Annotated in this window: 59 protein-coding genes and 3 tRNA genes (1 of these 62 only partly in view); 33 read left to right on the top strand and 29 right to left on the bottom strand. The window is 68.3% G+C overall.

Features of this window, described 5'->3' with window-relative positions; all coding sequences use genetic code 11:
• Positions 1-16 precede the first annotated feature (16 nt).
• From KBY95_RS05370 to KBY95_RS05360, 3 genes are all read left to right on the top strand, one after another.
• On the top strand, positions 17-358 hold the full coding sequence (locus KBY95_RS05370) for a phasin family protein (protein ID WP_254963902.1): 342 nt from the start codon (positions 17-19) through the stop codon (positions 356-358).
• Between the two features lie 38 nt (positions 359-396).
• Positions 397-1047: an FKBP-type peptidyl-prolyl cis-trans isomerase gene (locus KBY95_RS05365; protein WP_254963900.1), complete on the top strand. Its 651-nt coding sequence runs from the start codon at positions 397-399 to the stop codon at positions 1045-1047.
• Positions 1048-1117: 70 nt separating this feature from the next.
• Positions 1118-1717 (top strand): superoxide dismutase, encoded by a 600-nt coding sequence (locus tag KBY95_RS05360; protein WP_254963898.1) that lies wholly within the window; start codon positions 1118-1120, stop codon positions 1715-1717.
• Here the strand turns inward: KBY95_RS05360 and queA are convergent, their stop codons facing one another.
• The 5 genes from queA to lipB are packed head-to-tail and all read right to left on the bottom strand — an operon-like array spanning position 1718 to position 7417.
• Positions 1718-2875: a tRNA preQ1(34) S-adenosylmethionine ribosyltransferase-isomerase QueA gene (queA, locus tag KBY95_RS05355; RefSeq protein WP_254963896.1), complete on the bottom strand. Its 1158-nt coding sequence runs from the start codon at positions 2873-2875 to the stop codon at positions 1718-1720.
• A gap of 16 nt (positions 2876-2891) precedes the next feature.
• Positions 2892-4220 (bottom strand): dihydrolipoamide acetyltransferase family protein, encoded by a 1329-nt coding sequence (locus tag KBY95_RS05350; protein WP_254963894.1) that lies wholly within the window; start codon positions 4218-4220, stop codon positions 2892-2894.
• Positions 4221-4266: 46 nt separating this feature from the next.
• Positions 4267-4710: a YlqD family protein gene (locus KBY95_RS05345; protein ID WP_254963892.1), complete on the bottom strand. Its 444-nt coding sequence runs from the start codon at positions 4708-4710 to the stop codon at positions 4267-4269.
• Between the two features lie 58 nt (positions 4711-4768).
• Entirely contained in the window at positions 4769-6709 is a 1941-nt protein-coding gene (locus KBY95_RS05340; protein WP_254963891.1) for an AMP-binding protein, read from the bottom strand.
• Between the two features lie 27 nt (positions 6710-6736).
• On the bottom strand, positions 6737-7417 hold the full coding sequence (gene lipB / locus KBY95_RS05335) for a lipoyl(octanoyl) transferase LipB (protein WP_254963889.1): 681 nt from the start codon (positions 7415-7417) through the stop codon (positions 6737-6739).
• A gap of 63 nt (positions 7418-7480) precedes the next feature.
• On the opposite strand from lipB, the gene hpf reads away from it, so the two are divergent.
• The 7 genes from hpf to KBY95_RS05300 all read left to right on the top strand — a co-directional run bounded on the left by hpf (position 7481) and on the right by KBY95_RS05300 (position 14148).
• Positions 7481-8068: a ribosome hibernation-promoting factor, HPF/YfiA family gene (gene hpf, locus KBY95_RS05330; protein ID WP_254963887.1), complete on the top strand. Its 588-nt coding sequence runs from the start codon at positions 7481-7483 to the stop codon at positions 8066-8068.
• The gene (gene deoC / locus KBY95_RS05325; RefSeq protein WP_254963886.1) at positions 8058-8735 is read left to right on the top strand and encodes a deoxyribose-phosphate aldolase; all 678 of its coding nucleotides are present in this window, start codon (positions 8058-8060) and stop codon (positions 8733-8735) included. The genes hpf and deoC overlap by 11 nt, the downstream gene beginning before the upstream one ends.
• The gene (recO, locus tag KBY95_RS05320; RefSeq protein WP_254963885.1) at positions 8728-9534 is read left to right on the top strand and encodes a DNA repair protein RecO; all 807 of its coding nucleotides are present in this window, start codon (positions 8728-8730) and stop codon (positions 9532-9534) included. The genes deoC and recO overlap by 8 nt, the downstream gene beginning before the upstream one ends.
• Positions 9531-10871: an MFS transporter gene (locus KBY95_RS05315; RefSeq protein WP_254963883.1), complete on the top strand. Its 1341-nt coding sequence runs from the start codon at positions 9531-9533 to the stop codon at positions 10869-10871. Before recO ends, KBY95_RS05315 begins: the two co-directional genes overlap by 4 nt.
• A gap of 48 nt (positions 10872-10919) precedes the next feature.
• Positions 10920-12107, top strand: coding sequence for a glycosyltransferase family 4 protein (locus KBY95_RS05310; RefSeq protein WP_254964040.1), 1188 nt, complete (start codon positions 10920-10922; stop codon positions 12105-12107).
• A 146-nt stretch (positions 12108-12253) separates the two neighbouring features.
• Positions 12254-12649, top strand: a complete 396-nt coding sequence (locus tag KBY95_RS05305; protein WP_254963882.1) for a response regulator transcription factor — start codon at positions 12254-12256, stop codon at positions 12647-12649.
• A gap of 14 nt (positions 12650-12663) precedes the next feature.
• Positions 12664-14148: a cell wall metabolism sensor histidine kinase WalK gene (locus tag KBY95_RS05300; protein ID WP_254963881.1), complete on the top strand. Its 1485-nt coding sequence runs from the start codon at positions 12664-12666 to the stop codon at positions 14146-14148.
• On the opposite strand, the gene KBY95_RS05295 is transcribed toward KBY95_RS05300, so the two are convergent.
• The 3 genes from KBY95_RS05295 to KBY95_RS05285 all read right to left on the bottom strand — a co-directional run bounded on the left by KBY95_RS05295 (position 14145) and on the right by KBY95_RS05285 (position 18269).
• Entirely contained in the window at positions 14145-16019 is a 1875-nt protein-coding gene (locus KBY95_RS05295; RefSeq protein WP_254963879.1) for a glycosyltransferase family 39 protein, read from the bottom strand. The two genes, KBY95_RS05300 and KBY95_RS05295, sit on opposite strands and share 4 nt — an antisense overlap.
• A 61-nt stretch (positions 16020-16080) precedes the next feature.
• Positions 16081-17310 carry a glycosyltransferase gene (locus tag KBY95_RS05290; RefSeq protein WP_254963878.1) on the bottom strand — a complete coding sequence of 410 codons (1230 nt, stop codon included), beginning with the start codon at positions 17308-17310 and terminating at the stop codon, positions 16081-16083.
• A complete protein-coding gene (locus tag KBY95_RS05285) occupies positions 17307-18269 on the bottom strand; it encodes a DMT family transporter (RefSeq protein ID WP_254963877.1) in 963 nt (320 codons plus the stop codon). The genes KBY95_RS05290 and KBY95_RS05285 overlap by 4 nt, the downstream gene beginning before the upstream one ends.
• 98 nt (positions 18270-18367) lie before the next feature.
• On the opposite strand from KBY95_RS05285, the gene sppA reads away from it, so the two are divergent.
• From sppA to KBY95_RS05230, 11 genes are all read left to right on the top strand, one after another.
• Positions 18368-19180: a signal peptide peptidase SppA gene (sppA, locus tag KBY95_RS05280; protein ID WP_254963875.1), complete on the top strand. Its 813-nt coding sequence runs from the start codon at positions 18368-18370 to the stop codon at positions 19178-19180.
• Positions 19181-19184: 4 nt separating this feature from the next.
• Positions 19185-19601, top strand: coding sequence for a chorismate mutase (aroH, locus tag KBY95_RS05275; protein WP_254963873.1), 417 nt, complete (start codon positions 19185-19187; stop codon positions 19599-19601).
• A gap of 56 nt (positions 19602-19657) precedes the next feature.
• Complete coding sequence (locus tag KBY95_RS05270) at positions 19658-20275, top strand: DUF2808 domain-containing protein (RefSeq protein WP_254963872.1); 618 nt, start codon at positions 19658-19660, stop codon at positions 20273-20275.
• A gap of 28 nt (positions 20276-20303) precedes the next feature.
• Positions 20304-20441, top strand: a complete 138-nt coding sequence (gene rpmH, locus KBY95_RS05265; RefSeq protein ID WP_015108935.1) for a 50S ribosomal protein L34 — start codon at positions 20304-20306, stop codon at positions 20439-20441.
• Between the two features lie 18 nt (positions 20442-20459).
• A complete protein-coding gene (gene rnpA / locus KBY95_RS05260; RefSeq protein ID WP_254963870.1) occupies positions 20460-20867 on the top strand; it encodes a ribonuclease P protein component in 408 nt (135 codons plus the stop codon).
• Positions 20833-21297 (top strand): PH domain-containing protein, encoded by a 465-nt coding sequence (locus KBY95_RS05255; protein WP_254963868.1) that lies wholly within the window; start codon positions 20833-20835, stop codon positions 21295-21297. The genes rnpA and KBY95_RS05255 overlap by 35 nt, the downstream gene beginning before the upstream one ends.
• 75 nt (positions 21298-21372) lie before the next feature.
• The gene (yidC, locus tag KBY95_RS05250) at positions 21373-22509 is read left to right on the top strand and encodes a membrane protein insertase YidC (protein ID WP_254963867.1); all 1137 of its coding nucleotides are present in this window, start codon (positions 21373-21375) and stop codon (positions 22507-22509) included.
• On the top strand, positions 22506-22997 hold the full coding sequence (locus KBY95_RS05245) for a DUF177 domain-containing protein (RefSeq protein ID WP_254963865.1): 492 nt from the start codon (positions 22506-22508) through the stop codon (positions 22995-22997). The genes yidC and KBY95_RS05245 overlap by 4 nt, the downstream gene beginning before the upstream one ends.
• A 3-nt stretch (positions 22998-23000) precedes the next feature.
• Complete coding sequence (locus KBY95_RS05240) at positions 23001-24494, top strand: AAA family ATPase (protein ID WP_254963863.1); 1494 nt, start codon at positions 23001-23003, stop codon at positions 24492-24494.
• Positions 24495-24654: 160 nt separating this feature from the next.
• Positions 24655-24843: a hypothetical protein gene (locus KBY95_RS05235; RefSeq protein ID WP_216905632.1), complete on the top strand. Its 189-nt coding sequence runs from the start codon at positions 24655-24657 to the stop codon at positions 24841-24843.
• 286 nt (positions 24844-25129) lie between these two features.
• Complete coding sequence (locus KBY95_RS05230; protein WP_254964039.1) at positions 25130-26293, top strand: aminotransferase class V-fold PLP-dependent enzyme; 1164 nt, start codon at positions 25130-25132, stop codon at positions 26291-26293.
• Here the strand turns inward: KBY95_RS05230 and aqpZ are convergent.
• The 4 genes from aqpZ to yidD form a co-directional block, all read right to left on the bottom strand.
• Positions 26275-26997 carry an aquaporin Z gene (gene aqpZ / locus KBY95_RS05225; RefSeq protein WP_254963861.1) on the bottom strand — a complete coding sequence of 241 codons (723 nt, stop codon included), beginning with the start codon at positions 26995-26997 and terminating at the stop codon, positions 26275-26277. The two genes, KBY95_RS05230 and aqpZ, sit on opposite strands and share 19 nt — an antisense overlap.
• Before the next feature lie 101 nt (positions 26998-27098).
• On the bottom strand, positions 27099-28616 hold the full coding sequence (locus KBY95_RS05220) for a UDP-N-acetylmuramoyl-L-alanyl-D-glutamate--2,6-diaminopimelate ligase (RefSeq protein ID WP_254964038.1): 1518 nt from the start codon (positions 28614-28616) through the stop codon (positions 27099-27101).
• Positions 28617-28671: 55 nt separating this feature from the next.
• A complete protein-coding gene (locus KBY95_RS05215; RefSeq protein ID WP_254963859.1) occupies positions 28672-28938 on the bottom strand; it encodes a glutaredoxin family protein in 267 nt (88 codons plus the stop codon).
• Complete coding sequence (yidD, locus tag KBY95_RS05210; protein WP_254964037.1) at positions 28938-29174, bottom strand: membrane protein insertion efficiency factor YidD; 237 nt, start codon at positions 29172-29174, stop codon at positions 28938-28940. Before yidD ends, KBY95_RS05215 begins: the two co-directional genes overlap by 1 nt.
• Positions 29175-29311: 137 nt before the next feature.
• Between yidD and rpsD the strand changes: the two genes are divergently transcribed.
• The 3 genes from rpsD to KBY95_RS05195 all read left to right on the top strand — a co-directional run bounded on the left by rpsD (position 29312) and on the right by KBY95_RS05195 (position 31749).
• Positions 29312-29920, top strand: a complete 609-nt coding sequence (rpsD, locus tag KBY95_RS05205) for a 30S ribosomal protein S4 (protein WP_254963858.1) — start codon at positions 29312-29314, stop codon at positions 29918-29920.
• Positions 29921-30047: 127 nt separating this feature from the next.
• Positions 30048-30956, top strand: a complete 909-nt coding sequence (locus tag KBY95_RS05200; protein WP_254963857.1) for a hypothetical protein — start codon at positions 30048-30050, stop codon at positions 30954-30956.
• Between the two features lie 31 nt (positions 30957-30987).
• Positions 30988-31749 carry a class I SAM-dependent methyltransferase gene (locus KBY95_RS05195; RefSeq protein ID WP_254963856.1) on the top strand — a complete coding sequence of 254 codons (762 nt, stop codon included), beginning with the start codon at positions 30988-30990 and terminating at the stop codon, positions 31747-31749.
• Here the strand turns inward: KBY95_RS05195 and KBY95_RS05190 are convergent.
• The 7 genes from KBY95_RS05190 to KBY95_RS05160 all read right to left on the bottom strand — a co-directional run bounded on the left by KBY95_RS05190 (position 31721) and on the right by KBY95_RS05160 (position 39527).
• Positions 31721-33568, bottom strand: coding sequence for a V-type ATP synthase subunit A (locus KBY95_RS05190; protein ID WP_254963855.1), 1848 nt, complete (start codon positions 33566-33568; stop codon positions 31721-31723). The genes KBY95_RS05195 and KBY95_RS05190 overlap by 29 nt on opposite strands.
• On the bottom strand, positions 33565-34248 hold the full coding sequence (locus KBY95_RS05185) for a DUF2764 domain-containing protein (protein ID WP_254963854.1): 684 nt from the start codon (positions 34246-34248) through the stop codon (positions 33565-33567). The genes KBY95_RS05190 and KBY95_RS05185 overlap by 4 nt, the downstream gene beginning before the upstream one ends.
• Positions 34249-34255: 7 nt before the next feature.
• Positions 34256-34957, bottom strand: a complete 702-nt coding sequence (locus KBY95_RS05180; RefSeq protein WP_254963852.1) for a hypothetical protein — start codon at positions 34955-34957, stop codon at positions 34256-34258.
• 85 nt (positions 34958-35042) lie between these two features.
• Positions 35043-35495 (bottom strand): ATP synthase subunit C, encoded by a 453-nt coding sequence (locus tag KBY95_RS05175; protein ID WP_254963850.1) that lies wholly within the window; start codon positions 35493-35495, stop codon positions 35043-35045.
• The gene (locus KBY95_RS05170) at positions 35492-37300 is read right to left on the bottom strand and encodes a V-type ATP synthase subunit I (protein WP_254963848.1); all 1809 of its coding nucleotides are present in this window, start codon (positions 37298-37300) and stop codon (positions 35492-35494) included. Before KBY95_RS05170 ends, KBY95_RS05175 begins: the two co-directional genes overlap by 4 nt.
• Positions 37297-37899 carry a V-type ATP synthase subunit D gene (locus KBY95_RS05165; protein WP_254963847.1) on the bottom strand — a complete coding sequence of 201 codons (603 nt, stop codon included), beginning with the start codon at positions 37897-37899 and terminating at the stop codon, positions 37297-37299. Before KBY95_RS05165 ends, KBY95_RS05170 begins: the two co-directional genes overlap by 4 nt.
• A gap of 5 nt (positions 37900-37904) precedes the next feature.
• Positions 37905-39527, bottom strand: a complete 1623-nt coding sequence (locus tag KBY95_RS05160) for a V-type ATP synthase subunit B (RefSeq protein ID WP_254963846.1) — start codon at positions 39525-39527, stop codon at positions 37905-37907.
• Between the two features lie 92 nt (positions 39528-39619).
• Here KBY95_RS05160 and KBY95_RS05155 point away from each other — a divergent pair, with 92 nt between their 5' ends.
• Complete coding sequence (locus KBY95_RS05155; RefSeq protein ID WP_254963845.1) at positions 39620-40522, top strand: polyphosphate kinase 2 family protein; 903 nt, start codon at positions 39620-39622, stop codon at positions 40520-40522.
• 19 nt (positions 40523-40541) lie between these two features.
• Here KBY95_RS05155 and trpC read toward each other — a convergent pair whose 3' ends face one another.
• The 5 genes from trpC to KBY95_RS05130 form a co-directional block, all read right to left on the bottom strand.
• Positions 40542-41426, bottom strand: coding sequence for an indole-3-glycerol phosphate synthase TrpC (gene trpC, locus KBY95_RS05150; protein WP_254963843.1), 885 nt, complete (start codon positions 41424-41426; stop codon positions 40542-40544).
• Position 41427: 1 nt separating this feature from the next.
• Positions 41428-42915, bottom strand: coding sequence for a dihydrolipoyl dehydrogenase (locus tag KBY95_RS05145; RefSeq protein ID WP_254963842.1), 1488 nt, complete (start codon positions 42913-42915; stop codon positions 41428-41430).
• Positions 42916-42936: 21 nt separating this feature from the next.
• On the bottom strand, positions 42937-43746 hold the full coding sequence (locus tag KBY95_RS05140; protein WP_396094878.1) for a TrmH family RNA methyltransferase: 810 nt from the start codon (positions 43744-43746) through the stop codon (positions 42937-42939).
• 53 nt (positions 43747-43799) lie between these two features.
• Complete coding sequence (locus KBY95_RS05135) at positions 43800-44048, bottom strand: hypothetical protein (RefSeq protein WP_254963839.1); 249 nt, start codon at positions 44046-44048, stop codon at positions 43800-43802.
• Between the two features lie 10 nt (positions 44049-44058).
• Positions 44059-44142 (bottom strand) — tRNA-Leu (locus KBY95_RS05130).
• A gap of 208 nt (positions 44143-44350) precedes the next feature.
• On the opposite strand from KBY95_RS05130, the gene murA reads away from it, so the two are divergent.
• The 5 genes from murA to KBY95_RS05105 all read left to right on the top strand — a co-directional run bounded on the left by murA (position 44351) and on the right by KBY95_RS05105 (position 48821).
• Entirely contained in the window at positions 44351-45658 is a 1308-nt protein-coding gene (murA, locus tag KBY95_RS05125) for a UDP-N-acetylglucosamine 1-carboxyvinyltransferase (RefSeq protein ID WP_254963837.1), read from the top strand.
• A gap of 30 nt (positions 45659-45688) precedes the next feature.
• Positions 45689-45770, top strand: a tRNA-Leu gene (locus KBY95_RS05120).
• Complete coding sequence (locus tag KBY95_RS05115; RefSeq protein ID WP_254963835.1) at positions 45746-46960, top strand: aspartate aminotransferase family protein; 1215 nt, start codon at positions 45746-45748, stop codon at positions 46958-46960. The genes KBY95_RS05120 and KBY95_RS05115 overlap by 25 nt, the downstream gene beginning before the upstream one ends.
• An 11-nt stretch (positions 46961-46971) precedes the next feature.
• A complete protein-coding gene (locus tag KBY95_RS05110; RefSeq protein WP_254963833.1) occupies positions 46972-48273 on the top strand; it encodes a folylpolyglutamate synthase/dihydrofolate synthase family protein in 1302 nt (433 codons plus the stop codon).
• Positions 48270-48821, top strand: coding sequence for a pentapeptide repeat-containing protein (locus KBY95_RS05105; protein ID WP_254963831.1), 552 nt, complete (start codon positions 48270-48272; stop codon positions 48819-48821). Before KBY95_RS05110 ends, KBY95_RS05105 begins: the two co-directional genes overlap by 4 nt.
• A gap of 34 nt (positions 48822-48855) precedes the next feature.
• Here KBY95_RS05105 and KBY95_RS05100 read toward each other — a convergent pair whose 3' ends face one another.
• The 3 genes from KBY95_RS05100 to KBY95_RS05090 are packed head-to-tail and all read right to left on the bottom strand — an operon-like array spanning position 48856 to position 51975.
• The gene (locus tag KBY95_RS05100) at positions 48856-50235 is read right to left on the bottom strand and encodes an FAD-binding oxidoreductase (RefSeq protein ID WP_254963829.1); all 1380 of its coding nucleotides are present in this window, start codon (positions 50233-50235) and stop codon (positions 48856-48858) included.
• Complete coding sequence (locus KBY95_RS05095) at positions 50228-51544, bottom strand: cytosine deaminase (protein ID WP_315858891.1); 1317 nt, start codon at positions 51542-51544, stop codon at positions 50228-50230. The genes KBY95_RS05100 and KBY95_RS05095 overlap by 8 nt, the downstream gene beginning before the upstream one ends.
• Positions 51541-51975 carry a DUF4359 domain-containing protein gene (locus KBY95_RS05090; RefSeq protein WP_254963828.1) on the bottom strand — a complete coding sequence of 145 codons (435 nt, stop codon included), beginning with the start codon at positions 51973-51975 and terminating at the stop codon, positions 51541-51543. Before KBY95_RS05090 ends, KBY95_RS05095 begins: the two co-directional genes overlap by 4 nt.
• Before the next feature lie 42 nt (positions 51976-52017).
• Here KBY95_RS05090 and KBY95_RS05085 point away from each other — a divergent pair.
• A tRNA-His gene (locus KBY95_RS05085) sits at positions 52018-52090 on the top strand.
• Positions 52091-52092: 2 nt separating this feature from the next.
• On the opposite strand, the gene KBY95_RS05080 is transcribed toward KBY95_RS05085, so the two are convergent.
• Together KBY95_RS05080 and KBY95_RS05075 are read right to left on the bottom strand one after the other, a co-directional pair.
• Complete coding sequence (locus tag KBY95_RS05080; protein ID WP_254963826.1) at positions 52093-53184, bottom strand: DUF1611 domain-containing protein; 1092 nt, start codon at positions 53182-53184, stop codon at positions 52093-52095.
• Positions 53171-54250, bottom strand: coding sequence for a dipeptide epimerase (locus KBY95_RS05075; RefSeq protein ID WP_254963824.1), 1080 nt, complete (start codon positions 54248-54250; stop codon positions 53171-53173). The genes KBY95_RS05080 and KBY95_RS05075 overlap by 14 nt, the downstream gene beginning before the upstream one ends.
• A gap of 79 nt (positions 54251-54329) precedes the next feature.
• Here KBY95_RS05075 and miaB point away from each other — a divergent pair, with 79 nt between their 5' ends.
• Both miaB and KBY95_RS05065 read left to right on the top strand, forming a co-directional pair.
• Positions 54330-55739, top strand: coding sequence for a tRNA (N6-isopentenyl adenosine(37)-C2)-methylthiotransferase MiaB (gene miaB, locus KBY95_RS05070; RefSeq protein ID WP_254963822.1), 1410 nt, complete (start codon positions 54330-54332; stop codon positions 55737-55739).
• Between the two features lie 26 nt (positions 55740-55765).
• On the top strand, positions 55766-55831 hold the beginning of the coding sequence (locus KBY95_RS05065) for a D-alanine--D-alanine ligase family protein (protein ID WP_254963820.1). 1053 nt of this gene lie beyond the right edge of the window; 66 of the gene's 1119 nt are visible here — the first part of the coding sequence; the start codon lies at positions 55766-55768; its stop codon lies beyond the right edge, outside the window.

The following is a 55831-nucleotide window of genomic DNA, read 5'->3' as shown; positions in this document are numbered from 1 at the left end:
CCAAGGAATCCTTTTCATGGACCAGGGCAATCTGCTGCAGATGCTGTTGCTGCGCGGCCTCGGCACCACTTCGCTGGTGGCCGACCGACTCAAGTACGTCAGCCAGGAATGGGTGAGCAGCGGCCGCCTCGATCCCAACCACGCCTCCGCCCTGGTCGAGGATGTGATGCGCGCCCTGCGGGGCGAGACGCCGGAAGTGGAACAGCAGGCGGAACGCCAGCTGGAGCGCAACCGCGACCAGCTGCTGCAGGATCTGGGCCTGGCCCGCCAGCGGGAGCTGGACGAACTGCGCGGCCGCATCGATCGGCTTGAGCAGGCCCTGCGCCAGCGCCAGAACAGCGGCGAGAGCCCCGACTGATCGCACTGGCAGAATCGCCCCATCCAGGAACTTTCCGCATGCGCGACATCCTGATCAGCTCATTCGTCTGTGTGGCCTGCCTGATGCTGGCCCTGGTGAGCCAGCTGGTGTCCCCTTCCGTGGTGGAGGCGGCGGCGCCGGCCCAGCTAGATGCTGGCGTGCAGCAGGCCCTGGCCAGCTCCGGCCCTGCCCCCACCGCGCCGCAGGCCAGCCCCGCCATAGCGGCGCCACTTGAACTCGATCCCGACGTCCCCAACCCCACCCTGTTCACCATGGCCCCCGATTCCTCCAGCGCCGAACTGGCCTCCAGCGGCGCTTCGGCCCTGGGCGGGGAGCTTGTCTCCCCCACCGAGCGCACCACCCCCAGCGGCCTGCGCATCACCGACCTGACCCTGGGTGAGGGCACCGAAGCCAAGAGCGGCCAGACCGTGGTGGTCAACTACCGCGGCACCCTCACCAGCGGCAAGGAGTTCGACAGCAGCTATGGCCGCGGTCCCTTCAGCTTTCCCCTCGGCGCCGGCCGCGTGATCCGGGGCTGGGACGAGGGCGTGGCGGGGATGAAGGTGGGCGGCAAGCGCAAGCTGGTCATTCCCCCGGATCTGGCCTACGGCGAGCGCGGCGCCGGTGGCGTGATCCCCCCCAACGCCACCCTGGTGTTCGAGGTGGAGCTGCTGGAGATCAAGGGCTGAGCCACGGCCCCCGGGCAGCCGGGATTCGGGTGACGATCGTTACAATGCCGCGTAACCCCAACAGTTTTCCATGGCTCACCAGCTGCCCGAACTGCCCTACGGCCTCGACGCTCTCGAGCCCCACATCTCCCGGCAGACCCTCGAGTTCCACCACGGCAAGCACCACGCCGCCTACGTCACCAACCTCAACAAGCTGATCGAAGGCGGTGACCTTGAAGGCAAGAGCCTTGAAGAGGTGATCCTGGCCGTCGCCGGTGACGCCACCAAGGCCGGGGTGTTCAACAACGCCGCCCAGGTCTGGAACCACAGCTTCTACTGGCAGTGCATCAAGCCCGGTGGCGGCGGCGCCCCCAGCGGAGCTCTGGCCGACAAGATCGCCGCCGATTTCGGCAGCTTCGAGGCCTTCACTGAGCAATTCAAGACCGCCGGTGCCACCCAGTTCGGCAGCGGCTGGGCCTGGCTGGTGGTCGATGGCGGCACCCTCAAGATCACCAAGACCGCCAACGCCGATCTGCCCCTGGCCCATGGGCAGAAGGCCCTGCTCACCATGGATGTCTGGGAGCACGCCTACTACCTCGATTACCAGAACCGTCGTCCCGACTACATGACCACCTACCTCGACAAGCTGGTCAACTGGGACTTCGTGGCCGCGAACCTGGCCGCCGCCTGATCAGGCTCCGCCCGATCCTGCCCCCCGGGGCCGTGCCTCCGACCGCACGGCCCCGGGGGGTATCCACATGGCATCGCCATAGGAGAAGAAGCGGTAGTGACGCTCGATCGCCTCGGCATAGAGGTTCAGCAGTCGGCGCCGCCCCACCAGGGCGCTGACCAGCAACAGCAGGGAGCTGCGCGGCAGGTGGAAATTGGTGAGCAGCCCCTCCACCACAGCGAACCGGAACCCAGGCTGGATCACCAGGTTCACCGGTCCGGCGTGGGGCACCAGCCGACCGTCGTTCAAGGCGGCCACGCCCTCCAGGCTGCGCACGCACGTGGTGCCCACGGCGATCACCCGGCCCCCCCGGGCCCGGCAGGCAGCCACGGCGTCCACCAGATCCACGCCCACCTCCACCCACTCGCTGTGCAGGGTGAGCCGGCTGAGGTCCTCGGTTTCCACAGGGCGGAAGGTGCCCAACCCCACGTGCAAGGTCACGGTGGCCAACCGCACCCCTTTGGCCCGTAGGGCCTCCAGCAGCTCGTCGCTGAGGTGGAGACCGGCCGTGGGGGCCGCCACCGCTCCGGGTTTGGCGGCGTAGCGGGTCTGGTAGCGGCTGTCATCCTGGCCTTCGGCGGGTTCGATGTACGGCGGCAGAGGCATGGAGCCGTAGCGCTCCAGCAGGGGTTCGATCGCGGCCGCATCGGCGCAGCCGGGCGGGAAGCGCACGAACCGGCCACCGCTGTCCGGGTCAATCGCTTCGATCTGCACGGGAAACGGCGGCTCACCCTGGGCCACCACCTCCAGCACCTCGCCAAGCCGCAACCGTTTGGCCGGACGGGCCAGGCAGAGCCACAGACCCTCGCCGCGGGGCTCCACCAGCAGCAACTCCACCGCCCCGCCGCTGGCCCGCCGCGCCGCCAGTCGGGCCCGCAGCACCCGGGTGTCGTTGACCACCAGCAGATCGCCGGGCTCCAGCTCCTCCAGCAGGTCCCACACCGTCAAGTGCCGGGCCCCGGCGGCCCCCGGATCCGCCGCGGCGACGGCGTCGAGCGCCAGCAGGCGAGCCGCATGGCGGGGCTCGACCGGCCGCTGGGCGATCAGCGCCTCCGGCAACACGAACGCGTAGCTGGACAGGAGCCCGTCGGTGGGATCGGGCGCGTTGGTGGGAACCACGGCGGGGCGGCGATCCCTAGAGGGCCAGGCTTTCGGGGCGGTTCTCGATCAGGTCGGCCAGATCCTTGAGGAAGGCGGCGGCATGGGTGCCGTAGATGACGCGGTGATCGGCCGTGAGATTCACCTGCATCTGGCGCCGCACGGCGATCGAACCGTCCTTGAGGGCCACCACCACGGGGCGTGACGCGGCCACCGCCAGGATGGCGCCGGTGCCGGGGGGGAGGATCGCGTCGAAGCGATCGACGCCGAACATGCCCAGGTTGGAGAGGGTGAAGGTGCCGGTGGTGTACTCCTCCGGTTTGAGCTGCTTGGAGCGGGAGCGGGCCACCAGATCGGCCCACTGGCGCGACAGCGCGTAGAGATCGGTGCGGTCGGCATCGGCCAGGACCGGTGTGATCAGGCCGCCGTCATCCATGGCCACCGCCACCGCCACGTTGATGGCGGCCGGATAGGCCATGCCGGCCTCACTGGCCGAGGCGTTCAGCTGGGGGTGGCGGGCCAGGGTCTGGCCGACGGCCTTGGCCAGCAGGGCCGTCATGGTGACGCCCTTGGACTTCACCTGCTTGTAAAAGGCGTCAAGTCGGTCGGTGGTGATCGTGTAGCCGACGTGGAAGCAGGGGACCGCCAGGCTGGCGTTCATGTTGCGGACGACGGCCTGCTGCAGGGTGTTGAAAGCCACCGTCTCACCAGCGCGGCCGAAGGCCTGACCCGCAGGCGCGGCCGGGGCGGCAGCGGCGCCGTTGCCGGCCGCCACCGCCATCGCCGGAGCGGTGCCCTCGGCCACCCGCGGCAGGCTCACCGGTTGGCCGGTGGCCTGCTCCACATCCTCGGCCTGGATCCTGCCGTTGGGTCCGCTGCCCCGCACCGAAGCCAGGGCCACCCCCAGCTGGGCGGCCAGTTTGCGGGCCCGGGGGGTGGCCACCACACGGCCGTCGCCGGCGCTGGCAGGCACCGCGACCGGCAACGGAGCAGCGGGGGCCGGAGCCGGTGGGGGCGAGGCCGGGGCTGGGGTGGGCGTGGCTGCAGCAGGAGTGGGGGCGGCCGGAGCGGGTGCCGCCGCAACCGGTGCCGGTGCCGACGCCTTGGCCACCGCGATCTCAGCTTCGGTTTCCACGATCAGACCGATCGTTTCGCCCACCGGAGCCGTGCTTCCCGCCTCCATCAACACGGCCGCCAGGAAGCCCTCCTGGAAGGCCTCCACATCCATGTCGGCCTTGTCGGACTCAACCACAAGCACCGACTCGCCCCGTTCGACCCGCTCACCGGGTTTCTTGAGCCACTCCACGATCTTGCCCTCCGTCATGGTGGAGCTGAGGGCCGGCATGAAGATTTCGTGGGTGGCCAACGGGGGACTGCCTCTTTGATGGGGGGAATTTTAGGCGGCGGAAGGATCAACCCCCCTCAATCGCCTCAATCACCCCGTCCCGCACCAGCACCGACACCTGCAGCTTCTGCACCAGGTTGTCGCCCACCTGGACATCGCAGAAGCTTTCGATCTGCCCCTGCTCCACCACCTGCTCCATCTCCAGTTCCCGCACCTGGCGCTGCTGCTCCAGCACCTGGCGTTTCTGCTCCTCGAACTCGGCCCGCTTGGCCGCCACCTGCTGCTGCACCGAGCCCACCTGCTCCTGCACCCGGGGATCGAGGGGATTGGCGCTCTGGCGACGGATCTCGTCGACCAGCCGTTGTCCCTCCTGCTCCAGCTGGGCCAGTTGCTGGTCGAAGTTGGTGAGGGCATTGCTGAGCTCACGCTCGGCATCTTCCTTCCAGCGCGGCGTGACCACGGCTCTCACCGTGATCGATCGCTTGATGTTCAGGCTGTTGCCGTCGGCCATGGGACTGCAGGTGCAGGGCTCAGGCTGTCAGGCCACGGGCGATCCGGTCAACCATGGGTCAGCTCTCCCCGTAGAGCGCGGCGATGGCGCCCCGGTCCCGGTCGGCGATGCGATCCCGTCGTTGCTTCAGGGTCTGGGTGAGCAGGCCGTTGTCAATGCTGAAGGGCTCCACCAGGGTCACGCCGCCGAGCCGCTCGTCCGGGCGGGACCCCGGGCGGGCCGCCAGCAGGCGATTGCACTCGCGGGCCAGGGCCCGCAGCAGGGCCGGGTCGGGGCTGGCTTCGGAGCCCGAATAGGGCAGGTTGGCCGCGGCGGCGAACGACTGCAGGGCTTCTGCCTTCGGCACCACAAGGGCTCCGAGCTGCTTGCGATCCTGGCCCACCAGCATCACCTGCTCCACCAGCGGCGAGGCCACCAAGGCCTCCTCCAGGGGTCCGGGCTCGATGTTTTCGCCGCTGCTGAGCACGATCGTGTCCTTGGCCCGGCCCGTCAGCACCAGGGTTCCATCGGCCAGCAAAAGGCCCAGATCGCCGGTGTCGAACCAGCCCTCCCCATCCAGCACCTTGGCCGTGGCCTCGGGCTTGTTGTGGTAGCCCGCCATCACCTGGGGGCCTTTCGCCAGCACCAACCCCCGCTCACCGAGGGCCAGTGGGGCCCGGCTGGCGGGGTCCACCACCTTCAGGCCTGTGTCCGGCAGGGGCAGCCCGGCGCTGCCGCGACGGTTGCTCCAGGGTCTGCGGCAGGCGAGGACCGGGCTGGTCTCGGTGAGCCCATAGCCCACCAGCAACTCGATGCCGACCGCCTCGAAGAAGCCATCGACGTGGATGGCCAGGGCACCGCCACCGCTGATGGCCGTGCGCAGCCGACCCCCCACCAACTGGCCGCGCACCTTCGGCCAGAGCAGGGCCCCGGCCGTCGCGTGCAGCGGCCAGATCAGCAGGGCACCCGCCGCAGCCAGGAGCCGATCGGCCGGGGACTCCTGCTTCAAGGTGAGATCAAGGGCCACACGCTGGCGCCGGTGGAAGGCCCGGCTGGCACCCAGGGCCTTGCGCAGCAGGCGCTGTCGGGAGGGCGGCATGGCCGCCAGGGCGTCCTCGAAGCCGGAGAGCAGGGCCTCCCACAACCGCGGCACACTGATCAGGTACTGGGGGCGCACCGTCTGCAGATCGGAGCGCAACTGCTTGAGGGTGGTGTAGGTCTGGCGGCAGCCGCAGCTCAGCAGGAAGTACTCGGCGGTGCGCTCGTAGGCATGCCAGATCGGCAGCACGGAAAGGGCGTGATCACCCGGGCTCGGGGACACCGCCACCCCGAGGGTGCGCAGCTGGTGCAGCAGGTTGGCATGGCTGAGTGGGACTCCCTTGGGCTGGCCCGTGGTGCCGGAGGTGTACAGCAGCGTGGCCAGCCGCTCGGGCCCCCCCGTGGGGGAAGGCGGCACGGGCCTGGAGGCGCCGAGCGCCAGGAAGGCCTCCCAGGTGAGGCAGGGCAGCGCCACAGGGGCCGTGGGGGCCTCCCCCTCCAGCAGCAGCACGAAGCGGAGTCGCTCCAGGGCCGGTCCATCGAGGGCCAGCCGCTCCAGCAGGGCGGCCGACTCCAGCACCAGACCCACGGCACCGGAGTCTTCGAGGATGTAACGCAACTCCTCGGCCGGAGCCGCGCTGCCGCGTACAGCATTGGCGGCGCCGGCCCGCATCAGCCCCTGGTCGGCCACCAACCAGCGGGGACCGTTTTCCGCGAACAGGGCCACCACGTCGCCGCCGGCCACCCCCAGATCGGCAAAGGCCGCCGCGGCCCGGTCGATCGCCTGGCGCAGCTCGTCGAATCGCAATGTTTCCGGATGGCGGCCATGGGGGGCGTCCAACGCCACCTGGGAGCCATACAGGCGCTCCAGTTCAGGCCAGAGGCCCTCGAGTCCCTTGAGCTGGCTCCAGTCGCGGCGGCCGGCAAGGGCAAGGCGGTCCTGGGCGTTGCCGCCCCAGTGAATCTCGGCTCTGGCGTTCATGGGCAGCCGGCGCGGTGCAAAGCAAGATCAGGATTCTCCCAGTCCTTCTTCCGGCCGCGGCGGCCGCAGGGTCAGACCGAAGCGGCGGGCAAAAGCCGCCAGCAGCAGCGGGGCCACCTGCTCCGAGGTAAGGGAAGGTAACCAGTCCGCCAGCTGTCCCACCGGCCGGCCGGCCAGCCCGCAGGGAACGATCGCCCCGAAGCCCTCCAGGGAGCCGTCTACGTTCAGGGCCAGGCCGTGCTGGCTGATCCAGCGCCGGGCCCCCACCCCGATCGCCGCCAGCTTGCGGCCCTCGAGCCAGACTCCGGTGAGTCCCTCGATGCGCTCTCCCTCCAGCCCGAGGCCCTGCAACACGGCCAGCACCACGTCCTCGAGAGCCCGCAGATAGAGGTGCAGGTCCCCGCCATGACGCTGGAGATCGAGCACCGGGTAAAGGACGAGCTGGCCGGGCCCGTGGTGGGTGACCTCTCCCCCCCGATCGATGCGATAGAGGGGCAGGGGCGGCTGGTCCGGGTCAAAGCCCAGGTGAGACAGGCTGGCCCCCCGGCCCAGGGTGTAGCAGGGGGTGTGCTGCAGCAGCAGCACGGCGTCGGGGGTGGAGGGATCGTCGAGTCGACGACGCTGCAGACGGCGCTGCCAGTCCCAGGCCAGCGGAAAGGGCACCGGGGACTGGGCTTCAAAAAGAATTGCGGGAGTGTTGGGGGCCATGCACCTGTGTTCCTAGCCTGGGGGAGCCCCAGAGCCAGAATTCCTCTGGAGGCGAGCACCCGAATGAAACTGCTGATCCACGGCCGCAACCTCGACGTCACACCAGCGATCAGGGAGTACACCGAAGCCAAGCTCAACCGCGCCATCAGTCACTTCGATGGCCTCGTCAAGGAAGCCGATGTGCATCTGTCGGTGGCCCGCAACCCCAGGGTTCCGCAGCAGACAGCCGAAGTCACCGTTTTCGCCAACGGCGTGGTGATCCGGGCCCAGGAACGCAGCGAGAACCTGTACGCCAGCATCGACCTGGTGGCCACCAAGCTGAGCCGTCAGCTGACCCGCTACAAGGACCGCCTCCAGGAGCGCACCCAGGGACCCGTGCACCGCTCAGCCGCCGCGGAAGAGGCCGGAGCGGCCACGCTTCCCAATCCCGGCGACTCCCTGACCGAGGGGCTTGAACCCGCCGTGCCGCATCGGGGCGTGCGCCGCAAGTACTTCGCCATGCCGTCGATGGACCTGGAGGAAGCCCTGCATCAGCTGGATCTGATCGACCACGACTTCTACGTGTTCCGGGATGCGGCCACGGGCCAGATCCAGGTGGTCTACCGACGCAACCACGGTGGCTTCGGCGTCATCCAGGCCCGTGACACCTAAGCGGGAGCAGGAACGGCCCGATCTCGCGCCCCTGATCGATCACGCGCTCCTGGACCCCCACCAAGGCCAGGAGGCGATCTTCCGCTGCTGCGATGAGGCCCGCCATTTCGGCTTCGCCGGCGTGTGCCTGGCCTCGCGTTGGCTACCGCTGGCCCGCGAACGGTTGCCGGTCGAAGGGGCAGTGAAACTGATCGCCGTGGTGGGGTTTCCCTTCGGAGCCATCCCCGCAGCGATCAAACGGGCCGAGGCGGAGTGGGCCGCCGCCGCCGGTGCCGATGAGCTGGACGTGGTGCCGGATTTCGGCGCCCTCGCCGATGGCGACGGCAGCGCCGTGCTCGATGACCTGGCGGCCATCACCGACCTGGGCCTGCCGGTGAAGGTGATCCTGGAGGTGGGCCGCCTCGATCCGGAAGCCCTGGCCCTGCTGGTGGAGATCAGCATCGACGCCGGCGTGCGCTACCTCAAGACCGGCAGCGGCTTCGGTCCTCCGGTGACGACCGACCAGGTAGGCCAGCTGGTGGCTCTGGCCAGGGGCCGGGCCGCGGTCAAGGCCTCCGGCGGCATTGCCGATCTGGAGCAGGCGCTCGCCCTGGTGGCCGCCGGGGCCAGCCGCCTGGGTACGAGCCGAGGCGTGGCCCTGATGCAGGCCCTGCGCGCCGGTGCCTGAACGCCAGCTTGAGGGCCTGGCGCTCACCTGTCGCCCCCTGGGGGAACACGACCGGCTGCTCACCCTGCTCAGCGAGGGCGAAGGTCTGACCCGGCTGGCGGTGCCGGGCGCACGGCGGCCGAAAAGCAGCCTGGCCGCCGCCGTGCCCCTGGCCCACCTGTTTCTCCAGGTGGGCGACCGCAGCGGCCTCGGGCGGGTCAGGCAGCTGCGGATGCTGCGCAATTACAGCGGCCTGGCCCAGCGGCTGGAGACCCTGGCCGCCGCCCAGGCCCTGGCCGAGCTGTGCCTGAAACTCGTGCCCAGTGAGGCGCCTGCCCCGGGGGTGCTCGCCGACCTGCTGCTCCAGCTCGGGCGGCTGGAGGCGGTGGTGACGGATCGCGCCGATCGGGCCGAGGCCCTGGCGGTGGCCGTGCAGGGAAGCGTCCACCTGCTGGCCCTGGGGGGCTTCGCCCTGCCGCTGCAGCATTGCATCCGCAGTGGCGCTCCGCTGCTGCCGCCGATCGGTGACTGGGACTGGCGCTGCAGCCTGCTGCCCAACGAGGGACTGGCGATCGGTGCGATCCCCGGTGCCCGGGTGATGCTCAACCCTTCCGAACTGGCCCTGCTGCAAAGGCTGACGCGCCCTGCTCCCCCACGCCGCCATGACGGGCAGCTGATGGGGCCGGAAGCGGTATGGCTGCACCTTCTGGATCTGGTGGAGTCGTGGTGCGGCGAGCATCTCGGTCAGAGACCGCGAGCCTTCAGACTGCTGCGGACCGCCTGCGATTCGATGCCCTCCCAACCGTCCGAGCCAGCATGAGCCCGAGCGGCAAGACCGAGAGGGGGCTGGCCGGAGTCCTCGCCCTGCCGGGGTTCCGGCGTCTCTGGATCGGCCAGGTGTTCTCCCAGCTGGCGGACAAGTTCTACATCGTGCTGATGGTGTTCCTGATCGCCCAGTACTGGGTGACGGACACCCCCCAGAGCAACGAAGCGCTTGCCGAGGCGGCCGCGGCCTTCCGGATGAGCTTCGAGACCCGGGCCCAGATGATCACCCTGCTGGCCACAGGGATTTACGTGGCGAACACCGTGCCGGCCATGCTTCTGGGCACGGTGGCCGGCGTCTGGGCTGACCGCTGGCCGAAGCGCACCGTGATGGTGGCCTCCAACGGCCTGCGCGCCGGACTGGTGATGCTCGCCCCCCTGTGCCTGCTGCCAGGGCCAATGTGGCTGGGGCTCAGCTGGGGCTACTGGGCCCTGGTGCTGATGACGTTCTTCGAGTCGGTGCTGACCCAGTTTTTCGCCCCGGCCGAGCAGGCGGCGATCCCCCTGCTGGTGAATTACAACCAGCTGCTCGCCGCCAACTCGGTGTATCAGGCCACCAGCATGGCCGCCACCATCGTCGGTTTCGCCCTCGGCGATCCGATCCTGCGCCTGCTGCGCACCCTGCTCGCCCAGGTGGGCATCCCGGGCGGGGAATTCGTGCTGCTGCCGCTCTGCTACGGCGCCGCGGCCGTGGCCATCGCCGGGATCGAGATCCCGGAACCGCCGCGGCTGCCCCGCACCATCTCCGTGTGGGAAGAGATCGGCGAAGGAGTGCAGGTGCTGCGGGAGCGGCCCAAGGTGCGCAGCGCCATGATCCAGCTGGTGCTGCTCTACAGCCTGTTGGCGGCCCTCTATGTACTGGCGATCAGCCTCGCGGCCGAGATCGGCGGGCTCGGTCCCACCCGTTTCGGGGTTTTGCTGGCCATGAGCGGGCTGGGACTGGCCGTCGGGGCCCTGGCCATGGCCCAGCTGGGTGAACGCTTCAGCCGGCGTGCCCTGGCCAGTGCGGGACTGGGGACCATCGCCTGGTGCCTGGTGCTGCTCGGCCAGCTGCGCGGAAATCTGGTCTTCACCCTGCTGCTCTGCGGCCTGCTGGGGGTGGGCGCCGCCCTGCTGGCGATCCCCGCCCAGACCACGATCCAGGAAGACACTCCGGAAAACCAGCGGGGTCGGGTGTTCGGCCTGCAGAACAACCTGATCAACATCGCCCTCAGCCTTCCCCTGGTTTTGGCGGGCACCGTGGTGAGCCGCTACGGGCTGCTGCCGGTGCTGTGGGGGCTGGCGGCCATCGCGGCCGTCGCCGCCCTGAGTGAACGCCCCTGGCGGAACAGCTGAAGGCTGGCCCAACGCTGCTAAATTCGGCTGTTGCGTAAGGCCATACAGGTGATGCACATTGCCTGGTTGGGCAAGAAATCCCCGTTCTGCGGCAACGTCACCTACGGCTTGAGCACCACCGAAGCCCTCCGGCAGCGAGGCCATTCGGTGAGCTTCATCCACTTCGACACGCCCACTCCCTCCCTGGGCAGGCCGGAAGCGGGGGCGGGTGAGCCCACCGTGCTCGGGCGGCCAGACGACAACCCTGAGGTGGCCCTCCCCTACCTCGTGAAGTCGCAGGTGTACACGATCCCCTCCCCAGGGGCCCAGCGGGAGTTGCGGGAGTCCCTGGAGCGGCAGCGGCCCGATCTGGTGCACGCCAGCCTCACCCTCTCCCCCCTCGACTTCCGGTTGCCCGACCTCTGTCAGCAGCTGGGGCTCCCCTTGGTGGCCACCTTCCATCCCCCGTTCGACGCCGGGCTGCGCAACCTGACGGCGGGCACCCAGCAGCTGACCTACCAGCTTTACGCGCCCTCCCTGGCGAAATTTGATCGGGTGATCGTGTTCTCCGAGCTGCAGGCGGAGGTGCTGGTGCGCCTGGGGGTGCGTCGGGAGCGGCTGGCGGTGATCCCCAACGGTGTGGACACCGACGCCTGGACGCCGGCCGCCCCAGCCAGCGAACCCGAACTGGCCCAACTGCGGCTGAGGGTGGGCGGCCGGCGCGTGTTCCTGTACATGGGCCGGGTGGCCACAGAAAAAAATGTCGAGGCCCTGCTGAAGGCCTGGCGGCTCGTGCGTCCCGAGGGTTGTGTGCTCGTCATCGTGGGGGATGGCCCCCTGCGCTCCTCCCTCCAGAGCGGCACCGAAGCCGACGTGATCTGGTGGGGCTACGAGGCCAGCCGAGCCCGGCGGGTGGCCCTGCTGCAACTGGCTGAGGTCTTTCTGCTGCCATCGCTGGTGGAGGGCCTCTCCCTGGCCCTGCTCGAGGCCATGGCCTGCGGCACCGCCTGCGTGGCCACCGATGCTGGGGCCGATGGAGAAGTGCTGGAGGGTGGTGCGGGGATCGTGATCAGCACCCAGGGCGTCACCACCCAGTTGCGCACCCTGCTGCCGGTGCTGCGGGACCAGCCGGTCCTGACGGCCGAACTGGGACGACGGGCCCGCAACAGAGCCTTGGAGCGCTACACCCTGACAGGCAACATCGACGCTCTCGAGAAGCTCTACCAGGAGCTCTGTCCCCAACCAGTGGCCGCATGATCTGGCCTTACTCAGCCACTTTTAAGCCCTGCCGATTGGCTCAGATCGGGTCAAAATGAAGCACGGTTCCAAGCTCCATGCACTCACCTCTCCCCCTTCGGGAACGGTCCTCACAGCGGGCGATCGTCCCCACCGCCACCCAGGTCATGACCTGCCCTGAAAGACCCACGGTTTCGATCGTGGACGATGACCCCAACATCCGGGCCATGGTGGCCGAGGAGCTGGTGGACTCCGGCTGCGAGGTCCTTTCCCTTGCGAACGGCCTGGCCCTTGAGAAGGTGCTGGGTGAAGGGGGGATCGACCTCGTCATTCTCGACGTGCAGATGCCCGATTGCGACGGCATTGAATGCCTGCGTGACCTGCGCGCCCACGGTTTCACTGTGCCGGTGGTCATTTTCACCTCCCTGAACGACCCCGAACGGCGCCGGCAGGCCCAGGAGGCCGGCGCCGACGACTACGTGCTAAAGCACGAACTTCTCGACAGGCTGCCCGACCTGCTGGAGCGGCTCCTGCCCAAAAGGACCGAGAACCGCCACCTTTGACAACCCAGCCACCCATGGCCCCCCAGGCTGGAACACCTCCCCATGGCTGGCGTCAACGCCTGTTCGGCAGCCTGCTTGGCCAGCTGAGGCTGGCGGCCTTCACAACGGTCTTCCTGGGATTCACCGCCGCCTCCGCCTTCACCGTGCTGATCAATCAGCAGTGTCTGCTGCGTCAGCAGCAGGCGGGGCAGCGGCAGGCCGCGACCACCCTGACCGCCTGGCTCGATCAGATCGGCAGCGATCCATCCCTGGCCAACACCGACCAACTGCGCCAGGAACTGAATCGTCGCAGTGTCACAGAGCGTCTGTTCTGGGTGGAGCGAAGTGATGGTTCCCTGCTGCTGCCGGCGGCGGCGTCCAGCGAGGCGACGGCCTCGCCCCGCCTCGTTGAACTGTCCATGGCGTCCTACCAGGACTCCTGGTCCCGGCAGTCCTTCACCCCCCTGCTGGTCGGCACGAATCACCGGCTGGTGAAGGACCTGGAGGGCAACAGTTATCTGACCCACCCCCTGCATCGCTCCGCCGACGGCAGCCAGCTCTGGGTGGCCGAAGACGTCAGCACCAACATCGCCACCTTCCGCACCATCCTGCTGGCTGTGGCCGGGGTCTGGATCCTGTGCCTGGTGCTGACGTCGGTGGCGATCTCGATCCTGACGCGCCGCATCCTCCAGCCCCTGCAGGATCTGCATCGCATGGCGGCCGGGGTCACCTCCGAAAGCCTGGCCAGCAGCCACCTCAAGCTGGATCAGGCCCCCCTCGAGGTGGAGGAACTGGCTGGTTCCTTCAATGACCTTCTGGATCGTCTGGCTCTGGCCTGGAGCCAGCAGCGTCATTTTGTGGGGCTGGTCTCCCACGAGCTGCGCAACCCGCTGATGATCATCGGTGGCTACCTGCGCCGGCTGCAGCGCCGCGGCCAGAACCTGGATCCGGAGCAGATGCGGGCCCTGGCCACCACCGAGGCCGAGACCCACCGGATCACCCGCATGCTCAACGACCTGCTGGACCTCTCCCGCAGCGAATCCGGCCAGTTGCAGATGGTCCTGGCTCCGGTGGCGGTGGATGAAGTGCTCACCACCGCCTGCGACCTCGCCCGCAGCCAGCTCTCAAGGCCCCTGCTGCTCACCCTGCCCAAGGAGGCCGCCGAGGGGCCGATCAAGGCCGTGGCGGAAACCGATCGCCTGCAGCAGGTGCTTCTCAACCTGATCGAGAACGCCGACAAGTATTCGCCACCGGGCCGACCGATCTGCCTCGACCTGTCCCAGGACGCGGGGAAGTTGTGCATCAGCGTCCAGGACCAGGGCATCGGCATTTCCCCGGAGGACATCCCCAAGGTGTTCGATCGCTTCCACCGCGGTCGCAATGCCATCGAGCACGAGCGGGGCTCGGGCCTCGGCCTGTCGGTGGTGAAGCTGCTGGTGGAGGCGATGGGGGGCTCCATCAACGTCGAAAGCGAAATCGCTGTCGGCAGCCGCTTTCACATCCACCTGCCGGCGGCCTAGTAACGCTCCGGCCGGGGCGCCTGCCAGTCGGAAGCGAAGCCGTTCCGCCGCAGCTCCGCGACAGAAGCCTCAAGGCGACGGCGGTCGAGGCGCCAGAGCCGGTACACCCCGGCACGGTCAATCTCGGTGGCGCCCAGGTGGCGCCAGAAGGGAGCGCGAGCGGTGGTCTGGTCGATGACCACCAGCACGGTGGGCTGGGCGTCCGGGGTGCTGGGCTGCTGGCCCGCCCGGCGCTCCAGGCGCAGCCTCTCCGCCAGGTTGATGGGACCCTCCACGCCGATGCCCTCGTAGATCACCACCCGCCGTCCGTAATAGTGCAGCGAGGGCTTGAGGACGCCCACCATCGCCACGGACTCCCCGGGACGGCCCTCGCGGTGCAGCGCCGCCGCCATCTGGCGCACGGGCCCGCCCCGCAGGCGATCACCCACGCTCCACAACGGAATCAGGGCGGTGGGGACGAACAGCACCAGCGGCAGCTGCAGGGCCAGCAAGCGCAGGGGGGGGCGACGGCGGCGGAAGATCCAGCCCAGCAGGCCCGCCAACAACCAGAAGGCGGCCACCAAGGGGATGAACGGGCTGCCGTCGAGCGTCGCCGCCAGGGTGGGCATTTCCGGATCGTTGATCAGGGGCAGCCACAGGGGAGCCAGCAGGAACGCCACTCCCAGGCCCGTCACCAGCAACAGGCTCAGGTCCCAGGCCCAGCGCTCCCAGGGCCGGCCACCTCCACCGCCGCCAGCACCGGCCCAGGCCGTCTGGGCCGCCAGGGCGATCAGCAGGGCGGCGGCGGGCGTGGCAGGCAGCCAGTAGCTCGGCAGCTTGGTGGCGGCGGCGGTGAAGAACAGCAGCACCGCCAGGAGCCAGCAGGCGGCAAAGCGGGCCAGGGAGGCGGCGGGCGGCTGTGGCCGCGTGGGGCACCAGGACAGGCGCAGCGGGCCGATGGCCCGGGCCAGGCCCAGCAGCAGCAGCGGGGTCACCGGCAGGCTGGCCACCACCATCACCGGCAGAAAGAACCACCACGGCTGCAGGTGGTGGTTGACCACCTCGGTGAAGCGCTGCAGGTTGTGATAGCCGAAGAAGCTCTCCCAGAAGGGTCGGCCTTCGCTGTGGAGCGCCAGGAGATACCAGGGCAGGGCCACCAGGGCGGTGAGCATCAGGCCCCGCAGGGGGCGCAGCCGGCGCCAGAGCCCACCGAGATCGGCCTGGAGCCAGCCGAACAGCAGCAGGGTGATCCCCAGCAACACCACCGCCACCGGCCCCTTGGCCAGCACGGCCAGCCCCAGCACGGGCCACGGCAGCCACCAGCGCCGCGCCGGGTCGGCATAGGCCTGCCAGCAGAGCAGCAGGGAGAGGGCCACCAGGCCACTGAACAGGGAATCACTCACGGCCGTGCGGCCCCAGGCCAGCATCAGGGGCGAGAGGCCGAAGGCCAGGGCAGCGGTGACGGCCGTCAGCCCGGGGCGCAGGGCCGAGGGCCCTGGCCCCTGGGGGGAGAGGGGCGGGGCAGCGAAGGGTGGCTGGGGCCAGCGCAGCAGTGTGTCGGCCAGGGCCAGCATCACCCCGATGGCGGCCAGGGCGGAGGGGAACCGGGCGGCCCAGGTGCCCAGCGGATTCCACTGCTCCTGGCCGGGCAGGGCGTAGACGAGCCCCATCAGCCAGTAGACCAGCGGAGGCTTGTCGTAGCGAGGCAGTCCGTTGACCCGGGGGATCAGCCAGTCGCCCGTTTCCGCCATGGCCCGCGCCGAGGCCGCGAACAGCGGCGGCGTTTCATCCACCAGACCCGTGCTGCCCAGCTGCCAGGCATAAAGGGCCAGGCCCAGCAGCAAGGTGATCAGCAGCAAGCGGCGGCGCTGGGGGCTGGGCAGGGCGGTCAAACCGGCTGGGCGAACCGCAGGGAACCTATCGCTCCCCACCGTCCTGGTCCTGTGTCCCCCCTCAGGTCATCAGGCGGTCCACGAGCTCCAGCTGCTGGGGAAGGCAGACCCGGGCCAGATCGAACCGCTCCACCACAGTCTGGCGGGCTGCCTGCCTAAGCCCCGCGTGGGGCGAAGGATCGGCGAGCACCGACGCAACCCGCTGGGCCAAGGCCTGGTGATCGAAGAAATCCACCAGCAGACCATTGCAGCCATCGACGATCACGTCCTGCACCGGGGGCGTGGCCGAGCCGATCACCAGGGCACCGCAGCTCATCGCCTCCAGCAGGCTCCAACTGAGCACGAAGGGAACGGTGAGATAGACGTGGCAGGCGGTGACGCGGAACAGCTCGTGCAGCACCGGGTGGGGCACGCGGCCGACGAAATGGACCCGGCGCCGATCCAGGTCGTCGCCCAGCTCCCGCAGCATCGCCTCCTTCCAGCTGCCGCCGCCGGGGGGCGCCGCGCCGTAGCTCACCCCTTCCCCACCCACGATCACCACCTGGGCCCTGGGCCGCAGCCGCTGCAGCAGGGGAAGCATGCGCATGAAGGTGTGGAAGCCGCGGTAGGGCTCCAGGTTCCTGGCCACGAAACTCACCACTTCGTCCCCGGGGGCGAAGCTCAGGCCGGCGCGCTGCAACTGGAGGCGGGCGTGACCCTGCGGGGCGATCGCCGCGGTGTCGATACCCTCATGGATCACGCTCAGCCTGTGGCGGTAGGGGGCCGGCACGGTGCTGGCCTGCCATGGGGTCGGGGCCAGCCCCCAGTCCAGGTCCTGAAGGGCCAGCAGCTGGGGGGCCCGACGCAGGCGCAGCCGGGCCCGCAGCCGCCAGTCGGCGTCGGCAAACTCCGGGTCGAATCCCACGTCACCCCCCTGCAGCTGGTAGATGAATTCCACCTGGTGCAGGACCGGGACGTCCGGCAACAGGTCCTTCACCACCAGCAATTCGCCCCAACCCGGATGGCCGATGACCAGATCGGGGCGCAGGCCTTCCTGCAGCAGGGGCTCCAGACAACGGGCGACCGCCTCGGCCCTCAGCACCTTGGCCTGAAAATCAGCCGCCCAGGGGTGGCAAGAGGGCACCCCACCGGCCGGCAGCGGGTCGTAGCGATGCAGCGGGGTGCCAGGCAGGGGCTGGCTGGTGGGGCCACCGATCGCCAACACCCGATCGCCGCGGCGCTGCAGGGCCGGCGCCAGGTGGCGGTACTGGCCGGGGAAGTTCTGGTGGACAAACAGCAGCGTGCGGGTCACGGCGCGGCCGGCTCCGTCCTGCCGCTGGCCTGCCAGAGCCGGCCGCGCTGGTTGATCAGCAGCACCGAGATCAGGGCGAGCACGGCGCCCAGCCATTGCAGGGGCCCCAGCCGTTCCTCGAGCAGCAGCACGCCGCAGAGCACCGCGAACACCGGCGTCAGGAACGTGAGGGCCGTGAAACCGGTGAGATCACCGCTGCTGGCGAACCAGAAGAACAGTCCGTAAGCCAGGGCACTGCCGAGCAGCGCCGCATAGGCCATCAGACCCCACTGGCCCAGGCTCCAATGGGGCCAGAAGGGCACGGCCTCCGGCCGCAGCAGGGACTCGCCGCCGGCCACCAGCACCAGGGGCACGCCCCCAAGCAACATGTGCCAGCCGGTGATGGCGACCGGGTCGCTGCGGCGGGTGGCGTAGCGGCAGAGCACGGTGCCCACGGCCATCGCCGCCGCCGCCGCCAGCATCCAGGCCTCGCCATGGCTCCAGGCCTGCCCCTGGAGGGCAGGAGGGCCCTGCAGCCACCAGTGGCGCAGCACCTCCCCCGGCAGTCCCAGGCAGAGGATGCCCAGCAGGCCGATCAACAGGCCCAGCCAGCCGACCGGATTGATCGCTTCCCCGAACAGCGTGCGGGCCAGCAGGGCCACCAGCAGGGGCTGGGAATCGATCAGCACCGAGCCGAGGCCGGCCCCGGTCTGACCCAGCCCCCGGGCCAGCAGCCCCTGGAACAGGCTGCCGTCGATGGCGGCGAACAGCAGCAGCCAGGGCCAATCCACAGGGTCAATGCGCCAGGAGCGCCCCAGGACGCGGGCCGCCAGCAGCAGCACCACCCCGGCGGGCAGCAGCCGCAGGCTGGCCAGCATCGCCGGGGACGCCCCCACCAACAACGGCTTCATCGCCGCCATCGCGGTGCCCCAGAGGGCGAAGGGCAGAAGCATCAACACCCAGCGCAGGGTCCGGGGCATGGGGCGTGCGGCCTGGGTCGGAGGTGGAGGGGTGAACGGCGTGGCAGCGGGCCCATCAAGGGCTTCTTTTTAAGATCCAGCCACAACGCCTTTCCACAATGCCCTGGCCCTGGCGCCGCAAGTCCCGTCGAACAATGGCGCGCATCGCCATCGAAGGGCCGATCGCCGGGGGTACCCGCGTCCGGGTGCTGAAGGCCATCGAGCAGGTGCAGCAACGGGAGTGCCCCGCGCTGCTGCTGCGCATCGACAGCCCCGGCGGCACCGTCGGCGACAGCCAGGAGATCCATGCGGCCCTGCTGCGCCTGAGGGAGAAGGGCTGCCGGGTGGTGGCCAGCTTCGGCAACATCTCCGCTTCCGGCGGGGTCTATGTGGGGGTGGCGGCGGAGAAGATCGTCGCCAATCCCGGCACCATCACCGGTTCGATCGGTGTGATCCTGCGGGGCAACGACCTGTCCCGCCTGCTGAAACGGATCGGCATCCGCTTCGAAACCGTCAAGAGCGGCCTTTACAAGGACATCCTTTCGCCCGACCGTGCCCTCTCCGAAGCGGAACGGCAGCTGCTGCAGGAGCTGATCGATTCCAGCTACGGCCAGTTCGTCGCCGCGGTCGCCACGGGGCGGGGCCTGGAAGAGGCTGCTGTGCGCGCCTTCGCCGACGGGCGGGTGTTCAGTGGCGCCCAGGCCTTGCCCCTGGGCCTGGTGGACGTCCTGGGTGACGAGGAGAGCGCCCGCCTGTTGGCGGCGGAGCTGGCGGGGCTGGATCCGGAGAAAACCCGCACCGTCAGCTTCGGCAAACCGCCCAGAAAGCTGCTCGGCCTGCTGCCGGGAGCCACACTGCTGCAGCAGCTGTCCCAGTCCCTGAGCCTGGAGCTGGCCTGGACTGGCCAGCCCCTCTGGCTCCATCGCCCCTGACGTCATGAAGCCTGGTCTCGAGCTGAGGGCCCTGCGGGGAGCCACCACCGCCAGCGCCAACAGCGGCGAAGCGATCGCAGAGGCCGTGGCCGAATTGATCGACGCCTTGCTGCAACGCAACGGCCTGGTGGGAGATCGGGTGCTCTCGGTGACGTTCTCCGTCACGGCCGACCTGGACGCCTGCTTCCCGGCCGCCATCGCGAGGCGCCGGGCCGACTGGGGCCGGGTGGCCCTGCTCGACTGCCAGCAGATGGCGGTGGCCGGCGACCTGCCCCACTGCATCCGCCTCCTGGCCCATGCCTGGATGGAGGGCAACCGGGAAGTGGTGCATCCCTACCTGCGAGACGCCGCCCGGCTGAGGCCCGATCGGGCTGATCCGGACCACCCCCCGGCCCCAGCCAGCTCCCCCGCCGACCACTGAACTCGCGCCAGGCGCACGGGCGTGTTGAGACTTTCACAATCACGTTTCTTCCAGCCATGCCTTTCATCCCGCGCCAGCGGTCCCATGCCCTGGGCCTGATCGGCCGTCTGGGCACCGCCGGCCTTGGAGCGCTGGCCGTGGCCACGGCCAGCGTCCTCTCCCCTGTCGCCACCCCACCTTCCCTCGCCCAGGGCACGCCCGGGCTGATGGAATTCCGCTGGGAGAACAACAGGGATTACCGCAAGCTTTATTTCTTCACGACCGACACCACCCGCATGCAGCGGGCGGAGTACTACCTGATGCTGCGGCCGAAGGACCGCAAGACCGCGATTCTGAAGTTGAGCATCAGCGTTCCCACCCACTTCGACACCACGATCGATCCCAAGCAGGTCAAGCTCTGCAGGATGAGTGAAGGGGGAATGCTGAAGAGAACCCGCTGCCTGGAAACGATCCCGGCCACGATCGAAGTGTCGGCCAATGGCAAATCCATCGACATTTTCCCTGAAACCCCTGTCTCCGACAAGGACACCATTGGCGTCTACATGAACGTGTTCAACCCGTTCAACGCCGGCATGTATCAGTTCAACGCCCTGGCCCAGGCCCCTGGCGACATCCCCGTCTCGGGCTACCTGGGCAGCTGGCTGATCCAGATCGTCCCCAACAACACCAACTGATAGGGTGACCCACTGAGCAAGCAGCAGCATGACGAAGCGCACACTGGAAGGAACAAGCCGCAAACGCAAGCGGGTCTCCGGGTTTCGGGTGCGGATGCGCACCCATACGGGTCGTCGCGTCATCCGCACCCGCCGTCGCCGGGGTCGGGCCCGCCTGGCGGTCTGAGGCCGAGCGGGAGGGGTTGTGGCCCTGCCCCAGCAGCATCGGCTCAGGGGCCGACGGGTTTTTGATCGCCTTTATCGCCAGGGTCGCCGTTTCCAGGGTCCGGCCCTGCTTCTGCGCATCCTTGCCGCGGATCAGTCCCTGCTTCCTCCCGGCACACCTCCATGCCCCAGCCCCTGGCGCTGCGGCATCGTTGTCAGCAGCAAGGTCAGCAAGCTGGCGGTTCGCCGCAACCGCCTGCGGCGTCTGTTCCACGATCAGTTGCTGCGCCACCCCCCGACGCCAGCCAGCCCCCTCTGGCTGCTGATCACGCTCAAGCCCGGCTGCCTCGAGCGCGGTGAGGCCCAGCTGCTGGGAGAATGCACCCATCTGCTGCGCCAGGCAGGATTGCTCCTTGACCCCGGAGGACAGGGTGGAGAACAAACTTGAGATCAATGAAACGGTCTTCTACGAGGGGGGACCGGCCAAGGGCGATCTGGTCATCAACCTGCTGTTCGGCCTCACCCTGATCGGCATCCCCTTCGCCGTTGGGGCGATCGTGCGGGCCCTGTGGCTACGGTTCCGCATCACCAGCCGGCGCATCAGCGTCAGCGGCGGCTGGCTCGGCCGCGACCGCACCCAGGTGGTTTACAGCCAGATCCGCGAGGTGCGCTCCGTCCCGCGGGGCTTCGGCGCCTGGGGCGACATGGTGCTGGTGCTCAGCGACGGCGCCAAGCTCGAAATGCGGGCGGTGCCCCGCTTCCGCGAACTCGAGACCTACATCGAGGAACGCCGCGACAGCCGCAGCAAAGCCAGCCCCCGGTCGCCCGGAGCCACCGGTCCTGCCGGCTTCGCGCCCCCGGCCCGGGAAAGCGCCTGACCACCTGACCCCCATCTGGTCTCCCCGGTCGGGCACACTGGCAGCCGAGATTCCCCACCCCAGCGCACCCCTGCCGTGATCGGCTACATCTCCGACAACCTGCTGCTCCCGATCCTTGATTTCTTCTACGGATTGGTTCCCAGCTATGGGCTCGCGATCGTGGCCCTCACCGTGGTCATCCGCCTGGCCCTGTTCCCGCTGAGCGCCGGCTCGATCCGCAGCGCCCGGCGCATGCGCATTGCCCAGCCGGTGATGCAGCAGCGCCAGGCGGAGATCAAGGCCAAGTACGCCAACAATCCGCAGAAGCAGCAGGAGGAACTGGGCGGCCTGATGAAGGAGTTCGGCAGCCCCCTGTCGGGTTGTCTGCCCCTGCTGGTGCAGATGCCGATCCTCTTCGCCCTGTTCGCCACCCTGCGGGGATCGCCGTTCGCGGATGTCCCTTACCCGATCAACCTCAAGGTGCTGCCGGCCGAGGAGATCGCAGCAGTGGAAACCAAGCCCTTCAACAGCGCCAGCCACTCCATCTTCATCAGCGAAACCGAGCACGTTCCCGTGATCGCCAGCCTCGAGGGCGGCACCAAGCTCGGCGTGGGTGACAGCACCACGGTGGAACTGCACGGCAAGGACGGCACCAGCTTCAGCTCCCTGCTGGGCACGGTCGAGCACGGCGAGAGCTTCACCCCCAGCTGGGTGGTGACCAAGGGCGAGGGTGTGGTGAAGGTGGATGACCAGGGCAAGATCACGGCCCTGACCACCGGCGACGCCACCGTTGAGGCGCGTATCCCCGGCCTGGCCGCCCGCAGCGGTTTCCTGTTCATCAAGGCCCTGGGCCAGGTGGGCTTCTACACCGATGGGGCGATCAACTGGGACATCGCCATCCTGGTGGGGGCCTTCGGTGCCTCCCTGTTCGCGTCCCAGCTGCTCTCAGGCATGGGCATGCCCGCCAATCCCCAGCAGGCCACCGCCAACAAGATCACGCCGGTGATGATCACGGCGATGTTCCTGTTCTTTCCGCTCCCCGCCGGGGTGCTGCTCTACATGGTGGTGGCCAACGTGTTCCAGGGGGTCCAGACCTTCCTGCTCACCCGAGAGGCCCTGCCCGACAACCTGCAGGCGATCCTCGACAAGCAACTCGCCCAACAGCCGGCCACAGCCACGGCCGGCGCAGGTGGCGGCGGCCGGTTGCCCTTTGAGCCCAAGGCCAAGAAATGATTCCCCGGCTGCAGCCACTGCCCCTGCAGGAGTTGCGGCTGCTCAGCGACGGTCGCACCTGGACGGTCGACCAGCCCATCGCGGGGCTGGCCAGCCTCACCCCGGTGCGGGGCCAGATGCGGGCCATTCACCACGGCACGGTGCTCGCGGTGGAGGGCACGGCCGAAACAATCATCACCCTCTGTTGCGACCGTTGCCTGCAGTCCTATAACCACGTCCTTGCAGCCAAGGCCCGCGAGCTGCTGGAAATCGGCGTGGCGGGCCCCCAGGAGGAAGAGGTGGTGTTCGCAGCCGAGGATCCGGTGGAATGCCTGGATCCCGGCAGCAACTTCGATCCGGAGCGCTGGCTGTTCGAACAGCTCACGCTGCAGTTGCCCCTGGTGAACCGCTGCGGTGCGGACTGTCCAGGCCCACCGCTCTCCCAGGGCGACGCCAACGGGGATGGAGCCGGTGATCCCCGCTGGGCGGCCCTCCGCTCCCTGCGCTGAGCCATGGTCCATGACCTGGCCGATCAGCTGGATCTTCTGATCCGCTCCCGCACGCCGATCCTCTGGATCCGCAGCCTGGAGGAGGAGCGGGTGGAGGGGCTGCTGGAGCGGGCCGCCGAGCGCCTTGGGGGCCGCACCCTGCTGCGCTGGGACTTCATCGGCGGGATGGCCGGGGCCCCCAACCTGCAGGGCCAGGCGGTGCGCCAGCCGATGGCGGCCCTCAGTGGCCTGGACGGGCTCCCCGCCGAACAGGGGGCAATCCTGCTGCTGAAGGACTTCCATCGCTACGCCGATGATCCCGGCGTCTGCCGGCGGCTGCGCAACCTCGCCGTGAGCCTGCGGCAGGTGCCCCACACCCTGGTGATCAGCGCCCCTGAGTGGCAGATGCCGCGGGAGCTGGAAGACAGCGTTACCCTGCTGGAACTGCCCCTGCCGGAGGCCCGCGAGATCGGCCGGCTGCTGCGGGCGATCGCCGAGGCCAGCGGCCAGCCCCTGACGCCCAGTGTCCTGGAGCAACTCACGGCCGCCTGCCACGGGCTGAGCGAACAGCGGGTGCGCCAGCTGGCCGCCAGGGCCCTGGCCCAACGGGGCCAGCTGGGGATCGAAGACCTGACGGAGGTGCTGGAGGAGAAGCGCCAGGCCATCGCCCGCAGCGAGCTGCTGGAGTACTGCCCCACCGAAGCCACCCCCGCCGACATCGGCGGCCTGGACACCCTCAAACACTGGCTGGAGCAACGCCACCGGGCCTTCAGCGAGGAGGCCCAGCGCTACGGCCTGCCCCTGCCCAGGGGGGTGCTGCTGATCGGTCCCCAGGGCACGGGTAAATCGCTCACCGCCAAGGCGATCGCCCACAGCTGGGCCATGCCGTTGCTGCGTCTCGATGTGGGGCGCCTGTTCGCGGGCCTGGTGGGAGCCAGCGAAGCGCGCACCCGGGAGATGATCCAGCGGGCCGAGGCCATGGCCCCCTGCGTGCTCTGGATCGATGAGATCGACAAGGGCTTCGGCGGCGGCGGCGACGGCCGCAGCGACGGCGGCACCAGCCAACGGGTGCTGGCCAGCCTGCTCACCTGGATGGCGGAGAAGAGCAGCGCCGTGTTCGTGGTGGCCACCGCCAATGCGGTGGAACGGCTGCCGGCGGAACTGCTGCGCAAGGGCCGCTTCGACGAGATCTTCCTGCTGGAACTGCCCGATGCCGAAGAGCGCCGGGCCATCCTGGATCTGCAGCTGCGGCGGCGGCGGCCGGCCCACACGATTCCGCTGGACGTGCTGGTGGACCGCACCGCCGACTTCTCCGGCGCCGAGCTGGAGCAGACCGTGATCGAGGCCATGCACCTGGCCTTCGGCGAGGGCCGCGAGCTGGGGGAGGCCGATCTGATCGCTGCCGCCAGCCAGGTGGTGCCCCTGTCGCGCACGGCCCGGGAGCAACTGGAGGCCCTGCGCAGCTGGGCCAGCAGTGGCCGCGCCCGGCCGGCTTCCGGGGCCGGGCGGCTTCCATAAGGCAAATCGGCACGAAAGTGGAAGACTTTCATTGCATCCATGCGGCCCGATGTAACGGCTTCATGAAGAACAACCACGCCTGGTAACAGGTTGGCCGCGGTGAGGGTGACGCAAGAGACATTGCCCGTAGCGTCTGGCGAACATCCCTGAAATCGCCGCCGTGACCCCGAGCCCCAGCCCCCGCACCGGCAGCGAACTCACCTCCCAGCTCGCCGTGGCCAGCCTCGGGGCCGGCGTGATCACCACCCTGGCGGTGGCCCAGGGCCAGAGCCCCCTCACAGCCCTTGGTATCACACTGTTCTCGGCCGTGGCGGCCGTGGTGGTGGGCCAGGTGATCTCGAGCAACTGAGGACGAAAATCAAAAGTTGTTCAGGATTGACTCCTGTCCACTGATTCTTTCTGTGCTGAGTGATTCAGCACGGAGAAGTTAATCATGGGCTGATGTGACACCGAACGGTTCACAGGATCGCTTGGGCGATTCATCCGTCGGTCATTGACTTTGCTTGGAGTAGGAGCCGTGTGAGGCCGCGACTGGATCCGTTAGGGCTCCAGCAGGAGGCGTCCACTGCCATGCTTCAGCGGCGCTCCCACCCCTGCCCTTGCCCGCCGAGCCCCCCATCCCCCTGCGGGAGCTGATGCCCGCCCTGGCCAACAAGACGTACTTCAACTACGGCGGTCAGGGCCCCCTGCCCTCACCATCGCTGGCGGCGATCAGCGAGGCCTTCACCACCATCCAGGAGCTGGGCCCGTTCAGCGACGACGTCTGGCCCTATGTGAATCGCACCATCTCAGGGCTGCGGCAGCGGCTGGCGACCTGGTTTGGCGTCGATGCGGAGCGGGTGGCCTTCACCGAGAACGTCACCTCGGGGTGTGTGCTGCCCCTCTGGGGCCTGCCCTGGCAGGCGGGCGACGAACTCTTGGTGAGCGATGCCGAGCACTACGGGGTGGTGGCCGCCCTCGAGGAGCTGGCCCGGCGCCACCAGCTGCGGATCACCTCCCTGGCAGTGGCCGATCTGACCGGTGGGGCCGGGGACACGGCAGCGGCCGTGGGCCGACGGCTGGAGGCGGCCCTCAGCCCCCGCACCCGCCTGGTGGTGCTCTCCCACCTGCTCTGGAACACCGGCCAGACGATGCCGATCGCGGCGGTGGCGGCCCAGCTGGCCGGCCATCCCCGCCATCCCTGGCTGCTGGTGGATGCGGCCCAGTCCCTGGGCAGCCTGCCGGTGGCCGCAGCGGCTTCTGCTGCCGACATCTATGCCTGCACCGGCCATAAGTGGTGCTGCGGTCCGGAAGGGCTCGGCGCCGTGGCCCTCTCCGAGCGCCTGCTGGCAGAGAGCAGCCCCACCCTGATCGGCTGGCGCAGTCTGGAGCACGACGGGCCCGGTGCCGGGGGCTACCACCGCGATGCCCGTCGTTTCGAGGTGGCCACCTCCTGCACGCCCCTGCTCGCAGGGCTGGACCAATCACTGCAGCTGCTGGAGGCCGAAGGGGAGGCCGAGACACGGCTAGCAGCGATCCGGGAGCGCAGTGTCCAGTTGTGGGAAGGCCTGCAACGGCTTGCTGGGGTCCGCACCCTGTTGAAGGTGCCCCCGCCGGCGGGCCTGGTGAGCTTCACCTTGGCAGGCCCCACGGGAGAGCCCCTCGATCCGGGGGCCATCGTCAAGCGACTGGGGGATCGGGGCATCTGGTTGCGCACCCTGGAATCCCCCGCCTGCATGCGGGCCTGCACCCACCTGGTCAGCACCGCTGACGAGGTGGAGCGGCTGCTGGCTCAGCTGGCTCAGCTTTCGGTGGGCTGAAAGAAGGCCTTGTAGAACCAGCCGGCCAGCAGGGCACCAACGATCGGGGCCAGCCAGAACAGCCACAGCTGGCCGATGGCCTCGCCACCCACCCACAGGGCCACGCCGGTGCTGCGGGCCGGGTTCACCGAGGTGTTGGTGACAGGGATGCTGATCAGGTGAATCAGGGTGAGGGACAGGCCGATCGGCACACCGGCGATGGCGCCGAGCTCCTGTTTGTGAGTGGCTCCCAGGATCACCAGCAGGAAGATGAAGGTGAGGATCACCTCGATCACCAGGGCCGCCAGCAGGCTGTAGCCGCCGGGGGAGTGGGCACCGAAGCCATTGGTGGCCAAGGGGTTGGAGCCCACCAGCTCAAACCCGGGACGGCCGCTGGCCACCAGCTTGATCACGCCGCCGGCGATCACGCCGCCGAGCACCTGGGCCACGATGTAAGGCAGCAGGCCGGAACCCGGGAACTTGCCACCGGCCCAGAGGCCGAAGCTCACCGCCGGGTTGATGTGGCAACCGGAGACATGGCCGATGGCATAGACAGCCGTCAGCAGGGTCAGGCCGAAGGCCAGGGAGACGCCCAGGAAACCCAGGCCCAGCGGATTGGCGGCGGCGTTGTCATAGGGGAAGACGGCCGCCAGGACGGCGCTGCCGCAGCCGCCCAGCACCAGCCAGAACGTACCGATCAGTTCCGCCAGGAACTTCTTCGGCATGGGAGTGGACGCGGCCATATACATCGGTGGATTGCATCGGTAAGTTACACCCGAACGGAACCGCACCAAGCGGATCGTGTTCATCACAAGGCAAAAACACCTCAGCCGGCGGCGCTTGCCATCAAGGCCCTGGCGGCCTCCTCCCGATCATCGAAATGCACCTTGGTGGTGCCGAGGATCTGGTAGTCCTCGTGGCCCTTGCCGGCGATCAACACCAGATCCTGCGGCGTCGCGGCGGCGATGGCGGCGGCGATGGCGGCGGCCCTGTCGCCCTCCACCACCAGCTCAGTGCCGGCAGGGATCCCGGCCACCACATCGTCGAGGATCCGCTGGGGGTCTTCGGTGCGGGGGTTGTCGGAGGTGACCACCACCGCATCCGCCAGGCGGGCCGCGATCGCCGCCATCTGGGGCCGTTTGCTGCGGTCGCGGTCACCGCCGCAGCCGAACACACAGATCAGCCGGCCATCGGTGAAGGGCCGGCAGGCCGCCAGGGCGTTCTCGAGGCCATCGGGGGTGTGGGCGTAATCCACCAGCACTGCCGGCAGGGCCACCCCGGCCGGGCCGTCCACCCGCTCCATGCGTCCCGGCACGCCCCGGAAACTGGCCAGGCCGTCGAGCAGCAAAGGCAGGGGCAATCCCTGCTGCAACAGGGCCCCCACCGCCTGCAGCAGGTTCATCAGATTGAAACGACCCACCAGGGGGGATCGGAAGGGCCCCTCCCCTGACGGGCAGTGCAGCCTGCCGCTCACCCCGTCGGCGCCCATCACCAGATCGCTGATGTGCAGCTCCACCGCCGGATCCTCCAGGGAGCTGCGCCAGCAGGGACCGGACTCCCCCTCCCGCAGCCGCTCGGCCAGCCTGGCGCCCCAGGGGTCATCCACATTCACCACGGCGCCGCCTGCAAGCAGCTCCGGGGCGAACAGCCGGGCCTTGGCCTCGAAATAGGCCTGCATCGACGGGTGATAGTCGAGGTGGTCCTGGGTGAGGTTGGTGAACACCGCTGCGGCGAAGCGGCAGCCGGCCACCCGCTGTTGATCGAGGGCGTGGGAGCTCACCTCCATGGCGGCGATGGCGCTGCCGGCCACCACAGCCCGGGCCAGGTCGGCCTGCAGAAGATCGGCGAAGGCGGTGGTGTGGGTGGCGGTGGCGCTGTACCCCGGCCAGCGGTTGTGCAGGGTGCCGAACAGGGCGGCCGGCCGGCCGGCCGCCGCGGCCAGATGCTCGATCAGATAGGTGGTGGTTGTCTTGCCGTTGGTGCCGGTGACGCCGATCAGGGCCAGGCGCCCGCTGGGCTGGCCCCAGAACTCCGCCGCCAGCTGGCCGGCCCACAGAGCCAGGGGCGGCTCCACCACCAACACCGGATCGCCCGGGGCCGGGGGCCGGGCCGCCGCCGCCGCCGGCCCGATCACCGCCGCCACGGCGCCGGCGGCCAGCACCTCGGGCCAGAAGCTGCCGCCGTCCACAGCCGTGCCGGGCAGGCCGACAAACAGGGTGCCGGGGCCGACGCGGCGGGAATCGCAGCTGACCCCGCTCACCGTCGCCTGGGCCAGGGCGCCGGTGGGGTCGGGCAGCGGCGGCAGGCCCACCTGATGCAGGAGCGGCTGAAGCAGCGGTGACATGGTGGCGCCGGCGGCGTCCGGCGGGACGAAGCTGGCGCCTGTCATAGCGTGATGCTCAGCGGACACCCTGCTTGGTCAGCCAGGCTCGCAGCTGGGCTCCTGCCAGGCGGGGGGACACCCGAGGCAACTCCCGCAGGGGGCCGTCGTCACCGGCTGCCACAGCCAACACGGGGACGGCCAGCCCGTAGCGCCCTTGCAGGGCCGGATCGGTGTCCACGTCGATCAACAGCAGCGGCTGGGGGGGATCCAGGGCACGAAGCTTCTCCTCGAGGCCTTCGCACAGGCAGCAGCCCTGGCGGGTGAACAGCAGGAGCTCCTGCATCAATCCGGGACCGGGTCGCAGCCGCAGGGGGTGAAGGGATGGCAACGGCCCACTCGCTTCAAGGTGAGCCAGCCCCCGCGCCAGGGTCCGTGGCGGCCGATCGCCTCCAGCCCATAGGCGCTGCAGCTGGGAATGAAGCGGCAGCGGGGACCCAGCAGGGGCGAAAGCCAGCGACGGTAGGCGCCGATCAGGGCCAGCAGCAGGGTGGCCACGGCAGCCGAGAAGGCCGCTGGGATCCCTGTGGGACTGTCAACGCCTAAGGTGAGTGGTTGGCGCTGCACGCGCAAGGCATCCGGGTTCGTCCAGCATGCCGCAACCGTGAACCGCGCCGTCGGCCCCTGGGCCGCACCCACCACCTCCTTCACCTTCCCTTATGTCTCGCTACCGCGGCCCTCGCCTGAGGATCACGCGGCGCTTGGGGGACCTTCCCGGTCTCACCCGTAAGGCCGCCAAACGGTCTTATCCCCCCGGTCAGCACGGCCAAGCCCGTCGCAAGCGCTCCGAATACGCGATCCGTCTCGAAGAAAAACAGAAACTGCGTTTCAACTACGGCATTTCCGAACGTCAGCTAGTGCGCTACGTGAAGAAAGCCCGTGCCCAGGAGGGTTCCACCGGAACCAACCTGCTCAAGCTGCTCGAAGGCCGACTCGACAACATCTGCTTCCGCCTCGGCCTCGGTCCCACCGTCCCCGGCGCCCGCCAGTTGGTGAACCATGGCCACGTGACCGTGAACGGCCGCGTTGTGGACATCCCCAGCTTCCAGTGCAGGGCCGGCGACGTGGTCGCCATCCGCGAGCGCAAGTGCAGCAAGGCCCTTGCCGAAGCCAACATGGCCTTCCCCGGCCTGGCCAACATCCCTCCCCACCTGGAGTTCGACAAGGCCAAGATGACCGCCAAGGTGGGCGGCCGCATTGAGCGCGAATGGGTCGCCCTAGAGATCAACGAACTGCTGGTGGTGGAGTTCTACAGCCGCAAGGTCTGAACGGCTTCCACAGCAAACCCTCCCAGCCCTCGCCCAACGGCGGGGGCTTTTTGTAGCCAGCCTCTGAAGAAACTCAGCATGGCCAGCAGGTTTGCAGCCTATTATCCCAACAAATCAGAAAGAGAGTATGGACAAACGAATTGTCCTGGTGGCCAATCTTCCGTGTTCGGCGGGGACCTATCTCTTTCACTACATCGCCAAAGCGCTGGACGCTAACGCCTGGCTCACCGGTGAAACCAACCCTTACTCCTACAATTCACCAACGACATACTTCCCGGAGGATCCCCTGCATCGGGTTCGAGCTCTGGAATTATTTTCCAGACAAGAGGCGCTTAAGGAATACTCAAGACGGCTTGAGTTGCTCGTCGACACCTTCCTCGCCAACGACGCCGCCTCGGTCTTGATGATCCGCGACCACAGCTTTGGTGAGGGCTGGAGACTACGACATTTCCCTGATGGCTCAGCCACTCCAGCTCTGGTTGAGATCCTGGACAGCCGTCAGATTCCCCACACCTGCTTCTACACCCATCGCGACCCGTTCGACACCTGGCTGGCCATGCGCCGCTCCTTCTCCTCGATGGCGAAAGCGTTCAAGCGCCTGGATGACTACGCAGATTTCTATTTCAATAGCTGGCTGGCCTGGAAGAACCACAGCCATCCACTGAACGACCTTCACATGCAGACACTCGCCTTGCATGAGCAGCGGGAGAAAGATCGAATCCGCTCATCTGTTCTTGGCATGACCACTGCGACCCGTCTCGAAGTGGCTGAACAACCGATCCAGATTTCCCGCGCGGAGATGGGCTCTGGAGCCAGTGGCCGCAAGGCCGAACGCCCCCTGATCATGGAGCGCCACCCCTTCACCACAGATGTCTTTCGTGAAGCCGTGCACTCACAGTCACTGCACAGATTGCGCGAGGCTCTGGGCTACGAGACGCCGATCTCCATGACGACAAGGACGAGGCTCTCCTGCCTCACGCAGGATCTCAAGGCCGTGGCACGTCGCCTTAAGCAGGGAGGCTCTTCAGGCACTTGATGGCTTCTGATTCCCCCATTCAGCCCCTGTAATGAGCGAAGCCTTCATCGATCACTTCGGCTCCGTTTCGGGGGCCTACGCCCACTTCCGTCCCACTTACCCGCCACCCCTGTTCGACTGGCTGGCCGCGGTGGCTCCCGCCCGGCAACGGGCCTGGGACTGCGCCACCGGTACGGGTCAGGCTGCCGTGGCCCTGGCCGCCCACTTCAGCGAGGTGGTGGCCTCCGACGCCAGCGCCGCCCAGCTCGAGGCCGCCAGCCCCCATCCCCGGGTGCACTACCGACTGGCGGCGGCGGAGGGCTCCGGTCTGGAGGCGGGCAGCATCGATCTGGTCACAGTGGCCCAGGCCCTGCATTGGTTCGATCGACCCCGCTTCTTCGCGGAAGTGGCGCGGGTGCTGCGCCCCGGAGGCGTTCTGGCCGTCTGGAGCTACGGCATCCCCCACCTGGACGGGGAGGCGACCGACGCCCTGCTGCAGCACTTCTACGGCGACATCGTCGGTCCCTACTGGCCTGCCGAGAAAGCCCAGGTGGAAACCGGCTACCGCGACCTGGTGCTGCCCTTCGCGGCCCTCCCGGCCCCGTCGTTCGCCATGGAAGCCGCCTGGAGCCTGGAGCAACTGCTCGGCTACGGCTCCAGCTGGTCGGCCAGCGCCCGCTATCGGGCCGCCCTGGGCAGCGACCCCATCGACTGGCTTCGTCCGGCCCTGGCCGCCGTCTGGGGGAAGGCGCAGACGCCACGGCGCCTTCACTGGCCACTGACGATCAAGGCGTCGCGACTGGGATCGCCCTAGGGGCTCCGGAGAGGGCCTGGATCTGCTGCAGATAGCTCTTGTAGGTGGGCGAACCGGAGGCGGCGTAGTTCAGGTTCCGGTACAGACCCGTGAGTTGGGTGTAATAGTCCCTGGCGGCCTTCTTGTCGGCGAAGGTGTGGTCACCGTGCAGCAGATCGAAGACCAGATCGAAGGAGGTCTTCTGCCGTTCCAGGGGGGTGGTGGAGTCGACGGCATCAAAGGCATCCTGCTGCAGATACACCATGTCCAGAAACAGAGCTTTCTGAAAAACGATGAAGTCCTCCATGCTGACGCCTTCCTCGCCGGTCACCTGAATCATCTGGCCAACCCGATCACCCTCCTTGAGCAGCCCATTCATCTGGGCGACGCGACCCACCCACTCCGGTGAAAGATGCTGGGAGAACCAACCCTCGAGCTGCTGGAAATAGCGCGTCCAGGAGAGCAGGATGTCGACGGCTGGATAGAAGCGCTTGTAAGCCCGCTCCGCACTCAGTCCGAGGAACGCCTTGACGGTGCCCAAGGTGCATTGGGTGACCGGCTCCTCGAAATTGCCCCCCGCCGGCGACACTGTCCCGATCATGGTGAGGCTGCCGACGGAGCCGTCGCTGGTGCGGATGATGCCGGCCCGCTCATAGACGCTCTTGATCGAGGAATCGAGATAAGCGGGAAACGCCTCTTCACCAGGAATCTCCTCCAGCCGACCGGAGGTTTCCCGCATCGCCTGGGCCCAGCGCGAGGTGGAGTCGGCAATCAGAAGCACGTTGTATCCCATCTGGCGGTAATACTCACCCAGGGTGAGACCGGTGTAGATGGAGGCCTCTCTGGCCGCCACCGGCATCGAGGAGGTGTTGCAGATGATGATGGTGCGATCCATCAGCGATCCACCAGTCTTCGGGTCAGAAAGCTTGGGGAATTCAGTGATGGTTTCGACCACTTCCCCCGCCCGCTCCCCGCAGGCCACCACCAGCACGATGTCCACATCGGAGTGGCGCGAGATCAGGTTCTGGAGCACGGTCTTGCCAGCGCCGAAAGGGCCCGGGATGCAGCCGGTACCACCACGGGCGATGGGCAGAAAGGTGTCGATGATCCGCTGGGTGGTGATCATCGGCTCCTGCGGATAAAGCCGTTCGCAGAGGTTTGATTCCAGCAGTGCCTGGGGGAGGGCGCGCCGCACCGGCCACTGCTGCGTCAGCGTGAGTGAGCGGGGGGCACCACTGCCATCCCGGATGCGGGCCACGGCGGTGTCGATCGTGAAACTTCCCTGCTGAATCCAGTCGAGGGTGGTCACCCCCTGCTGATCAAAGGGAACCATGATCTTGTGGGTGAAGCGACCCTCCTGAACGGTACCGATCACATCCCCGGCATGGAGGGTGTCACCGATCTTGGCCCTGGGCTGAAACGACCACTTCTTTTCCGTATCCAGGGGCGACACATCGGCACCACGGGGCAGAAACGTGCCATAGCCGGCGGCCAGCTGGGCCAGGGGGTTCTGCAGTCCGTCATAGACTTGACTCAGCAGGCCAGGGCCGAGGGTGACGGAGAGTTGCTCGCCCGTCTGCTCGACCGGATCGCCAATGCCGACACCCTTGGTGCTTTCAAAGACCTGGGCATCGGCCAGCCTCCCTCGCACACGCAACACTTCGGCTTTCAGCTTTTCCTGGCGATCTCCACTACGGCGCTGCAGACAGATGTAGATCACCTCATTCTTGAGCAGAGGCCGGGGCTTGCTCTCCGCCATCTGGATCGTGACGAGATCATCCTGCACAGCAACAACGCTGGCGGGATTGAACTCAGCCAGGGACTCAATGCTGCTGTTCATTGAGCTACACCCGAAAAGAGTTCTCTGTGATTGGCAAGGCCCGCATCGACGAGCTCTCGAAACCGAACGACAGCCGTCTCACCTTTGTAGCATGACCAACGGCTGACCAGACTCCAGCGCGCCAGATAAATGATCAGCGCCTCAAAATCGAACGCATGGCCGGCCCCAAGGCGGTTCAACATGGCCCAGACAACAGAAAACTGCAACTTCTCGAAGCCAATCAGGTCATCCTCCTCCAGCAGGTCGTGAGCCTGCCTGACCCAAGGAAAGATCACCTCAAGCTTGAATGTCGGTGCACTCCAGTTGCGCTCGATCAAGCCCACCCATTCACCGAATCCCCAGACCTCACCGGTGGGCGGCTGGGCTTCCCCCCGACGCCGGCGGCGAAACGCCGCCACGATCGTGCGCATGTCCAGGCGCTGCGTCACCAGACTCCGCAGCGTCGGATTGCGGTTGGCCGCCAAGAAGCGATGGGCCTCAACAATGAAGGCCGCATCGGTGCGCTCCAGTGGCTGGGACGGCCAGGCGATCAGGTTGGCGATCTGTTCGAGCGTATGCAGATCGGTGGCCTCCAGCAGACCCAATCGGCTTTCCAGCTTGAGTCTGGAAATCGGTGGCGTCGCGGCTTCCAACAGCGACCCGAGCGGCGGCAGGCTGGCCATCAGCACGACGTACTTCATGGGGCGCTCACTTCACCACCCCCTCCAGCAGAGCGCGGAACCGGGGTTGCAGGTGGGCCAGCAGGGATTGGGCGATCGCCGCATCCGTCAGGTCGAGCACCACATCACGGTCCACCAGCCGCAACTTCAACCCGGCCTGGGGTCCCTTCGAAACACCGAAGCTGACCCCCTGCCGCAGCAGGCCCCGGGCGGTGAGGCGCACGAAGCGGCTGAGGATGCCCTGCTCCAGCTCCTCCGGGTGCTGGCTGAGCTCGGCCAGGCCGGCCACCCGGCGTGGCAGCAGCACCTCAACCTGCTGTGACTGGTCGGCTTCCGGGCGGAGTGTGCCGACGATCTCCAGGATCATCCGCTCCAGAATTTCCTGCTTCTCCTGTTCTTCGCCAACGAGCTGGCGCACCTCACCGGTGAAGCGATCGCTGAGCTGGGCCTTCAGGGCCAGGTTGGCATCGCGGAAGGCCAGTTCCAGGGCCTGCTGCCCTGAGGTCTGGAGCGACTCGGCCTCCTTCCTGGCCCGATCGACGATCTGCCTGGCCTGAGCCTCAGCTTCGGCGAGCAGGGTCGCCGCCTTCGCCTGGGCCTGGTGCAGCAGGCCCTCGGCCTCGGCGCGTCCCTTCTCGACGCCCTGATCGCGCAGGCGCGCAATCAAGTCCTCCACGCCAGAGGCCACCGCCAGGGGAGTGTCGTGCCGGAGCTTCTTCGGGTTGGCCATGGGATCTGCCCGGCTGGGGAGGAACGACGGAAAAGAGATGGCGAAGGCAGGCGTCCAGAGACGCGGGGGTGCCCTTCAGGGAGCCCTACTTGGGAATCCCTCCGGCCGCCACCAAGGCAAACACGAAGGCAAACACGGCGAAGCCCTCAACGATCGCGGCCGGCGCCAGGGAAAGCCCGAAGATCTCGGGCTTGGCCTTGGAGCCGGAAATGGCGGAGGCGCAGCACAACCCCTGGTAGATCGCCGCCATCAGGAACGCCAGTCCCGAGAGCAGTCCGATGCCGAAGAGCCCGCCGGAATTCGCCGGGGTCACCGGTCGATTGAGGATGAACATCACGACAATGCCGTAGATCGACATCGACGACGGCAGCGCGGACAGGCCGACGAAACGTCCGTAGCCGCTGCTGACCTCCATCATGGCGCCGATCGCCGCCTGACCCGCCGTGGTGCAACCGATGGAGGCGCCGATGGCCGCCAAGGCCACCGGCGCATAGATGCCAATCCAGCCAAGGACCAAAATGGATGTGTCGTTGGTCACAATGCCGTCTCCTTTTTGCTGAAGGGTGCGAAGGGATAGCCTTCCTCGCTGAGGCTCCAGTTGAAAAACTCAATGAAGTTGAGCCGCAGGCCGTGGACAAATCCGCTGATGATGGCAAGCAACAGATTGATGCTATGACCCAGGATCAGGATCAGCAGCGAAATGACCACCGCAAGGGGGACATCGGAGCGGTAAATTTCGCCGGCCAACTGATTGAACGTCAGTGCCAAAGAGGCACTGGCCAATCCTAGGGCAAACAGACGCAGATAACTCATCACGTCTCCAAAAAGTTTGGAGAGTTCAGCCAGTGAGGCAAGCCCATCAAACAGTCGCAACAGCAGGGAACCAAGCGAATCGAGGCGACGCTCGCTGCTCAGCAGCAGGATGGTGAGCAGCCCGCCGCTACCCAGGCCAAGGCCCAGATCACGGCCTGCCGCGGTGCCCGCCCCGAGGTAGAGGCTGAGGCCCGCGAGAATGATGGCGATCCAGCCGATGGGCTTGGCGTGCTCGGCGAGCGTCACACCGCGCAACGCCACGATCCCATTGGCCAGGATCAGATGCAGGGCACCCACCACCAGTGAGACCTTCATCATCACAGTGAAATCGTCCAGATTCAGAACCTGAAGATGGGCCAGCACGGATCCACTCGGGGGGGGAGCTCCGAAATAACTCCCGGCCAGCACCCCGTAGAAAAGTGAGAACAGCAGACCGACCGCCGCCAGGACGCGAAACCGGCGTGAGGACGGCCTGGTTCCCATCCTTTTCCAGAACGTCGCCAGCAGCACCCCCAGCACCAGGGCATAGCCTGCATCCGCCAGGATCATGGCGAAAAAGATGGCGAAGGAAAAGAACACCACGACAGAAGGATCCCAGTCGCGATAACCCGGCGTCTCATAGAACGTCACCAGATCTGCACCGCCCGCCAGCACATCCGGATTCGTCATCAAGGTGGGAGGGGTGTCGTCGGAGGTCGGGCTTTCGGCCCACGAGGCCAGCCCCATGCGCTGGACAAAGGACGTGAGCTGGGGGAGGTCCTGGCGCGGCATCCAGCCCTGCACCTGAAAGACGCGGCCCCGATCAGCGGTTTTTTCGCTGGCCTGCCTGAGGGCCACCTGTTCATCGGCACGGATCAGGTGCTTCGAGAGCAGAAAGATCCAGCGGCTCAGGGCTTCGTGCTCCGCCTCGCAGTCATCAAGTTCGACATGGGCCTGGTCGAGCTCAGCCCTGAGGTCCTCCGGAGACTCGGAACCGACATGGGCACGCTGAACCGGCAGCAGGTTCTGGTCCGGTTCCTGCTCGGAGATCAGCACCACATAGGCATGCCTGGGGCTGGCATGGATCTGCTGCCACGGCAGTGCCAGCCCTGCAAGCGCCTGTTGGAAGGGCTCCAGCTTGGGATGGGCAACCCGGTAGAACCAAAGGCGCTGGCCACCCAGCTCCCCCAGTTCAGGCAGCCGGAAGTTCCCCCACGGGGCCAGTTCAGCAAGATGGTGGCGGAGGCTGAGGATTCTGTCCTCGGCAGCCCGCTTGCGTGAGCGGTTCGCCAGTGTCTTGGCCACCACGGCCTCGAGCTGGAAGGTGGGATCGACCTTCAACTGGTAGCGACGCTGGCGCACATCCATCAGATAGCGCAAAGCCTCGCGGGCCTCGACAGCCGGCTGGGGAGCGCTGAAATCAGCAGGGCCCTCCGCAGCTCCCAGGTCAATCAGATGCAGACACCCCAGGGCTTGCAGTCCTTCCAGCACGGCCTGCTTCTCCGCCGCAAGACCGAAGATCGAAACTTTGGCGAGCGCGATGATCGTCATGGCTCCTGGTGCTCCTTCTTGCGTTTGGCAATCTTGGAATTGACCACACCGGCCCGTTCCGCATCAGCCAGATAGATGGAGATTTTGCGAATGTTCTGTCTGGCTCTTGGAATCAGAACCTTGTCAAATAAGTTATAACGCTGCGTCACGATCCTCTCGGCCTGCTCCAGTGCATCCACGCGACGCCTGGCCACCTGGATCCGAATCGACTGCTCCATGGCCTGCTGGAGAACAACGACCAGGGCGTCGACCCAGAATGGCTTGGTGAGCACGCCATAGGGGATGACCCGGAAGGCGAGGCTCCGAAGCACCGGCAGCCGGGTGCCCATCAGATTCTCTTCGCCGATCTCCAGACTGGAAACGGCCACAAGATCCGTCAGATCGATCGATGTGTTGGCGACCATCGGCAACCTGGCCGCCACATCCGGCTCGATCGCCGCCGCCTTCTCCATGGCCTCGGCCAGCAGGCGGCGGGCCTTCTCCCGTTCGGCACCGATCTGGCGGCGCTTCATGTCCAGCGATGGCAGGACATCCTGAAAGGTCCGCAGCAGGGACTTCTCCTTCGTCAGGGAGGCCTTGGTGAGCGAGAGCCTGGCCATGGGAACTACGCGGAGGGAGGGCGAGGCGGCGTGTCGCCGGGGAAGTACTTATCGAGCAGCTCCTGCTTCATCAGCAACTCACTGGCCTGGAAGCACTCGGCCAGGGTTGTCCAGGCCAGATCCAGCGCATCCTCCAGGGAGATATCCACATTGATATCCATGAATCTGGCTTTGAACAGTCCGCCAAATTTGATCAGGCGCTGGTCGTAATCGGACAGTTCAAAGGCCATGGCCTGCTTCTGCTCCGCATCCCGCGCACCGGAATAGAGGCGGATGCAGGTGTTCATGATCTGGTTATGGTCCTCACGGGTGATCTTGCCGATCACGTTCTGTTTGAGGCGGGACAGGGAACCGAACGGATCAATGACTCCATCGTGCAGATAGAACTGCCCTTCCGTGATGTATCCCGTGTTATCAGGCACGGGATGGGTGATGTCGTCCCCTGGCATGGTGGTGACCGTGAGCAGCGTCACCGAGCCACCCTTGGCGTAATCAGCCGCCTTTTCATAGCGGCGGGCCAGCTGGGAATAGAGATCGCCTGGATAACCGCGGTTGGCAGGCACCTGGTCCATGGCGATGCTGATTTCCTTGAGGGCATCGGCAAACGAGGTCATGTCCGTGAGCAACACCAGCACCCGCTTGCCCTCTTCCACAGCAAACCGCTCGGCCACCGCCAAGGCCATGTCCGGAATCAGCAAGCGTTCCACGATCGGATCGGAGGCCAGGTTCACGAACATCACGGTGCGTGCGAAAACGCCGGCATCTTCAAAGGTCTTGCGAAACGCGTAGTAGTCGTCGAAGATCAGCCCCAGGCCCCCAAACACGACCACATCGGCATCGGCCTGAATCCCAATGCGGGCCAGGAAGGCATTGAAGGGCTCCCCCGAGACTGAAAAGATCGGGATCTTCTGGCTCTCCACCAGACAGTTGAACACGTCGATCATCGGCACGTTGGTGCGGATCATCTTGGAGGCCAGAATGCGGCACATCGGGTTGACGGAAGGCCCGCCGATCGGAACCTTCGGATCCTCCTCAAGGCCTGGACCGCCATCGATCGGCTCACCCGTGCCTCGAAACACCCGACCCAGAATGTTGGTGGAGTAGGTGGCCTCCATCGGGTGACCAAGAAAATGCACGGCAGAATCGGTGGCCACCCCCTTGGTGCCTCGAAACACCTGCAAAGACACGGAATCCTGCTTCAGGGCAATCACCTGCGCCAGCGAAGAGGTGCCATTGCGGTTCTGCACGACAGCCAGATCGTTGAACCGTGGTGCCGCCTCCCTCTGGCTGGCATCAGCGGGGACCTCGACCCGGAGGATATCGCCGACGATTTCGAGAATCTTCGAATAACTGACCAGGGACGCAGGCATGGGAAGAGCGATCAGAGGATCAGGACCGGTGCCGAAGGAATGCCAGAACCTGCTGAGGGAGGATCGTCGTGAAGCCGGATTGTTCTCCCCTGTCACTGTAGTCAAGGACAGAGGAAAGTCCATGTTCATAAGTTTTATGACATGTTGGTCCGTACCAGAGGGTGTGGCTAAAGTAGGCACAAGGCTTCGTCGAGCTAGATCTCTTTGTACGCGTTCGATTGGCGCTTCGACGCCCTCTGATCCTCGGCATTCAGCCAAGTCAGGTTGCCTCGTTTTACGAATGATGCTGATGGCCCCCGTCGCCGCAGCGGGCCGACCTATCAGTGGAAGATCTTCAAGGGGAAAGACGCGTGGACAAGAAGGACTTCCTGGAGCGGGCCAGAAGTTTCTCCAAACCTTTCCGGATTGAGGATGGAGACGGTTTTCAGCTGAAGGATTTTGATCCTGGCGACACACTGCATCTCGACAAAAAAGACAAGGACCGGGCCCAGGAAGCCTTGACGATGGGGGTGCAGATGCTGGCGGACTTCCAGGATCTGCTCTATGCCCAGGATCGCTATGCTCTGCTGTTGATCTTCCAGGCGATGGATGCGGCCGGCAAGGACGGCACCATCAAGCACGTGATGAGTGGCGTCAATCCCCAGGGATGCCAGGTGAGCTCCTTCAAGGCGCCCTCCTCAGTGGATCTGGACCATGATTTTCTCTGGCGATCCAACAATGCCCTGCCGGAAAGGGGGCGGATCGGCATCTTCAACCGCAGCTATTACGAGGAAACCTTGGTGGTTCGAGTCCATCCCGAGATGCTGACCAGGCAGACACTTCCGCCCGATCGCATCACGAAGGACATCTGGAAAGAGCGCTTTCGCGACATCAGAAATTACGAAGAGTACCTGAGCAACAATGGAATCATCGTCCGAAAGTTCTTTCTGAACGTCTCCAAGAAGGAGCAGCGCAAGCGTTTTCTCGCACGCCTCGACCGTCCGGAAAAGAACTGGAAGTTTTCCGCCAACGACATCAAGGAACGGGCTTTCTGGGAGGACTACATGGACGCTTACACCGAAACCATCCGGCACACCTCCAGCCGTCATGCCCCCTGGTATGTGGTGCCGGCTGACAACAAGTGGTTCACCCGTATGGCCGTGGCGGCCGCCATCATCGAAACCCTCGATTCCCTGCACCTCCATTACCCAGAAGTGAGCCCGGACGCCCGCACCCAGCTCGATGCCGCCAGGGCCCTGCTGGAGAAGGAGTGATCCCTGCTGCGCGCCTGGCTCAGCCCCCGATCAGAGTCTCCAGGGCCGCCGTCACGTTCTCCTGCCGCATCAGGGCCTCTCCCACCAGCACCGCATCGGCACCGGCACCGACGGCCCGGTCGAGGTCGGCGCGGCTGAACAGGCCCGATTCGCTCACCAGCAGGGCACCACAGGCACGCACCTGCTCGCCGAAGCGTTCCATGAGTTGTTCGGTGGTGGCCAGATCCACCGTGAAGCTGGCCAGATCGCGGTTGTTGATGCCGATCAGGTTGACGCCCTCCAGCTGCAGCACCCGCTCCATCTCTGTGGCGTCGTGCACCTCCACCAGCACCGCCAGCCCCAGGCCCCTGGCCACCTTGAGCAGGTAGGCCAGATCCTGGTCGGTGAGAATCGCCGCGATCAACAGGGCCGCGTCGGCCCCGGCGGCCCGGGCCTGGAACAGCTGGTAGGGGCTGAGGATGAAGTCCTTGCAGAGCAGGGGCAGCGCCACCGCGTCGCGCACGGCCACCAGGACATCGAAGCCCCCCTGGAAGAAGCGCTTGTCGGTCAGCACCGACAGGCAGCTGGCGCCACCGTCCCGGTAGCCCCTGGCGATGGCGACGGGGTCGAAATCCTCCCGGATCACCCCCTTGCTGGGGCTGGCCTTCTTGATCTCAGCGATCACTGCCGGTTTGCGGCAGCTGGCCCGCAGGGCTGCGCAGAAATCCAGGCTGGGGGGCAGTTCCGCGATCTGTTGCTTCAGCGTGTCCAGGCTGACCCGCTCGCGAGCCGCTGTCACCTCCCTGTCCTTTTCCCAGACGATCTCCTCAAGAATGTGGCGGGGGCTCTGCTCAGGATGGGGGGTGCCGAATTCCAGGTGGGCCACCCGGACCGAAGGGTTGGGGGGCCGGCGTCGGATCTCCATCTCAGGCACCCACCGCCGTGGCCAGGCTGGCGGCGGCCTGTTTGTAGGCCACTTCCACCACCTCGCTGAGGGTGGGATGGGTGTGCACCTCGCTGGCCAGCTGCCGCACCCCCTGGCGCCGGGCCACCGCGTTGGCGATCTCCTGGATCAGGTCGGCCGCATGCAGGCCATAGATGTGCGCCCCCAGCACTTCGCCGGTGTCCTTGCGGTACAGGAGCTTCAGCAGCCCATCGCTTTCCAGTTCAGCCAGGGCCTTGGAGTTGGCCTTGAAATAGCTGCGCACGCTGCCCAGGGCAAAGCCTTCGGCCTCCGCCAGCTCCTTGGCGTCCGCTTCCGAGAGCCCCACCGAACTGATCTCCGGATGGGTGAAGGTGGCCGCGGGGATCGAGCGGTAGTCGATGCGGCGGGCGTGGCCGAGGATGTTCTCGATCGCCACCGTGCCCTGGGCGGCAGCGGTGTGGGCCAGCATCATTTTTCCGGTCACGTCGCCGACGGCCCACAGGTGGGGCACCGGCTCACCGCCGGAGAGCACCCGCAGGCCGTCGTCCACGGGGATGAAGCCCCGGTTGGTCTCCACGCCGACGCTGGCCAGGTTGAGATCCTTGCTCACCGGCACCCGGCCGGTGGCCACCAGCACCGCATCCACCTCCAGAGTTTCCACCGGCTCGCGGCTGGCCATGTCCACCAGCTCGATTTTCACCGGGCAGCCGGGGGTGATCCGGCTGGCGAGCACGCCGGAGCGGGCGTCGATGTCGCGGCCATCGATCAGATGGCGGGCGGCGATCTTGGCGATGTCCGGATCAAAGGTGGGCATCACCCGATCGAGGGCCTCGATCATGGTGACTTCGCAGCCGAGGGCCGTGTAGACGTCGGCGAACTCCAGGCCGATGTAGCCGCTGCCGATGATCGTGATCCAGCGGGGCAGCCACTCCAGGTTGATGGCCTCGTCACTGGTGAACACGGTGCGGCCGTCGGTCTCGATGCCGGGCGGCACGAAGGGATCGGAGCCGGTGGCGATGATCACCTCGCGGGCCGCATAGACGCGTTCCACGCCGCTGGCCTCGCGCACCGCCACCCGCTGGGGCCCGTCGAGGCGTCCCTTGCCCCGCAGAATCGTGGTGCCGGAGCGTTCCAGCGTCTTGGTGAGATTGGTGCGGATCGTGGCCACCAGCTGGGCGGCGTGGTCGGCGATCTTCTGGCGCTCGAAGCGCACCGGCGCCGCATGGATGCCGAAGCCCTTGAGGTGCTCGGCGTCGCCCAGTTCCCGCACCCGGCCACTGGCCGCCAGCAGGGCCTTGGAAGGCACACAGCCCCGGTTGACACAGGTGCCGCCCATGTCGCGGGATTCCACGATCGCCACCTTCAGTCCGTGGTCGGCCCCATGTTTGGCAGCATCGAAACCGCCATAACCGGCACCGATCACGATCACGTCGAAATCGAAGCCGGAGGGGGGAGTGGCGGGTGCTGCGGTCACCGGACGGGGCTGCATGGGTAGCGGCATTCTCCCCTGTCAGGGCGCGGGCCGCCCGTGGGCCTGGCGGGTCCGCTCCAGCAGCAGCAGGGCGGCCGCGGCCGCCACATTGAGCGAATCCACGGCGCGGCTGTGGGGGACCGTCACCCACTGGTCGGCCAGCCGGGCCAGCTCAGGCGCCAGCCCGGCCCCCTCGTTCCCGAGCAGCAGGGCCGTGGGCCGGCACCAGTCCAGCTCCCAGTAGGCCTGCACCGCCCCCGCCTCCCCGGGCACCATCGCCGCCACCAACTGCACGCCGCGGGACTGCGCTTCGACCAGCCGGGCCTCCAGGTCAGGGGCTGGCATCCGCTCGATCGGCAGGGCCAGGGCCGCGCCGCTGGAGGCCCGCAGCACCTTCGGCTGCAGCGCATCGGCCCCCTCCCCCAGCCACACCCGCTCCACCCCCGCCGCCAGCGCCGTGCGCAGCAGGGTACCCAGGTTGCCCGGATCCTGGATCCGGTCCAGGGCGAGCACGAAGCCCGGCGCCGAGGCGCCCGCTGCGGGGGCAGGCAGCTGGGCCATCGCCAGGGTCAGCAGCACCCCGTCGGGGTGGCCGGTGGTGGCGGCGGCGGCCAGGACCTCGGGGCTGGCGGTCCGGAGCCGGCCAGCGTCCGGCAGCCGCGCCAACAGGGCGCCATGGCGTTCCTGCCAGTCGGGTGTGGCCAGCACCAGGTCGGGTCGCAGGCCAAGCCCGAGGGCTTCCTGGAGCAGGTGGGTTCCCTCCAGGAGCAGGAGGCCCTGCTCCAGCCGCCCACTGGAGCGGTGCAGACGCCGCACCGCCTGGATGAGGGGATTGCGGACACTGCGAATCGGATCGCCGCCAGGGTGCGGGCCGTTGAGGTCAGGGGAGGGGCCCGTCGGCGTCAGATCGTCTTGCGGCGCCGGAGCTTGAGGTGGTCGTGGATGACCAGGTCGTCGTCGTTGAGATCGAGACCCTTGAAGGCCGCCACCTCGCCGCGGATGCCCTCGGCCTTGAGGTTGGCGACCAGGCGGTCGATCACGATGTCCTCCACCTTGGTCTGGTCGTAGCCGTCCGGAGTGAGTCGCTCCAGAAATTTGCCGATGTTCGCTGCGACGACATCGGAGGCGTTGGTGATCTTAAGGACAATCATGGAGTGATCATGCGGATGGGGAGACTTGAACTCCCACGACATTGCTGCCACTAGTACCTGAAACTAGCGCGTCTACCAATTCCGCCACATCCGCGGGCGTCAGCCGCCACGGAAACCGCGGCGCTCCAGGGAGCATAAATCATCACCGGTGGGGGACACCCCATCCGACCGTCCAGCCGCAGCCCGGGAGGAACACCGCCTGAGAGGCTTCGGAAAACAAGACAGTTTGAGCGGCGACCCCCTAGACGACGGGATCAATCGTTGTCAAGATGCCCCAGAAATTGATACCAGGACTCCTGTCCATGACCGTATCCCCCATGCCTGTCAAGGCCATCGCCGGCACCAGGCTGGAGATCAGTGGTGGACGGCGACTGGATGGCGAACTGAGGGTCAGCGGCGCCAAGAATTCGGCCCTGGTGCTGATGGCCGCCTGCCTGCTCACCGAAGACGGGCTGCGGCTCAGCAATGTCCCCCCCCTCACCGACATCACGGCGATGGGGGAGATCCTTGCCGCCCTGGGGGTGCGGGTGCAGCGGGGGGGCGACGCGATCGTGCTGCACGGTGACCACATCACCACCGCCGCCCCGCCCTATGAGCTGGTCAACAGCCTGCGGGCCAGCTTCTTCTGCATCGGCCCCCTGCTGGCCCGCATGGGCATGGCCCAGGTGCCCCTGCCCGGTGGTTGCCAGATCGGCACCCGGCCCGTGGTGGAGCACGTCAAGGGACTGAAGGCCCTCGGTGCCCAGGTCACCATCGAGCACGGTGTGGTCACCGCCGTGGTGCCCGGCCGCCAGCGCCGTCTCACCGGCGGCCACATCCACCTCGATTGCCCCAGCGTCGGCGCCACCGAAACCCTGATGATGGCGGCGGCCCTCGCCGACGGCGAGACGGTGATCGACAACGCCGCCCAGGAGCCGGAGGTGATCGATCTGGCCCGCCTGCTGCTGGCCATGGGGGCCAAAGTGCGCGGCGCCGGCACCCCCACCATCACCATCGTCGGCGTCGAGCGGCTGCATGGGGCCGACTACGCCGTCATCCCCGACCGCATCGAGGCGGGCACGTTCCTGCTGGCCGGCGCCATCACCCGCTCCCGGCTGCGGGTCTTCCCTGCCCTGCCCGAGCACCTCGGTGCCGTGATCACCAAACTCGAGGAGGCCGGCTGCCACATCGAAGCCGACGGCCAGGGCCTGATCCTCACCGCCGGCAAGGTGCGGGCGGTGGATCTGCGCACCCAACCCTTCCCCGGCTTCCCCACCGACCTGCAGGCCCCGTTCATGGCCCTGCTGGCCACCGCCGAGGGCACCAGCATGGTGGTGGAGAACATCTTCGAGAACCGTCTCCAGCACGTGGCCGAACTGCAGCGCATGGGGGCGTCGATCCGCATGCAGGGCAACACCGCCTGCGTCGAGGGGGTGGCCCGCCTCAGCGGCGCCCCGGTGCATGGCACCGACCTGCGCGCCTCCGCCGCCATGGTGCTGGCGGGCCTCGCCGCCGACGGCATCACCACCGTGCGGGGCCTGGAATACCTCGACCGGGGCTACGCCGATCTGGAGGGCAAACTCAACGCCGCCGGCGCTTCGATCCGCAGGCTGCCCTCTGTCTCTGCCTAGCCAGCGGTCGCGACCTAGAGTCCTCCCTTCGGGAGCGTGCCGGAATTGGTAGACGGACTCGACTCAAAATCGAGCGCCTTCGGGCATGTGGGTTCGAGTCCCACCGCTCCCATCGAACCGGTGATGGACACCTACGCCCGTTACCCCCTGGAGCTGAAGCGGGGTCGTGGGGTCTGGGTGTGGGATCAGCAGGGCCGGCGCTACCTCGACATGGTGGCCGGCATCGCCGTCTGCACCCTGGGCCACAGTGATCCGGTGCTGCAGCGGCGGCTCTGCCGGCAGCTGGGCCGGCTCCAGCACGTCTCCAACCTCTACCGGATCCCGGAGCAGGAGGCGCTGGCCGCGGCGATCGCCGCCCGCAGCTGCACCGACCGGGTCTTCTTCTGCAATTCCGGCGCCGAAGCCAACGAGGCCGCCATCAAGCTGGCCCGCAAGCATGGCCATCTGGTGCGCGGCATCGCCGAGCCCCTGATCCTCACCGCCCAGGCCAGCTTCCACGGCCGCACCCTGGCGGCGGTGACCGCCACGGGCCAGCCCAAGTACCACCAGGGCTTCGAGCCCATGGTTGCGGGCTTCCGCTACTTCCCCTACAACGACATCACCGGCTTCGAAGCGCTGCTGGCCGCCTGTGAAGCCGAGGGTCCCCGGGTGGCAGCGGTGCTGCTCGAACCCCTCCAGGGGGAGGGCGGGGTCAACCCCGGCGATCCGGCCTTCTTCCGGCGGGTGCGCGAGCTCTGCGACGCCCACCAGATTCTGCTGATCTTCGACGAGGTGCAGATCGGCGTTGGCCGCAGCGGCCGCTGGTGGGGCTACGAACAGCTGGGGGTGGAGCCTGACGCCCTGACCATGGCCAAGGGCCTGGGCGGCGGCATCCCCATCGGCGCCCTGGCGGTGAAGGCCGCGGTCGACCACTTCCGCCCCGGCGACCACGCCAGCACCTTCGGCGGCAACCCCTTCGCCTGCCGCGCCGGCCTCACGGTGATCGAGGAAATCGAACGCCGCGGCCTGCTGGAGAAGGTGAGCGCCAACGGTGCCTTGCTGCAGTCGTTGCTCCAGGAGCTGGTGGCTCGCCATCCCGATACCCTGGCCGGCGAGCGCGGCTGGGGTCTGCTGCGGGGCCTGGTGCTGCGCGAGGGCGGGGTCACGGCCCCGGAGATCGTCAAGGCGGCCATGGCGGAAGGCCTGCTGCTGGTGCCGGCAGGGCCCGGGGTGGTCCGGTTCGTGCCGCCGCTGGTGATCAAGCCCCGCCAGCTGCGCAAGGCGGTGAAGCGCCTGGAGAAGGCTCTCCACCGCCTGGCCTGATCCGTCCGTCCGTGCCGTCCCCGCTGCCCCCCCCGGTCGACCTGGGCGACCTGCTCGAACCCTTCGCCCGCCGCGGTGTCGACCTGGGCCTGGAGCGGCTGGGCCGCGCCCTGGCTGCCGGGGGACACCCGGAACAGCGCTACGCCGCGGCCCAGGTGGCCGGCACCAACGGCAAGGGCTCGATCTGCACCTTTCTGCACGCCATCCTGCGGGCCGCCCAGGTGCATGTGGGCACCTACCGCTCCCCCCATCTGGTGAGCTGGTGCGAACGGATCGCGATCGATGACGCCTGGATCCCTGCCGCCACCCTGCGCAACGACCTGGCCCGCTGGCAGCCCCTCGGCCGCCGCCACAGGCTCACCCCCTTCGAACTGATCACGGCCGCGGCCTTCGACCGCTTCGCCCGTGAGCGGGTGGAGCTGGCGGTGCTGGAGGTGGGGCTGGGGGGCCGCCTTGATGCCACCACCCTGCATCCGCACCGACCGGTGATCGGCTTCGGGGCCATCGGCCTCGACCATCGCGAGCACCTGGGCGACACCCTGGCGGCGATCGCCGCCGAAAAAGCCGCCGTGATGGGGCCGGGCTGCCGGGCCTTCAGCGCCGCCCAGGAGCCGGAGGCCCGCCGGGTGCTGGAGGCCGAAGCGCTGCGTTGCGGCGCCAGCCTGGAGTGGCTGGATCCCCTCCCCGCCCCGGCCGATGGCGGCCCGGCGCTGGGTCTGGCCGGGGAGCTGCAGCGCCACAACGGGGCCGTGGCGGTGGCCATGGCCCGGGCCCTGACGGCCCCGGACGGTCCGCTGGCCGGCAGGCCCCTCGACGACGGGATGATCCGCACCGGCCTGGCGGCGGCCCGCTGGGCCGGACGGCTGGAGAGGCACCGCTGGCGGGGCCGCGAGTTGCTGATCGATGGCGCCCACAACCCCCCGGCGGCGGCGGCCCTGCGCCGGGAACTCGACCGGCTCGATGGCGGGCCGCGCCGCTGGCTACTGGGCATCCAACGTCACAAGGAGGGGGCGGCAATGCTGGAGCTGCTGTTGCGCCCTGGTGATCAGGCGGTGCTGGTGGCGGTGCCGGAGCATGCCAGCTGGACGCGGCAGGAGCTGGCCGCCACCTGTCCCGGCCTCGCCGACCAGCTCGAGGAGGCCGGCAGCCTGGCCGCCGGGCTGGACAGCCTGCTGGCCCCCGGCCCGGTGCCGGTGGTGGCGGGCTCCCTGTTCCTGCTGGGCGCTGTCCTTCCGCTGCTCAACAAGCCCCAGGCTGACGAAGCCCCGGCGCTGGGCCAGCCTGGGGAGGTCCCCGGCAGCCACGGTCCATGACGACGGCCTTCCGATCCGATGCCCCCCGGCCCGCGGGCAGCCCCAGGCGGCGGCTTGGCAACGCGCTCCGGGGGGGACTCCTGCCACTCCTGCTGGTCCTGCTGCTGCTGGCCCCCCCCAGCGCCCGGGCTGACAACCAGGATCGGGTCGATTACACCCTCACCAACCAGAGCGGCAAGGACTTCAGTGGCCAGCAGCTGGCCGGCAGCTCCTTCGCTGGGGCCACGGCCCGCCAGGCCAGCTTCAGGGGGGCCGATCTGCACGGGGCGATCCTCACCCAGGCGGCCTTTCCTGAGGCCGACTTCCGCGGCGCCGATCTCAGCGACGCCCTGATGGACAAGGTGGACATGAGCGGCACCGACCTCACCGGCGCCGTGCTGCGGGGAGCGATCGCCTCCGGCAGCAACTTCACCGGCGCCACGGTCATCGATGCCGACTTCACCGACGCCCTGCTCGACCGGGTGGACCAGCGCCTCCTCTGCCGCGACGCCCGCGGCACCAACCCGGTGACCGGCACCGACACCCGGCTCAGCCTGGATTGCGGCTGAGGCGGGGCGAAGGCGCTGCTGGTTAGGGGCGCCCCTAACCCATCCAGCCCCGCAGCTTGCCCGGATTCATCAGTCCGCCCGGGTCGTAGGCGGCCTTGGCCGCCACCTGATCGGCATCCACCACCCCGAGGCCGCCGTCCTCGACGGTGATCACGTGGGGATTGAAGGGCACCGCCCCCAGTTCACAGCACTGGGCAACGAGGTCGGCCAGGGCCCGGGGCCCCTGCCAGCGCACCAGGGGCAGGGCCGTCAGCCGCGGCGCCCCCTGGTAACGCACCCCCTCCAGGTGCCAGAGCACGTCGGTGCCCCAGCGCAGGCGCACGGCCTCCAGCAGCGGCGCCTCCGGCCGGGGCAGCAGCAGTTGCAGGTAGGTCCAGTCGGGCGCCTGGGCCCGCCAGTGCAGGGTGGTGTGATTCCACGTGAGCTCCCCCAGGGGCAGGCCCCGACCCCGACCCGCCTCCGGGCGGGGGCCCTGCCAGCGGAGCTGGCCGCCCCGGGCCGCCAGCCAGCCGGGCAGCAGCTCCAGGCTGTCGGGGGAGACGTGCAGCAGCAGGCGCTGCTCACCAGGCGCAGCGGCAGGACAGCCGGTCGGCCAGGGCATCCGGGCCGCCACCGGGGCCTCCAGCAGGCAGAGGGCGTTGAGCAGCAGGGCGGTGGTCGGCAGTTGGCGGGAGGTCTCCAGGGCCTCCTCCCAGTGGCTGAAGCCCACCACCACCTGCTCCCAGGCCACCGCCTCGGTGGTGGCCAGCCGCAGGGCGGTGATGATGCCGTTGGTGCCATAGGCGTGGTTGAGGGGCGCGCTGGCGGCGGCGTCGAGCCGCAGCAGCCGGGGTTCGGCTTCCAGCGTCACCACCTCCAGTCCCAGCAGGTGGCCTGGATCGCGCAGGAAGCCCCAGCGCAGGGACCCCAGGCCGCCCGACCCGCCAGCGATGAAGCCCCCCAGGGTGGCGCTGCGGTAGGTGCTCGGGGCCAGCCGCAGGGCCCGGCCATGGGCCGCCAGCTGGCCGTCCAGGTGGGCCAGGATGCAGCCGGACTCCGCCTCCACCACGCCGCTGTCCGGGTCGACCGACCGCAGCCGGTTCAGCCCCACTAGGTCGAGGACCAACCCACCGGCCAGGGGCACGCACTGGCCGTAGTTGCCGGTGCCGGCACCCCGCAGCGTCAACGGCACCCGGTGGCGGGCGCAGGCGCCGGCCACCGCCATCACCTGCTCCAGCCGCTCCACCTTCATCGCCAGCTGGGCGCACCGGCCCTTGAGCAGCGGCTCCAGCACGGGCGAATAGTCGTGGAAGTCGGCCGAGAGCCGGCCCAGCTCGGCGGGGGCAAGGATCGGCGTCAACGCCAGCGGGCTGGCCTCCAGTTCGTCGACCAGGGCCCGGATCCGATCGGGATCAACCGGTCTGAAGTCATCCATGGCAGGGGGTCAGCAGGGGGGACGGTTCTTCGCAGGGGGGCGGCTCCAGCCAGCGGCCGGCCCGCAGCACCCGCCGCCGGGGGGGACGGGCCAGCAGCTCGCCCCACGAGGAGGCCCCCAGCACCAGCAGATCGGCCGGGGACCCCTCCCGCAGCACCCCGTCCCAGTCGAGTCCCAGCAGCCGGGCCGCCGCGGTGCTGAAGGGGCTCAGGCCCAGCCGGCGCCAGGGCACCAGGTGGCTGGCCGCCAGGCTGAAGCGCAGCAGGGCGATCGGATCGAAATCTCCCCCCGGAAACCAGGCATCCTGCACGTTGTCGCCCCCCACGGCCACGGTCACGCCAGCGTCCTGGAGCTGGCGGATCGGCGCCTGGGGTCGCAGGGACGGGGTGCGGCGCTGGTGTTTGCCGAGCAGCCACAGGTTGGTGGTGGGCAGGGCCACCACCCCCACCGCCGCGTCCGCCATCGCCTCCGCCAGGCGGCGGCAGGGCCGGTCGGCCAGCAGCCCCATGCTGCTGGCGTGGCTGCAGGTGAGCGGCACCACGATGCGGTGCCGCAGCAGCAGCTCGCTCACCAGGGCCACGCCCCGGCCGTGGTCGTCGGCGCTCTCGTCGACGTGCAGATCCACCCCGCAGCCGAGGCGCTCCGCCAGCCGCAGCAGGGCAAGCAGGCCGGCTCGGTCGGCCGGTGTGGAGCGGAAGGGGGCACCGAGCACCCCCCCCAGCAGGCCGCCGCGGGCGGCGACCCAGGCGGCGAAGGCCTGCCCCTCGGCGGTGCGCCAGTGGCCCACCGGCACCAGGGCCACCAGCTGCAGCTCCACCCGGCCCTGCCAGTGGCGGCGGAGCTCCAGCAGCACCTCCCAGCTGGGGAGGGCCCAGGGACCCAGGCTGTCGATGTGGCTGCGGATCGCCCGCAATCCATAGCGCCAGGCCCGCTCCAGGGCCCGCTCGCTCCGCCGTCGCACCGCCTCGGCCTGGCGCTCGGCCGCTTCCCGCCCGTTCGCCGCCATGGCCCCGGCCATGGTGCCGTCGGGATTGGGGAAGTCCTCGCCGCTGAAAGCCTTGTCGAGGTGGGCATGGGGCTCCACCAGCGGCGTCAGCGCCAGGGGCAGGGGGGTGCCACCTCCCGTCCCATCACCCGCGAGGCCAGTGGCCAGGCCATGAATGGCGCGAATCCGGCCGTCGCCCTGCTCCAGCTGCACCGCCACCAGCCCCTGGTTGTCGGCGGCCGGCATCCGCAGCTGGGGATCCAGCAGGGCCCTGGGCAGGCGCATCGGCGGCAGCGGGCCAGCCGGCAGCGGCGCGGCGCTCACGGCACCGGGCTCCCCGGCGCGCTTTCGCTTGCGGTGAGCAGCACGAAATGGCCCGCGACCGCCAGGGTGACGGCGTCATAGCGGGGGATGCTCCAGTTGGGCAGCACCTTCTCCCCGCCCAGCCGGGTGCCGTAGAGGCTCAGCAGGCCGAAGTTGTAGCGACGCGAGTTGTCCCGGGCCAGACGACCCAGCACCTTGCGCTGGGAGCGCACCAGTTCCGGACAGTTCTGGATCAGCAACCGGGCCAGCAGCGGCAGGCCCTCGTTCTGGCAAAGCTCCTTGCTGGCCATCTCGGTGAGCTTCTCGGCGGCGAACTCCTCGAAGGCGGCGGGGCCGGGGTTGGTGATGGCCAGGCCGATCAGGCCCGCCGAGACGGCGGTCAGGCCCAGGAGGCGGGAAACGGTGCGGCTGGCGGTGGTCGGCGGTGGCAAGGGGGGCCGGCAGGCTCGCTTGATACATTGGCAAAGACCGCGGCGGGCGTCGCCAAGTGGTTAAGGCAGTGGCTTGTGGCGCCACCATTCGGGGGTTCGAGTCCCCTCGCTCGCCCTTCAGGCCCGGCGCTTCGGCGTCGGGCTTCTTTCTTGGCCCAGCAGCAGGTCCAGCAGGGCCTCGCCGCCCTGCCGCACCGGATCAACGCAGGGCAGCCCCGTCTCCGCTGCCGTGGCGCTCAGCGCCGCCGCCGCCGCCGGCCCGTCCAGGAGGGCGGTGTTGAGGGCGATGGCGACCACCCGGGGAGACGGACCGGAGCCCGCCGGCCGGGCCAGGGCCGCCAGGGTCTCGACGGCGGTGATCAGCTGGGCCAGGGGGGGGAGAGGGAACGCCTCCAGCCGGTGAATCGTGCCTTGCCCGGCCCGGTGCACCAGCAGAAGATCGGTGGGCTGGCTGCCGCGGATCAGCGGCAAGGTGGCACTGGAGCCTGGGTGGCAGAGGGAGCCCTGCCCCTCGATCAGCACCAGGGTGTCAGGGTCGGCGGTGACGGCGGCGGCCATCACCGCCGCTTCCACGGCGCCGGCCGCGTAGTCGATGCGGACGGCGTCAAGGGCCACCCCGCCGCCACTGATCAGGATGCCGGCCTGGCCGGTGCCAACGAAGCGGGCATCGCAGCCGCGACGGCGGGCGGCCGCCTGCAGTTCCAGACAGGCACTCATCTTGCCCACCGACATGTCCGTCCCCACCACCAGCAAGCGGCGGCCCGGCAGCCCGGCGGCCCGGCCGGAGGCCACCGTGAGGTCGGGGGGCTCCTGGCGCAGATCCCAGATCCACCGTCCCGGCTGCACCAGGGCCGCCAGGGCCGGATCGTCGCCCAGGCGGCTGTGCAGACCACTGGCCAGCGACAGCCCCGCTGCCAGGGCGGCCGCCACATCGGCGCCCATCCCCTCCGGTAGCCGGCCGCCGGAGGGAGCGAGCCCCACCACCGCCACCTTCGGGCCGTAGGGGAGGGCCTCCGCCAGGGAGCCCACCACCGGCACGGCCCGCTCGATTCCCGTGATCTGCCGCAGATCGGCGCCGGGGTGGGTCGGATCCACCACCGCCACGATCGGACCCTGGCGGTAGCGGAGCATCGACAGGCCCGTCTTGCCGCTGAGGTTGTCGAGGCCCCCGTGCTGCAGCAGCACGATCGGGACATCAGCCCCGAGCACGGATCACCCCCAGTCCCGGGGACGCAGCGGGCACCAGCCGATCGCCGTCGAGGCCAGGCCCTGTGAAGGGGTCGTCGACCAGATTCAGGTGGCTGTCGAGGTCCGGCCAGCGCACCAGGGGCAGCAGCTGGGCGGCGGCGCCGTTGAGCAGGGCGCTGTCGGAGTAGCAGCCGAGCATCAAGCCCAGCCCAAGGCGTTGCGCCGCCCTGGCCATCAACAGGGCCTCCGCCAGCCCGCCGCTCTTGGGCAGCTTGATGTTCACCCCATCGACATAGGGGGCGAGCCGCACCAGGTCGGCCAGGTTCCAGCAGCTCTCATCGGCCACCAGGGCGATGGGGCAGTCGAACTCCAGGGCGGCGAAGGCGGCGCAGTCGGCCTCTGGATCCTCCAAGGGAGCCAGGGGCTGCTCCACCAGAACCACGCCCTGGGCGTCCAGCCAGCCCAGCATCGGCAGGGCCTGCTCAAGGCTCCAGCCACCGTTGATGTCCACCTGCAGCTCACAGGCCACCCCATGGCTCTGCTGGCGCCGCTCCAGCGCCTGGGCCACCGCCTGCACCAGCGCCCGGTCGTGGTCGAGGCCCTCCGGGCTGCCCAGCTTCAGCTTGATGCGGCTGGCGGGCAGCTGGCCCCACCAGCGCTCCAGGCGCTCCAGCACCGCCGCCTCGCTGCCGAGGCCGAGGGTGACGCTGGTGGGGCTGATGGCGCCGTCGTCGAGGCCCCAGAGCTTCCACAGCGGCTGTCCCAACCGCCGCCCCCACCAATCGCGCAGGGCCAGATCCACAGCGCAGCGGGCCGGGGGCGACAAGGTCTGCAGCAGGGGCTCGAGGGCCTGGAGCGGTTCCGGCTCACGGGCTTCGAGAGCCGGCAAAAAGGCCTCCAGTTCGGCCTCCAGGGCTTCGGTGCTGTAGGCCCTGGGGCCGGTGTCGAAGCCACCGGTTTCGCCGAGGCCGGTGCAGCCGTCATGCTCCAGCTCCAGCAACAGATGCTGCACGGCGCCGGTGGTGCCGCGGCTGATGGCCAGAGGCACCGCCTTGGTGAGGGGAAAGCGGCTCAGGCGGCAGCGCATTCCAGAAAACAGCCAGGGAGTTCACGCTGCCACAGCCGCCCGGTTGGCGGCGACGGGGCGATAGCGGAAACTGGATCCCATGACAGCCACCGTTTCCGGCCCGCAGGCCGACCAGGCGCCCTCGGCACGGCGCGGCAGCTACTGGATCACCACGTTCGGCTGCCAGATGAACAAGGCCGATTCCGAGCGCATGGCCGGAATCCTCGAAGCCATGGGGTACACCCCGGGCGTCGACGAACACACGGCCGATCTGGTGCTGTACAACACCTGCACGATCCGGGACAACGCCGAGCAGAAGGTCTACAGCTACCTGGGGCGGCAGGCCCAGCGCAAACGGGCCAACCCCGGCCTCACCCTGGTGGTGGCCGGCTGCGTGGCCCAGCAGGAGGGGGAATCCCTTTTGCGCCGTGTTCCGGAACTGGATCTGGTGATGGGTCCCCAGCACGCCAACCGGCTCGAGACCCTGCTCACCCGGGTGGAGACCGGCCAGCAGGTGGTGGCCACCGACGAGCACCACATCCTCGAGGACATCACTGCCGCCCGGCGTGACAGCGCCGTCTGCGCCTGGGTGAATGTCATCTACGGCTGCAACGAGCACTGCACCTACTGCGTGGTGCCGGCGGTAAGGGGCCGGGAGCAATCCCGCCTGCCCGAAGCCATCCGTCTGGAAATGGAGGGGCTGGCGGCCCGGGGCTTCCGGGAGGTGACCCTGCTGGGCCAGAACATCGACGCCTACGGACGCGACCTGCCCGGCATCACTGCCGAGGGCCGGCGGGCCCACACCCTCACCGATCTGCTTCGGGAGGTCCATGACGTGCGGGGCCTGGCGAGGATCCGCTTCGCCACCAGCCACCCGCGCTACTTCACCGACCGGCTGATCGACGCCTGCGCCGACCTGCCGAAGGTATGCGAGCACTTCCACATCCCCTTCCAGAGCGGCGACGACGCCGTGCTGCGGGCCATGGCGCGGGGCTACACCGTGGAGCGCTACCGGCGCATCATCGACCGCATCCGCCAGCGTCTCCCCGATGCGGCCATCAGCGCCGATGTGATCGTGGCCTTCCCCGGCGAAACCGACGCCCAGTACCGCCACACCCTCGACCTGATCGAGGCGATCGGCTTCGACCAGGTCAACACGGCCGCCTACTCGCCGCGGCCGGGCACGCCAGCGGCCGACTGGCCTGACCAGCTGCCGGAAGCGGTCAAGGTGGAACGGCTGCAGGAGCTGAACGCCCTGGTGGAGCGTGTCGCCGCGGAGCGCAGTGCCCGCTACCTGGGCCGCCGCGAGCAGGTGCTGGCCGAAGGGGTCAACCCCCGGGATCCTGATCAGCTGATGGGCCGCACCCGCACCAACCGCCTCACCTTCTTCGCCGCCGACCCCGGCGATGGCCGCCCCTATGCGCCGGGGGATCTGGTCGACGTGCTGATCGAGACGGTGCGGCCGTTCAGTCTCAGCGGCCGGCCCCTGGGCCGGCAACCGGTTCACTGATACGTTTGGCCCTCTTTCCTGTGCCGATGCCCCCTCACCCCACCCGCGTCGGCCTGGTGTTCGGGGGAGCCTCCGGCGAACACGCCGTCTCG

Origin of the sequence: Cyanobium sp. Aljojuca 7A6 (assembly GCF_024346455.1) — a bacterium.
Taxonomy (GTDB): domain Bacteria; phylum Cyanobacteriota; class Cyanobacteriia; order PCC-6307; family Cyanobiaceae; genus Cyanobium.
Note: the sequence above shows the minus strand (reverse complement) of the source record. Positions and strands in the feature narration are given on the sequence as shown.

Coding starts and splice junctions, on each gene's coding strand:
- KBY95_RS05100 (WP_254963829.1), bottom strand. CDS start 50,235: ATGGATGACTTCAGACCGGTTGATCCCGATCGGATCCGGGCCCTGGTC.
- KBY95_RS05240 (WP_254963863.1), top strand. CDS start 23,001: ATGGTCCATGACCTGGCCGATCAGCTGGATCTTCTGATCCGCTCCCGC.
- KBY95_RS05135 (WP_254963839.1), bottom strand. CDS start 44,048: ATGATTGTCCTTAAGATCACCAACGCCTCCGATGTCGTCGCAGCGAAC.
- rpmH (WP_015108935.1), top strand. CDS start 20,304: ATGACGAAGCGCACACTGGAAGGAACAAGCCGCAAACGCAAGCGGGTC.
- KBY95_RS05200 (WP_254963857.1), top strand. CDS start 30,048: ATGGACAAACGAATTGTCCTGGTGGCCAATCTTCCGTGTTCGGCGGGG.
- murA (WP_254963837.1), top strand. CDS start 44,351: ATGACCGTATCCCCCATGCCTGTCAAGGCCATCGCCGGCACCAGGCTG.
- lipB (WP_254963889.1), bottom strand. CDS start 7,417: ATGGCCCCCAACACTCCCGCAATTCTTTTTGAAGCCCAGTCCCCGGTG.
- sppA (WP_254963875.1), top strand. CDS start 18,368: ATGCCCTGGCCCTGGCGCCGCAAGTCCCGTCGAACAATGGCGCGCATC.
- KBY95_RS05185 (WP_254963854.1), bottom strand. CDS start 34,248: ATGAAGTACGTCGTGCTGATGGCCAGCCTGCCGCCGCTCGGGTCGCTG.
- hpf (WP_254963887.1), top strand. CDS start 7,481: ATGAAACTGCTGATCCACGGCCGCAACCTCGACGTCACACCAGCGATC.
- KBY95_RS05365 (WP_254963900.1), top strand. CDS start 397: ATGCGCGACATCCTGATCAGCTCATTCGTCTGTGTGGCCTGCCTGATG.
- KBY95_RS05105 (WP_254963831.1), top strand. CDS start 48,270: ATGACGACGGCCTTCCGATCCGATGCCCCCCGGCCCGCGGGCAGCCCC.
- KBY95_RS05230 (WP_254964039.1), top strand. CDS start 25,130: ATGCCCGCCCTGGCCAACAAGACGTACTTCAACTACGGCGGTCAGGGC.
- KBY95_RS05305 (WP_254963882.1), top strand. CDS start 12,254: ATGACCTGCCCTGAAAGACCCACGGTTTCGATCGTGGACGATGACCCC.
- KBY95_RS05075 (WP_254963824.1), bottom strand. CDS start 54,250: ATGCGCTGCCGCCTGAGCCGCTTTCCCCTCACCAAGGCGGTGCCTCTG.
- KBY95_RS05165 (WP_254963847.1), bottom strand. CDS start 37,899: ATGGCCAGGCTCTCGCTCACCAAGGCCTCCCTGACGAAGGAGAAGTCC.
- rpsD (WP_254963858.1), top strand. CDS start 29,312: ATGTCTCGCTACCGCGGCCCTCGCCTGAGGATCACGCGGCGCTTGGGG.
- KBY95_RS05270 (WP_254963872.1), top strand. CDS start 19,658: ATGCCTTTCATCCCGCGCCAGCGGTCCCATGCCCTGGGCCTGATCGGC.
- aroH (WP_254963873.1), top strand. CDS start 19,185: ATGAAGCCTGGTCTCGAGCTGAGGGCCCTGCGGGGAGCCACCACCGCC.
- KBY95_RS05220 (WP_254964038.1), bottom strand. CDS start 28,616: ATGTCACCGCTGCTTCAGCCGCTCCTGCATCAGGTGGGCCTGCCGCCG.
- KBY95_RS05215 (WP_254963859.1), bottom strand. CDS start 28,938: ATGCAGGAGCTCCTGCTGTTCACCCGCCAGGGCTGCTGCCTGTGCGAA.
- KBY95_RS05170 (WP_254963848.1), bottom strand. CDS start 37,300: ATGACGATCATCGCGCTCGCCAAAGTTTCGATCTTCGGTCTTGCGGCG.
- KBY95_RS05340 (WP_254963891.1), bottom strand. CDS start 6,709: ATGAACGCCAGAGCCGAGATTCACTGGGGCGGCAACGCCCAGGACCGC.
- KBY95_RS05145 (WP_254963842.1), bottom strand. CDS start 42,915: ATGCAGCCCCGTCCGGTGACCGCAGCACCCGCCACTCCCCCCTCCGGC.
- KBY95_RS05370 (WP_254963902.1), top strand. CDS start 17: ATGGACCAGGGCAATCTGCTGCAGATGCTGTTGCTGCGCGGCCTCGGC.
- trpC (WP_254963843.1), bottom strand. CDS start 41,426: ATGGAGATCCGACGCCGGCCCCCCAACCCTTCGGTCCGGGTGGCCCAC.
- KBY95_RS05180 (WP_254963852.1), bottom strand. CDS start 34,957: ATGGCCAACCCGAAGAAGCTCCGGCACGACACTCCCCTGGCGGTGGCC.
- KBY95_RS05195 (WP_254963856.1), top strand. CDS start 30,988: ATGAGCGAAGCCTTCATCGATCACTTCGGCTCCGTTTCGGGGGCCTAC.
- KBY95_RS05345 (WP_254963892.1), bottom strand. CDS start 4,710: ATGGCCGACGGCAACAGCCTGAACATCAAGCGATCGATCACGGTGAGA.
- KBY95_RS05285 (WP_254963877.1), bottom strand. CDS start 18,269: ATGCCCCGGACCCTGCGCTGGGTGTTGATGCTTCTGCCCTTCGCCCTC.
- KBY95_RS05245 (WP_254963865.1), top strand. CDS start 22,506: ATGATTCCCCGGCTGCAGCCACTGCCCCTGCAGGAGTTGCGGCTGCTC.
- KBY95_RS05300 (WP_254963881.1), top strand. CDS start 12,664: ATGGCCCCCCAGGCTGGAACACCTCCCCATGGCTGGCGTCAACGCCTG.
- KBY95_RS05315 (WP_254963883.1), top strand. CDS start 9,531: ATGAGCCCGAGCGGCAAGACCGAGAGGGGGCTGGCCGGAGTCCTCGCC.
- KBY95_RS05360 (WP_254963898.1), top strand. CDS start 1,118: ATGGCTCACCAGCTGCCCGAACTGCCCTACGGCCTCGACGCTCTCGAG.
- miaB (WP_254963822.1), top strand. CDS start 54,330: ATGACAGCCACCGTTTCCGGCCCGCAGGCCGACCAGGCGCCCTCGGCA.
- aqpZ (WP_254963861.1), bottom strand. CDS start 26,997: ATGCCGAAGAAGTTCCTGGCGGAACTGATCGGTACGTTCTGGCTGGTG.
- KBY95_RS05190 (WP_254963855.1), bottom strand. CDS start 33,568: ATGAACAGCAGCATTGAGTCCCTGGCTGAGTTCAATCCCGCCAGCGTT.